Source organism: Ruegeria sp. ABF4_144 (assembly GCF_056160045.1).
Genome location: NZ_JBSWWK010000003.1, coordinates 343,798 through 400,992, shown reverse-complemented (window position 1 = coordinate 400,992; position 57,195 = coordinate 343,798). Strand labels below are relative to the sequence as shown.

Here is a 57,195-nt window from a genome sequence, read left to right as displayed (position 1 = left end):
CTATACGCGACCTGAAGCCATGCAGGATTTCAATTGCCCAAACTGCGGGTCTTCATGCCCGATCATCCTGAAGACCGCCAAGCTGGTAACTTGTCAGTCGTGCGGTACGACCCTGTTTCTGAAGGGCGACCACATTGAGTTGGCCGGGGAGCAGGGCGTGATGCATGAGGCGCCGCAATTGTTCGTGGTCGGTGACACTGTCGAACTCGGGGGCAAGACCCTGCAGATCCTTGGCCATGCGCGCTATTCGTACGGCCGGGGGTTCTGGGACGAATACTGTGGGATCTCGCAAAAAGGTTTGTCCTCGTGGATTTCGGTGGACGAAGGTGACGTGGTTGAACAGAGCCGTATCCCGACAGACCAGATGCCAAAGGCCCAGCCACCGTTCAAACCCGGCGAGACGCTGACCTTTGAAGACACCACCTATACCGTCACCGAAGTGGAACAGGCCGAATGCATCGCGCTGCGCGGCCAGTTTGACGAGGAATTACAGGTGGGTGAGACCTATCGCTTCGTGAATGCCGCGGCCGATGGGTACCGGCTGCTGTCGGGTGAGTTCTGGGGCGATGGCGTCTCGTGGTACGAGGGGCGATGGCGCGACCCGTTCGGCGTAAAGGTGCTAAAACAAACATGACGCGAACGCCCGAGCTTATATCCATCAACTGCACCTCCTGCGGCGCCGGACTGGACGTATTGGGCGGTGGACGGGTAGTAGTCAAAATCTGCGAATTTTGCGGATCAGAGTTGGACGCGCAGAACAATTATAAGGTTCTGCGAAAGTTCGCCGGATTGAAGAGACCGTACACACCGCTGTCGATCGGCATGCGCTGCAGGCTGTATGATGTCGAGTTTGTCATCATAGGTCTGATCCAACACACCGAACGTTGGGCGGGGCGCACCTTCACCTGGATCGATCATCAGCTTTATTCGCCGACCCATGGTTATGCGTGGTTGACGCTTGAGAACGACCACCTGGTGTTTACGCGGCGCTACCGGGGCGGCGGTTGGATGTCCGAGCACTGGGTTGAGACGGCGGAAACCCGGCCTTCCGTGCGGACCAGTCAGGGCACGTATGTCTATTATGAGACGACGCACAGTTCGATCACCTATGTCGAAGGCGAATTTACCTGGAGCCCGAAATTCGGCCAGCGGACCGTGACCATCTCGGCCATGTCCGACACCGCCATGATGGGGTTTTCGCAAACGGGCGGCGAGCGCGAGGCCTATCGTTCGATCTACGTCACCAAGGCCGAAGCCGAAGCAGCCTTTGGCATCCCGCTGGACCTCAAGCCCTATCGTGTCCATCCGTTGCAACCTTTTGTGGCGGGGCGGAACTTCTGGTTCCTGCTGTGGAGCTCGTTCGCGTTCGCCGTCTTTTGTCTGGTAACGGCTTTGGTGCTTTTCCAACATGGCGGGCGAAACGTGCTGCTTAACCATGTTGTTGGTGTAAGCGACGTGCCGGCGGAGGTTTCAATCCCGCTTGAGGCTGACAACAGGCTGGTTTCGATCAATTTGATTGGGGATGTGCACAACAGTTGGGCCTATCTTGAGATGGAGATGCTGGACCCGAACGGTCAACCGGTGTTCGAGACCGGCCGCACCATCGAATTCTACTCCGGCCGAGACTCTGAAGGCCGTTGGCGCGAAGGGACGCCGCGGACCCAGTTTCGCTTTCGCCCGGAAGTCAGTGGAATCCACACGCTCGTCATGTCGGTGGCCGATCAGGGATTGTGGCAGGGCCGAGGGGTTGATCGTGTGCCGGATCAGCCCGTGTCGCGGATCAGGCTTGATGTCCGGTCCGGATTGTTCACCGGCAAATGGATGGCGTATCTGGGTGCGGTCTTCGGGGCGTTGTTCCTGTTTCAGTTCGGGCGTAAATGGCTGCATCGACGGGCGCGCTGGTCCGGAACCGATTGGGTAGACGAGGACTAAAGTGACACCTTTCCGGATCATTTTCCTACTGATTTCGACCGCGGCCGTGGGGGCTACGGGATATGTAACTTACTACGGCTACGGCGGCGAAAGCAGTGGCCTGGACAAATCGGTCCGCGTCGGCAGCGGCGGCGGCGGCTATTATAGATCAAATCGCGTGAAATAACGGGGACATCATGGAATATTTTGCAGCCATTCAGATTGCCGAGGTCATCAGCACAATTTTTTACACTTTCCTTGGCGTCGCGCTGATGTGGGTGGTGTGGAAGGTAATCGACTGGCTGACCCCGTTTTCCATCGTGCGTGAGATTGAGCATGACCAGAACGTGGCGTTGTCGATCCTGATCGGTTTGCTGTTCGTCTCGGTCGCCATCATCATCGCCGCTGTCATCCTGTCATGACTCCGGCCCGCGCGGTTGAGGCCCGCGCCGCGTGGCTGCTGGCCGCGACCTTTTTGGTCGCTGTTGCCGGGCTGATCTATGAGCTGATCGCGGCCACGCTCTCCAGCTATCTGCTGGGGGACTCGGTGCGTCAGTTCTCGCTGGTGATTGGGATATTCCTGTCGGCGATGGGGCTGGGGGCGTGGCTGTCGCGCTTTGTCACCCACGCGTTTTCCGGTTTTGTATGGGCGCAGATATTGCTTGGGATCGTCGGTGGTTTCATGGCCCCGGCGCTGTTTCTGAACTACGCGTGGATGGGGCATGTGGCGACGCCGCTTTACACGGCGCTGATCACCATAGGCGTTCTGTCGGGGATGGAGATCCCACTGATCGCGCGGGTTCTGGAAGAGATCGGTGCGCTGAAATTCCGGTTCGAAAACGTTCTGAGCGTGGATTACGTGGGCGCGCTAGTGGCCTCGCTGGCGTTTCCCTTGCTGGTGATCCCGCATCTGGGGCTGATGTCTGCCAGTCTGGCCTTTGGCGGGTTGAACCTGGCGGTGGCGGGGCTGTCGTTGTTTCTGTTCCGACACTGGGCCAGCCGGTTGCAGGTTGCTGTCTGGGTGCTGGCCTTTGCCGCGACCATGGTGGCGTTGTGGCATTCCGAGAAACTGGTTTCGGTCACCGAGGCTGAGCTGTTTGAGGATGACGTGATCCTGTCCGAGGCGACGCCTTATCAGCAGATCACAGTGACGCGCTATCGCGACCGGATACGGCTGTTCCTGAATCACTCGATCCAGTTCGATACGCTGGACGAACACCGCTATCACGAACCGCTGGTGCATCCGGCCATGGCGCTGGCGCCGCGGCGGGCGGATATTCTGGTGCTGGGCGGTGGCGACGGCATGGCCGTGCGCGAGGTGCTGAGGTATGAGGGCGTCGAAAGCGTGACGTTGGTCGACCTGGACCCGCGTGTCACGCAGGTGTTCCGCGACCATCCTGAGCTGTCAGACCTGAATGACGGGGCCTTAGCCGATCCGCGCGTTACCGTCATCAACAAGGATGCGTGGAAATTCCTGGAAGCGGACGACCAGGTTTACGACGTGATCCTCATCGATCTGCCGGACCCGAAATCCATCGCGCTGTCGCGGCTTTACACACGGCAATTCTATGGGCTGGCTGTCGAGCGCCTTAGCGGGCAGGGGCTGTTGGTCACACAGGCGGGATCGCCGTTCTTTGCGCGTGAAGCCTTTTGGTCTGTCGTCGAAACGCTGAACAGCAGCCGCAATCCGCAACGGCCGGGGCAGGGGCTGCATACTTTGCCCTATCACAGCTATGTGCCCAGTTTCGGTGAGTGGGGATTCGTGCTGGCTTCTCCCGAACCGCTGCCGGGTCGGGATTTGGACTTGCCGGAGGGGCTGACCTACCTGACCGGTGATGTCTGGCAGGCGGCGCAGGTGTTCGGCGCGGACATGGATCGGGTCGCGGTCGAACCTAATACTCTGCAGACCCATGTTCTAACCGGCTACTATCTGGACGGCTGGGACTACTGGTTTCGCTGATCCGCGGCCAAGCTGCGCAGATGGTCCCTTGATATTTGCCACGGAATGGTATACCGCCGCATACAAATGAGAGCCGGGTATGGTCAGAGAGCCGCGAATCCGGCAGATAGCGTCAAAATTAGCAAACAGCCGGATCAGCCATGAGCCTTTACACAGACTACCTCAGCGAAATCGAAACCCGTAAGGAACAAGGGCTGCAGCCCAAGCCCATTGATGATGGTGCCCTTGTCAAAGAGATTGTCGACCAGATCAAGGATGCCGGCAACGAGCACCGGGCGGAGTCGCTGAACTTTTTCATCTATAACACGCTGCCAGGCACAACCAGCGCTGCGGGTGAAAAGGCGAAGTTCCTGAAAGAGATCATTCTGGGCGAGGCCGTGGTCGAGGAAATCTCGGTTCCGTTCGCGTTCGAATTGCTGTCGCATATGAAAGGTGGCCCCTCGGTCGAGGTTCTGCTGGATCTGGCGCTGGGGGATGACGCCGCGATTGCCGGTCAGGCCGCCGAGGTGTTGAAATCGCAGGTCTTCTTGTATGACGCTGACACCGATCGGTTGAAGGCCGCCCTCGAGGCTGGAAATGCGGTGGCCAAGGACATTCTGGAAAGCTATGCCAAGGCCGAGTTCTTCACCAAGCTGCCCGAGGTCGACGAAGAGATCGAGGTTGTCACTTATGTTGCCGCCGAGGGCGACATCTCGACCGACCTGCTGTCTCCGGGTAATCAGGCGCACTCGCGCGCTGACCGGGAACTGCACGGCCAGTGCTTTATCACTGAAAAAGCGCAGCAAGAAATCGAAGCGCTGAAACTCCAGCACCCCGGCAAGCGCGTGATGCTGATCGCTGAAAAGGGCACCATGGGTGTGGGCTCGTCGCGGATGTCCGGCGTGAACAATGTGGCGCTGTGGACCGGCAAACAGGCCAGCCCCTATGTGCCTTTCGTCAACATTGCGCCGGTTGTGGCGGGCACCAATGGCATCTCGCCGATCTTTCTGACCACCGTGGGCGTGACCGGCGGTATCGGCATTGACCTGAAGAACTGGGTCAAGAAGGTCGACGAAGACGGCAATGCAATCCTGAATAATGACGGCAACCCGATCCTAGAAGAGGCCTATTCGGTCGCAACCGGCACGGTTCTGAAGATCAACTCCAAAACCCACAAGCTGCTGAGCGAAGAAGGCGAAGAACTGGTCGACGTATCTGCGTCGTTCACGCCGCAGAAGGTTGAGTTCATGAAGGCGGGCGGGTCTTACGCCATCGTCTTCGGCAAGAAGCTGCAGACATTCGCGGCCGAAACTCTGGGTGTCGAAGCCCCGCTGGTCTTCGCTCCGTCGAAAGAAATCAGCCACGAAGGCCAAGGCCTGACCGCGGTTGAGAAGATCTTTAACAAGAACGCTGTCGGCACAACGCCGGGCAAGACCCTGCATGCCGGTTCGGACGTGCGGGTAAAGGTCAACATCGTTGGCTCGCAGGACACCACCGGACTGATGACCATGCAGGAACTTGAGGCGATGGCGGCGACCGTCGTAGCGCCCAGCGTTGATGGCGCCTATCAGTCGGGCTGTCACACCGCGTCGGTCTGGGATCTCAAAGCGCAGGCCAACACGCCGCGTCTGATGAAGTTCATGAATGATTTCGGTCTGGTCACCGGTCGTGACCCGAAAGGCGTCTATCACGCGATGACCGACGTTATCCACAAAGTGCTGAACGACATCACCGTGGATGACTGGTCGGTTATCATCGGCGGTGACAGCCACACCCGTATGTCCAAAGGCGTGGCCTTCGGGGCGGACTCGGGCACCGTGGCGCTGGCGCTGGCCACCGGGGAAGCCTCGATGCCGATCCCGGAATCGGTCAAGGTGACCTTCAAGGGCCAGATGGCCGAGCACATGGACTTCCGCGACGTGGTCCACGCGACGCAAGCGCAGATGCTGGAACAGCATGGTGACAACGTGTTCCAGGGCCGCGTGATCGAAGTGCATATCGGCACGCTGCTGGCGGACCAGGCCTTTACCTTCACCGACTGGACCGCCGAGATGAAGGCCAAGGCCTCGGTCTGTATCTCGAATGATGACACCCTGATCGGCTCTCTGGAACTGGCAAAGTCGCGCATCCAAATCATGATCGACAAGGGCATGGAGCATGAAAATGGCATGCTGCAAAAGCTGATCAACATCGCGGATGCCCGCATTGCCGAGATCAAGTCAGGCGAAAACCCTGCTCTGCGTCCCGATGACAACGCGAAATACTTCGCCGAAGTTGTTGTCGATCTGGATCAGATCGTCGAGCCGATGATCGCCGACCCGGATGTCAACAATGCCGACGTCTCCAAACGCTATACCCACGACACGATCCGCCCGATTTCGTTCTACAATGCAGAAAAGAAGGTGGATCTGGGTTTTGTCGGCTCGTGCATGGTGCATAAGGGCGACATCAAGATCGTTGCGCAGATGCTGAAGAATCTGGAAAAGGAAACCGGCAAGGTCGAGTTCAAGGCTCCGCTGGTGGTTGCGGCACCGACCTACAACATCATTGATGAGTTGAAGGAAGAGGGCGATTGGGAAGTGCTCGAGAAATACTCGGGCTTCGAGTTTGACGACCTGTTCCCGAAAGAAAAGGCACGCACCGAGTACGAGAACATCCTCTACCTTGAGCGCCCCGGCTGTAACCTCTGTATGGGCAACCAGGAGAAAGCCGAAAAAGGGGATACGGTTCTGGCCACCTCGACCCGCCTGTTCCAAGGCCGCGTCGTGGCAGATGCGCCGGACAAGAAAGGCGAAAGCCTGCTGGCCTCGACCCCGGTTGTCGTGCTGTCGGCGATCCTGGGCCGGACGCCGAAGATGGAAGAGTACAAGGCGGCGGTCGAAGGCATCGACCTGACCAAGTTCGCCCCGCCGGTTGTGCCGGAAAACACCAAGTCGGCGCACTTCTAAGAATTTTCAGGCCGGTTCAATCTGAACCGGCCTGTTTTTTCCAGCGCGCCTTTAAGCCGCCTATCAGGTAAAGACCAGCGCCTTGACCGGCAGCAGGATGGCTTGTGCCCTCAGAACAATTGCGTTTGCGATCCCCATCCCATCCACGATCCGAGCCACAAAGGCTGAAAATCCAGTGATCTCTCCGGACTCGATTTCCTGCGCGCGGCTGGTATAGGCGACGCCGACGCAGGCGCTGCCGGGTGGGATGTGATCAAGGTGGTCCGGGAAAATTGGCGCAAGAAAAGCTGTCACGCTACCGGGGCGGGCACGGTCCTGCGGGTCCAGCAGCGCATCACCGGGACGGAACTGACCGGCAGCGATGGCGCCTTGTACCTCATCAACCACCATTGGAATAATCACCAGCGGTTTCGCCGCGCAGGTGATCTCGACCAGCATGCCCGGTTTGAGGACACTGATCGATATCTGACCAAACGCGGCGACGAAACGCCCTTGCCCGGTGACATCCGGCACCAGAATGCCCGCAGGCCGCAAGATCGGGTTCACAATGTCGCCGGGTTTCAGAAGGAACTGAGTCACCGTCCCGTCAACCTCGGCAAAGACGGTGGATTTGTCGATTTCGGCCTTGGCTTCGGCCAGAAGGGCGCGGGCGCTGTCGCGTTGGGCTGGCAGCAAGGTGTTCTGGCGCAGTTTGATCCCGTCAAGCGCGGCTATCGCGGCGGCACGCTGGCCATCGGCGCGTGAGACGGCGGTTTGCAACCGTTCAAGCTCTTGTTCACTGACGGTTGCTTCATTGCGTTCGGCCAGCGACCGCCGGCGTTCCAGATCATCAGTGGCCTGACGAAAATTGGCCTCGGCCGCATCTAGCTGTGCCTGCGCGGCGGCAATATCCGCGACGATTACCCCAAGGGCGGCGTCAACTTCTTCGATCCGGCGGCGGGCGGTTTCGGCTGCAGCCTCTTGCCGGGTGGTGTCCAGTCGAAAGATGGCCTGACCCGCAGTGACGGCTTCGTTGTTGGTGACATAGACCTCGGCCACACGGCCGCCCCGATCCGACAGGATGGTCACGGTACGAAAGACGGCGGATACGTTGCGGGTAGATGGGTGGAAGTAGAAAATGACGGTGATCAGGGTCACGGCCAGAATGGCACAGGCGGTCAGGCCCCAGCGCAGCTCGTACCAGATGTTGAACAGGGTGATTTCATGGCCCCACCGCTTGCCCTGCCCATACCGGCGATAGAGGTAATCGGGGACAATCGTGATCAGGGCCGAGAAGATCAGTTCAAGCATCGGTTTGCTCCGACTGTCCGGCCTCACCCTGCAAAGGGAAGATTTCGTGTAGCGGCACGGCGGCAATCAGAATGGCTGCGATCCAGAACGCGTTGTTCAGAGTGAACAACGAGATCAGCCCCAAAACCCCCACCAGTTGCATCTGTACTTTGTGCGCCCCAGCGGCCATCCGGTCGGGAATGGCCTGAATGGTGAAATAGAGCGCCCCGAACCCTAACAAAACAGCTACGAGCAGGATGCCAACAACGATTAGAAAGCCATCCGTCTCTCCCGGCGGCGTGACCCAGAAGGGCAGCCGTGCCCGCGCCTCATCGGAAAGAGAGCTGTCCATGCAAACCCCCGTTTTTCAAATGATCTAGGGAAAGGATACGCGGTTATATTCAAAAAAATCAATGTTGGTGGCAGTCAGGGCGTTTGATCAAAAGCAACGGGCCGCACCATGCGCCATGGATCACGCGCGCTTTTTGTCTATGGTGACGGCAAGTCGCGAGGAAAACGGGTGGACGCATGAAATCGAAAATGAGCCTCAAGCAATTGCAGGCCCTCGAAGCCGTTGTCCGGCAAGGCAGTTTCACGCTGGCTGCAAAAGAACTGGGCGTGTCGCAGCCAACGGTGTCCAATCTGGTCTATTCGCTGGAACAGCAGTACCAGTGCCGGTTGTTGGACCGGTCGGGTTCGGCGATCACCTCGACTCCGCTGCTGAACAAGATACGCGGTGACATCAAGGCGCTCATCGCGTTGCGCGACAGTATTGATACGGTTCTGACGTCCGAGCGCGACCTGCATTCGGGTAGTTTTCATATCGGCTATTCGACCTTTCAGATCGCGATCCCGCTGATTTCCGAGTTCGTCCGTGAATATCCGGCAGTTGATGTGACCGCCCGTGCTTTGGCCACGCATGACCTGTTGCCGTTGCTGTATTCCGGTGAATTCGACGTCGGGTTGTTTACCGCAAAGGAACTGCCGCCCGATCTGGCCGGAGTAAAGATATCCGAGACGCGGATCGGCTTGATCGTGCCCGAAGATCACCCGTTGGCCGCTGCCGAAGCTGTAAGCTGGCAGGATGTCGAGCCGCTGAAGCTGATTCAACGTGAACCGACATCCTCGACAAGACGGATTTTCGATTCTGCGGCACGGCTGCGAGGGGCGAAACTGACAACAATTCTGGGCCTCGGGTCTTGGGGATCCATTCGGACGCTTGTGGATTCGGGGGTCGGTGTGGGGGTGGCCGCGGCGCAGGAATGCGACGGTGAACCCGGTATCCGCTTTGTGCCTATTGAGGACAAGAACTTAATAGTAGGACATTTTTTGGCCTGTCTGCCCGCAATGCGCCAGACTGCTGCCGTATCCAGTTTCTTTAAGATCACCGAGGAAATGCACGAATGTGAAGCTTTTGTGTCGCCAAACGCGTCATAGCGTTTTTCTATATCAACCTGACTATCATAAATTTGTTAACTTCGGAGCCTAGCACACCCGACGTCACAAATATGTTGGGATGGTTATGAAACTTCGTACCTCACTGCTCTCGTTTACCGCTCTGGCTGCATTGGGCACACCGGTGTTGGCCAATTGCCCCGCTGCCACCGTTGCGGACCCCATGGGCCTTAGCCCCGTTCACCCGCAGCAGCTGGAACTAGCTGAACTGCAGGACGCGGCCTCGTGTGAATTGAACTTCGCCGAAAACCCCGCAATCGCCGAGCTGAACGGCCGCATTCTGGGCAACGCCGAACTGGCCCCTGTTGCCGAGCGTCTGCCGGCCGAGCCGCTGGTGGTCATGCCCTATGACACGGTTGGCCAGTATGGCGGTGTCATCACCGGCCTGTCCAAGGGTACGGAATCGGGCACATCGGACCTGCTGTCGGTTCGCCACGTCAACTTCGTGCGCTATGCTGACGACCTGCAGACCGTGGTTCCGAACATCGCAAAAGCCTGGTCCTGGAATGACGACTACACCCAGCTGACCATCGTTCTGCGCGAAGGTCACAAGTGGTCGGATGGCGAGCCCTTCACCGCTTCTGACGTCGAATTCTGGATGAACGACGTCATCTACAACACCGATGTTTACGATCAGGCCCCCAACCGCTGGCTGTTCGCTGGCGAAAAGGCACAAGTCGAGGCGGTTGACGCCACCACCGTCAAGTTCACCTTCCCGGTGCCGACCCCGGGCATTCTGAACCGCTTTGCCGTGGATTACGGCCAGCCGTTCCAGCCGAAGCACTTCCTGGGCCAGTTTATGCCCAAGTACAACGAAAATGCCGAAGCGTTGGCGCAAGAATACGGCTTTGAAAACGCCGCGGCCGCTGTTGATTTCTATTATGGTGGTTCGGACTGGAAAGACGTTCCCAGCCCGCTGCTGAAAGACGCCGATAAAGCCGCCAAGATCGGCCGTGCGGTTGTTCCGACGCTGGAAAGCTACATCGTGGTTGACGAAAACGCCGAAGGCCGCAAACTGGTGGCGAACCCCTATTTCCACCAAATCGACACCGCCGGCAATCAGCTGCCCTATATCAACGAAATCGTTGAGACCTATGTGGGCGACAAAGAGGTCCAGAACCTCAAGATCATGAACGGCGATGTAGTCTGGAAACAGCAGGCTGTCTTCCTGGAAGACTTCCCGCTGCTGAAGGAAAACGAAGGCAAGGGTGGCTACACCATCAACTTTGCCCCGACCTTTGGCGAGAACGTCTTCTACTCGTTCAACCGCACCCATCAGGATCCGGTTCTGCGCGAAATCTTCAACGACATCCGCTTTAACCGCGCCATGTCGAAGGCGATGAACCGCGACGAGATCAACGAGATCGTCTATCTGGGGCAGGGTACTCCAATGCAGGGTGTGCCTGCGGAACCCAAAACCGTGTCCTTCGTAACGGACGAGGTTCTGAACCGCGACATCGGTTATGATCCCGAAGGTGCCATGGCGCTGCTGGCCGAAATGGGCCTGACAGATGCGGATGGCGACGGCACGCTGGAACGCCCCGACGGCAAGCCGCTGGTGATCCGTCTGGTTTACTCGTCGCAGGGTGTGCCGGTGAAGATGCAGGAACTGGTGCGTGACTACTGGAGCGCCGTGGGTGTCCGCGTCGATCTGAAAGAGGTCACCTCGGACGAGTATCGCGCATCGGGCAACAACAACGATCTGGAAGTGACCACTTGGAAATATGACGGCAACGCCGGTCCGACCATCAGCCAGGACGTCACCGTCTTCATCCCGCCGTTTGGCGATGTCTTCAACCCCGGCACTGGCTTTGACTGGGCCGCGTGGAAAACCACCGGTGGCGCCGAAGGCATCGAGCCACCGGAAGACATCAAAAAGCTCTGGGATCTCAGTGAGAAGTTCATCCAGGTGGAAATGGGCACCGATGCAAGCAACGAGTTGGGCGCAGAGATCGTTCAGATCCACACCGACAACATGCTGAAAATCGGGACTGTCGGCGACATCGTCTCACCGTTCCTGCATCGCAACGACCTGCAGAACGTGAAGCCGATCAAGTCGAAAACCTACGACTTCTACTGGACCTATCCGTACCGCCCCTCGCAGTGGTGGTTGGAGCAGTAACTCAGACCACAGTCTGAACAATTCACCGGAGCGCAGCCCACCTGCGCTCCGGCATCGGCCTTGCACGGCATGATGGGGGACACCGTATTGCTGAGATTCACTCTGGAACGATTTGTTGGAATGGTCATCACCATGGCACTGGTGTCGGTGATGGTCTTTCTGATTATGGAACTACCGCCCGGCGACTATGCCGACCGGTATGCCTTTCGCAAATATTCCGGCACCGGGGTGAATGTTACTGAGGCCGATATCGAGGCGATACGGCGCGATCTGGGTTTGGATAAGCCCATGGTGCTGCGCTATTTCGACTGGATCGGCGGCATCGTCCTGCGCTGGGATTTCGGGCAGGCCTTTGCCTTTGAAACCTCGGTGACCAAAGTTATCGGCGACAAGGTCTGGCTGACGGCCGGCATCCTGTTCGCCACCCTCCTGCTGACCTACATCGTATCGATCCCCATCGGCATTTTTGCTGCGGTACGGCGTGGGTCAGCAGTCGATTACGGCCTGACGGTGTTTTCCTATCTGGGTCTGGCATTGCCGAACTTTCTGCTGGCGCTGGTGATGCTGTATTTCGCCAACCGCTGGTTCGGGGCCGATATCGGCGGGTTGTTTTCGGCCGAATACCGAGACGCGCCATGGTCGGCGGCCAAGGTCTGGGACATGATGAAACACCTGTGGCTGCCTGCGGTGGTTTTGGCCTGGTCGGCGGTGGCCTATCAGATTCAGACTGTACGGGCCACCATGTCGGATGAGTTGAACAAGCTTTCCGTGACCGCTGCCCGCGCGCGCGGTGTTCCAGAAACCAAGCTGCTGATCAAATACCCGGCACGTCTGGCGATTAATCCGGTCGTCTCGACCATCGGCTTTGACGTGAACCGCATCTTTTCGGAATTGCCAATCGTGGCTGTGGTGCTGGGCCTGACAGAGCTGGGTGAGCTGCTGCTGAGGGCATACCTGGACCTCGACATGAACGTGGCGGGCGCAATCCTGCTGATGCTGACTTTTGCCATCGTATTCATGAACTTCTTCTCGGATCTATTACTGGCGTGGCTGGATCCGCGCATCAAATTGGGGGCCTGATCCATGACTGACGTAACCCAACTCTCGGCTGCCGAAGCCAAAGAGCGCGAACGCCAGCTGAAATATTATTCCGCCTCGCAATGGACCCTGATCTGGTGGCGGTTCCGCCGTCACCGCGCCGCAATGCTGGCGGCGTCATTACTGGGCTTGATGGCACTGGCTGGCATCTTTGCAGAGTTCGTCGCCCCCTATGGGCCGGTGAGCCGCGACACCAAGTACATCGAGGGCGCGCCGCAAATTCCTCGTTTTTGCGATGCGGGCGGTTGTTCGGTTGTGCCCTTTATCAACGGCACCAAAACCGAACGTGACCCGGTGACTCTGCGCGCAATTTCGGTGCCCGACCCCGAGGTACGCCACTACCTGAAGTTCTTCGTCCAAGGTGAGCAGGTCAAGCTGCTGGGCTTCATCCCGATTGACCGTCACCTTGTCGGCCTCAGCCCCGATGTGGATCAGAAAATCCATTTCTGGGGCACTGATGATCTGGGCCGCGACGTGTTCAGCCGAACGATCTATGCCACCCGAACGTCGCTTTCGATTGGGGTGATTGGGGTGCTGATCTCGTTCGTGTTGGCGCTGATTATCGGCGGGGTCGCGGGCTATTTCGGCGGCATCATCGACAACGTGATCCAACGCGTGACCGAGGTGATCCGTGTGGTGCCCATCATTCCATTGTATATGGGTCTGGCCGCTGCCATGCCCAAGGAATGGTCGACCACGCAGGTCTATTTCGCGATGACGCTGATCCTTGGCCTGTTTGGCTGGCCGACATTGGCGCGGCGGATACGGTCGCAGCTGTTGTCGATCCGGAACGAGGATTACGTTGTCGCCGCGCGGCTGGCAGGTGCACGCCCGGGCCGGATCATCGCGCAGCATATGCTGCCCAGCTTTACCAGCTTTATAATCGTCGATCTGGTGATCAGCTTCCCCTATATGATCCTGTCGGAAACGGCGCTGTCGTTTGTGGGGCTTGGCCTGCGTCCGCCCTCGGTTTCCTGGGGGGTATTGTTGCAGCAAGCGCAATCAGTGCGAGCGATTGAGCAGACCCCGTGGCTGTTTATTCCCGCGATCTTTGTCGTGGTGGCGGTGCTGGCCTTTACCGTGATTGGCGACGGGGTGCGCGATGCCGCCGACCCCTATGCGGAGGCGCGTTGAAATGACCAAAATCCTTGACGTTGAAAACCTGTCGATTTCGTTCCGCACGGATGAGGGTCTGATCACCCCGGTCCGCAATGCATCCTTTTCGGTCGAGAAAGGAAAAACCCTTGGGATCGTGGGCGAATCTGGTTCGGGCAAGTCGATCTCGACCAAAGCGGTCATGCGTCTTTTACCCAATACCGCGATGATCGGAGAGGGCTCGCGCATCGATTACCACGCGAAAAACGGCCAAAAGATCGATGTGCCCAGTTTGCGGCCCGGCGATCCGACAATCGGTCGTTTGCGCGGTGGCGAAATCGGGATGATTTTTCAGGAACCGATGGCCAGTTTCTCGCCCGTTTACACAATTGGCAACCAGATCACTGAGGCGATCAGGCTGCACCGCAAGGTCGGCCGCCGCGAGGCGCGCGAGATTGCCGTCGATATGCTGAACCGCGTTGGCCTGACCAATCCGTCGCAGCGCGTCGATCAGTATCCCCATGAACTGTCTGGTGGTATGCGCCAACGGGCCATGATCGCGCTGGCGTTGTCGGCCGGCCCTGCCTTGTTGATCGCGGACGAACCGACAACCGCGCTGGATGTCACGATTCAGGCTCAGGTTTTGAAGTTGATGAAAAAGCTGCAGGAAGAGTTGGAGATGGGGATGATCTTCATCACCCATGATTTGGGCGTTGTTGCTCAGGTCGCCGACGATGTGGTCGTCATGCAAAAGGGCGAAGTGGTCGAGCGCGGTACTGTGCGCGACGTGATCCGTAACCCGCAGGAAGATTATACCAAACGCCTGTTGGCTGCTATTCCGCGACTGGATCGCGTCAAACCGCCTGCGGCGCTGACCGGCAAGAAACATCGCCCCCTGATTGATGTGAAAAATCTGGTGGTGGATTTTGATGTGAAGACCAAGCGCGTGTTCCGCACGGATATCACCAAGGTCCGTGCAGTGGATGACGTCAGCTTTACCATCAAAAAAGGCGAGACCGTCGGTTTGGTGGGCGAGTCCGGCTCGGGCAAGACCACCGTTGGTCGGGCAATCTTGCGCGCCATTGATCCGTCAGATGGCGAAGTTGTGTTTCACCGCAAGAAAAAGGGCGACATTGATCTGGCCCATGCCAGCGCAGAAGAACTGCGCGCGGTACGCTCTAAGCTGAACATGGCGTTTCATGAAGGGCCGGTACACGTGCACTCGCTGGGCGGCGATCTGCTGCGGTCGTTCCGGCCCGAAATGAGCCTTGTGTTTCAGGACCCGTACTCGTCGCTTAACCCGCGTATGACGGTGCGCGATATCATCGCCGAACCGCTGGTTGCGTCAGGGCAGATGAGCAGTCGGGCAGAAATTGACGAGCGCGTGCGTGAAATCGCGGCGCGATGCAAGATTGAACTGGAACATCTGCGTCGGTTCCCCCACGCGTTCTCAGGCGGTCAGCGGCAACGGATTTGCATTGCCCGCGCCCTGGTGTCCAAGCCAAAGTTTGTCGTCTGTGATGAATGTGTTTCGGCGCTGGATGTGTCCATTCAGGCTGAAATCGTGGATTTGCTGAAGAACATTCAGGAAGAAATGGGGGTCAGCTTTCTGTTCATCGCCCATGATCTGGCGGTTGTGGCGCAGATTTCGCACAGCGTTGCGGTGTTGTACCACGGTAAGTTTGTCGAATACGGACCGACCGAAAAAGTGTTCTATTCCCCGCGTCATCCTTACACACAGGCACTGCTCAGCGCGGTGCCGCACCCGGACCCGGACGCGGTTTTTGCACCAATCCGGCTTGAAGGCGGGTTCCATCACCCGATCGCGGTGACGTCCGGAGAAGCGGTTACGGTAGTTGATGCGCCAGCGGGGTTCGACCCGGGTTCGGCGCCGGTCAAGCTGGTCGAAATCGAAGAGGGGCACTTTGTGGCCTGCCATCTTGTGCAAGAAATGGCTTCGCAAAGCATTCCCCCAAAACCAGAAGCCTCTGTCCACGTACCGGTCACTGGTTCGGTCGTGTAGCCGACATTCAGGGTAAAAGCATGGGATCAGGATCGTGCGACAGCAGGTCCTGAACCAATGGATTGGGAAAGCGGCGGCGCAGGGTGACGGCGTAAAAGGTTTCTTTGATGCGCGGGTGTTCCTGTGCTTCGACCAACCGCCCTGAATTCAGTTCGTCCGTTACGACGATGGGTGCCACAAGGGCCAATCCTATGTCCTCGCGCGCCAACAGGCGCATCATGGCCATGTCATCAACCTCGGCCGCGATCTGCGGGCGTTCTGACAGGCGGCTGGCCATGGCATCGAACGCAGTGCGCGCGCTGTTGTCAGTGGTAGGCAGGATGAAGGGCTGGCTGTGCAATAAGTCTTTGATCGGTATTTTGGGGTTCAGCCGGTCGGGTGTACCGACGATGCTGACCGGCTGTTCCGCGATCTGGTGAATCTCAAACGGGGTGAGTGAATCATCCGGCGGCGGTCGGTTCATCAGCACGAGATCCAAGTTCAGCGTCTCAAGCCCTTCCATCAGCTCGGTCGCGCTGCCGGATCGCAGGATCACCTCGACATCCAAGCGCGACAGGATTGGGCGCAGAAACCCAATCTGAAAGTTGCGCGACAGGGTCGCCAAGGCCCCCACACGCAGGGCTTTGCGGGTCTGAACCGTCTCGGTCAGGGTGGCGACAAGTTCTTGTCCTGTCGAGAAAATCGCATCCGCATGATCCAGCGCGATGCGTCCGGCTTCGGTCAGGTAAAGCTGCCTCCCACGGCGTTCGAACAGGTCGTGGCCCAGTCGTTCCTCAAGTTGCTTGATCTGCACCGACAAAGCGGATTGCGACAGGTTCAGCCGCTGCGCCGTTCGGGTCAGGTTCCCGTCATGGGCCACGGCCCAGAAATACCGCAGGTGATGATAGTTCAGAGGCATATCGTTCTAAATAATAGAATGAAAGTGGAAGAACAATGAATTTTTAATGGCACAAAATCTGTCCTAACTGACTGTCCCAAACCGATGATCCAGGGAAGTCACCATGTTCTACCTCTATCTCCCGCTGCTCAGTCCATTGATCCTGATTGCTGCTGCGATTCATGCCGGGCGTCACCCGGGCCTGCGCCCGGGTCGCGTGCCGCAGATTGCCGAAGCGACGGCTTTTGCCGCCTTTATGGTGGCTGCCGTGTCCGCAGCAATGCTGTTTGTCTTTGGTCCGGGAACCTCGGGCTTGATTGGGGCGCTTGGGGTTGGGTTCTCGGTCCGGTTGGATGCGGTCAGCGCGGTGATGCTGGTGCTGGTCAGCTTTATCGGATGGGTCGTGCTGCGCTATTCGGCCACTTACATGGATGGTGAGGCGCGGCAGGGGACGTTCACGAAATGGATGGCTCTGGCGCTGGCCTCGGTCCTGATTTTGGTGATGTCTGGCAACCTGATTCAGCTGCTGGTCGCGTGGACCACCACCAGCCTGGCATTGCATAAGCTGCTGCTGTTTTATCCGGAACGCGCAACGGCTCAGCGGGCCGCCCGGAAGAAGGCGCTGGTGGCGCGGTTGAGTGAGGGTGCATTGGCGGCGGCTATAGGTCTGCTAATCTTGGCGACCGGAACCACCGATATCCACACGATCCTGACCACGGTTCAAGCCGACTGGCTGACGATGACAGCGGCCCTGCTGATCGCTGTCGCGGCAGTATTGGCCTCGGCACAGTTCCCGGTGCATGGTTGGCTGACCGAAGTAATGGAGGCACCCACGCCCGTTTCCGCCTTGCTGCACGCGGGTGTGATCAACGCGGGCGGCTTCCTGTTGATCCGCTTCGCCGATGTCATGCTAGCGGCCCCCGGAGTGATGGCGCTGCTGGTGATGCTGGGTGGGTTCACCGCATTGTTCGGCGGGTTGGTGATGCTGACCCAGCCTGCGGTCAAGACCTCGTTGGCTTGGTCCACCATCGCGCAGATGGCGTTCATGGTGATGCAGTGCGGTCTTGCGCTGTTCCCATTGGCGATGCTGCATATCGTGGCACACTCTCTTTATAAAGCGCACGCTTTCCTCAGCTCGGGTGAGGCGGTCAAGAACGTGGCCGCTATTCACCGCCCCGGCCCAATCGCGGTGCCCAGTGCCAGCAATGTGTTGCGGGCTTTTGGGACGGCCATCGTGATCTACGCGTTGGTCGGCACGGTGCTGGGCTTTGATGGCAAGTCGGTGCAGGCGATTGCGCTTGGTGTCATCCTGATCTTTGGCGTGGCCTATCTGCTGGCGCAGGGCTTTGCCGACGCCGCGCCGCGCCAGTTGACGCAGCGCACGGTGGTTTATGCACTGGTGACTTCGGTCAGCTATTTCGCGCTGCAGGTCATCGCGCAGCATCTGACCGCCGGAACTTTGCCCGCCACCCCCGCACCGGGGCCGCTGGAATGGGCGCTGATCGTACTGGCCCTGCTGAGCTTTGGGTTCGTTGCAGTGGCGCAGGCGACCTTCCCGCTGTGGGCGGCGCATCCGGCGGCGGCAGGCCTGCGGGTTCACCTGTCAAACGGCCTTTATGCCAACGCGATTTTCGACAAGTTTCTGGACGGTTGGTCCAGACGGACCGCAGCCTGAAAGGAACAGATCTGATGTTTGCAAAGCTTGAAGCGTACCCCGCACCGCTGCTGGAACTGGTAGCCGAAGCCAGATCTGCCGCCACTGCGATCCCGCCCTTGTTCCCGCTGTCCTCGAATGTCGCGGTGAATCCGTTTCTGGGCCAAAGCGATGAGCCGTTGGCCGTGACCTCGGCCCGGCTGGCGCGGGTTGCGGGCGCGCGGATCACGCCGGATCGGACACATTGGGCGGCAAAATTGGCCTCCGGTGAAATGACTGAGGCGGATATTCTGGACGCGCTGTCTGCGATTGCGGGCCCGTTCAATGCCCCAAGCCTTGAAGACGTTTTGGCGGCGCTGAATACAGAGGTCCCTGAATCGCGCGCCCTGCCCACTGTGGCCGAACTGGCGGCCGAAGTTTCGGGCACGGACTGGCCCGGCCTGATCGAGGATCGGATCGGCATCTGGGCCGCCAGCCATTTCGACCAAGGGCAGGCTTTGTGGCAACAGGCCCGGACCGGAGGGGCCTTCAGCGCCTGGCGGGAGTTTGCCTCTCGTGACCTGACGCCGGAAATTCACGGCCTGACCGGGTTTGGCGCTTTTGTTGCGGCCACCAACCGGTCGCATTGGCGCGCGATTGGCCGGTCATCCGAGCGGTTGGGCCTCAGCACTGAGGCCGCGCCCACCGCCTACCACCGCTGGCTGACAACCTTGGGCGGTTGGGCGCAATACGCGCGCTATCTGTTGTGGGAGGCCGAGTTGAAAGGCGAGCAGCACACCGCCGTGACCGAGCTGTTGGCCGTGCGCATGGTGTTTGATGAGGCGTTGTTCGACCTATACGAAGATCAGATCGCCGAACGCTGGGCCGAGGTTGTGGAGGCGCATGAGGCTCCGTTGACGCCAACCGCCGATTTCGTGATCGATGCTGTTCTGCAAGAGGCCGCCGAACGGGCACAGCAACGCGCGCTGGCCGAAAGGCTGCTGCCCGGCACCACGCGTCAGGCCGACGGTCGGGCGCAGGTGCAGGCGGCGTTCTGCATCGACGTTCGGTCGGAAGTGTTCCGCCGCGCGCTAGAGGCGCAGGATACCGGGATCGAGACGCTCGGCTTTGCTGGGTTCTTTGGCCTTGCCAGTTCGCACAAAGCAGCAGGATCTGACGTCACCGAGGTCCATGGCCCGGTGTTGTTGCAGCCGTCCGTGTGCTCTCATGCCAAGGAATCGGCGGGAAAGGACCTGACCCGGCGTTATACGGCGCGGGCCAAGCGGGCCTGGGGCCGGTTCAAGTTGGCGGCTGTGTCGTCCTTTGCCTTTGTTGAGGCGACCGGGCCTTTATATGCGGGCAAGTTGATGCGCGACGCGTTGGGAGTTGGCGGAAAGACCAAGGTTGATCCTGCGCCTCAACTGGACCCGAATATCGATCTGGAGGCGCGTATTGGTATGGCCAAGACGGTGCTGACCGCGATGTCTTTGACCGACAATTTCGCCAAGATCGTCCTGTTGGTTGGACATGGCGCTGACGTGACCAACAACCCCCATGAAAGCGCACTGCATTGTGGCGCCTGTGGAGGCCATGCGGGAGACGTGAACGCGCGGCTATTGGCCGGATTGTTGAACGATGCGCAAGTGCGCTCGGGGCTGGAAGGGCAGGGGATCGCCATTCCCGCAGATACTTTGTTCGTGGCAGCAATGCATTTGACCACAACCGACCGGGTCAGCCTGTATGAGCAAGATTTGCCGTCGGGACACCAGCCCAGCGATTTGGCGCAGGTCAAGAACTGGCTGGATGCAGCCGGACAGTTGGCCCGGGCTGAACGTGCTGCACGCTTGCCGCGGGCCAACAAAGCCGCCGATATTCAGCGGCGCGCACAGGACTGGGCCGAAACCCGCCCCGAATGGGGGCTGGCCGGGTGCCGCGCCTTTATCGCTGCGCCGCGTTACCGCACGGATGGGGCGGATCTGGCGGGGCAGGCCTTTTTGCACAATTACGATTGGCGCAAGGATGATGACTTTGGCGTGCTGGAACTGATCATGACCGCACCTGTTGTCGTCGTCAGTTGGATCAGTCTGCAGTATTATGGCTCGACCGTTGCGCCGCAACTGTTCGGCGGTGGCAACAAGCTACTGCACAATGTAGTTGGCGGTATTGGCGTGCTGGAGGGCAACAACGGCGCGCCCCGTCCGGGCCTGCCGTGGCAATCGATCCATGACGGCGATGGGTATCAGCACGATCCGTTACGCCTGTCGGTGGTGATTGAGGCCCCGCGCGCGGCGATGTCGGACATCCTTGATCGGCACCCGCAGGTGCGGGCGCTGTTCGACAATGGATGGCTGCACCTGATCGCCATGGACGATCAAGGCAAGTTGGCTTGGCGCTATACTGGTGACCTGAACTGGGCCCTGATCAACGCCGCGCCCGATCAGGCCATCGCAGCGGAATAAGCTGAAGCCGATCAACAGACAGCCTGCGAAACGGGTTGTCTTTTGGCCGGTTCCACCCTAGTCAGAGCCTCACCTCGGGGTGCGTGGCGTGGCCGCGCTGAGATGCCTTTGGCGAACCCGTTGAACCTGAACCGGCTAGAACCGGCGGAGGGAAAGGTGACGGTTTCATCCATCCTTGCCCTCTCGCCGCAATGGAGGATGACATGAAACATCTGATGATTGCTGCGGGACTTCTGAGTGCAACTACGGCCGTTGCGGCCGATACACCTCAGCTGACCGTGTACACCTATGACAGCTTTGTCTCGGACTGGGGCCCCGGCCCACAGGTGAAAGAGGCGTTTGAGGCAGTCTGTGGTTGTGAACTGAACCTCGTCGGCGTCGAAGATGGCGCGGCGCTGTTGTCGCGTATCCGGCTTGAGGGTGAGAACTCGGACGCCGACGTGGTGTTGGGTCTCGACACCAACCTGATCACCGCAGCCAAGGAAACCGGCCTGTTCGCGCCCAGCTCGGTCAGCGCCGAATACACGCTGCCGATCGAATGGACGGATGAGGTTTTCGCGCCTTACGACTGGGGCTACTTCGCCTTTGTTCATAATGCCGATGCTGCGGCGCCTGCGAACTTCCGCGAACTGGCCGAGGGTGACACCAAGATCATTATTCAGGACCCGCGCTCTTCGACACCCGGTCTGGGGCTGCTTTTGTGGGTGCAGGCGGCTTATGGCGATGAAGCGGCGGATATCTGGGCCGGTCTGGCCGACAATATCGTGACCGTGACCAAGGGCTGGTCCGAGGCGTATGGCCTGTTTCTGGAAGGTGAGGCCGATATGGTCCTCAGCTACACCACCTCGCCCGCCTACCACCTGATTGCCGAGGAAGATGCGAGCAAAGCGGCGGCTGCCTTTGACGAAGGCCACTATATGCAGGTTGAGGTTGCAGCGAAGCTGGCCGGGACCGATCAGCCGGAGCTGGCGGATCAGTTCCTTGAGTTTATGGTCTCAGACGCGTTCCAGCAGATCATTCCGACCACCAACTGGATGTATCCGGCGGTGACTCCGGCAGCCGGTCTGCCCGCAGGGTTCGACTCGCTGATTCAGCCGGAAAAATCCCTGCTGTATTCTCCGGATGAGGCTGCCAAAGTGCGGGATCAGGCGCTTGCAGAATGGCTGAGCGCGCTCAGCCAGTAAGCCCTTGGCCGGGCGTTGGCGCGGCGGCTTTGGTGGCCGCGCTGATATTGGGAACGCTTGCTGCTGTCGCCCTGCGGGCAGACGCGGCGGGCGGGTTTGGCCCGGCGGACTGGGCCGCCCTGCGGTTCACGCTGGTACAGGCGACTCTGTCTGCCCTGTTCAGCGCGGCGCTGGCGGTGCCGGTGGCGCGCGCATTGGCCCGGCGGCGGTTTCCGGGACGGCGCATCCTGATTGCATTGCTCGGGGCGCCCTTCATTCTGCCGGTCATCGTGGCGATCCTCGGGCTGTTGCAGGTCTTTGGGCGCGCGGGCTGGATTTCTGAGCTTCTAGACGTCTTTGGCCTGCCGCCAATCCGCATCTACGGGTTGCACGGGGTCGTGCTGGCGCATGTGTTCTTTAACCTGCCGCTGGCCACTCGGCTGATCCTACAGGCATGGCAAGAGGTTCCGGCCGAGCGGTTCCGTCTGGCCGCGCAGCTGGGCTGTGACGGTTGGGCCATGTTCCGATTGATTGAATGGCCGATGCTGCGGCGTATCCTGCCGGGTGTACTGGCGGTGATCTTCGCCATCTGTCTGACCAGCTTCGCCGTTGCCCTGACCTTGGGCGGAGGGCCACGGGCTACGACGATTGAGCTGGCGATCTATCAGTCCTTTACCTACGATTTTGACCTTGGCCGCGCGGCGTTGCTGTCCGCGTTGCAATTGGCCCTGACCGCTGCAGCTGCGCTGGCCGCGCTAAAGTTTTCGCGCGGGGACGGGTTTGGGGCAGGTCTGGACCGGGCCATCCGACGCTGGGACGGCGGAGCGCCGGTGTTTGATACGATTTGGATACTGGCGGCGGCGGGGTTTCTGTTGCTGCCTTTGGCGGCGGTGGTGATTTCTGGCGTTTCGGGACTGTTCGAGATGCCCTCACTGGTGTTCCGCGCCGCGTCGACCTCGGTTCTGGTGGCGGCAGTCAGCACGGCTGTCCTGTTGATGCTGGCCTTGCCCATGGCCATGGCCGTGGCGACCGGGCGGTATGGGATCGTCGAGCTCAGCGGTATTCTGGGGCTGGCGGCGTCGCCCCTGGTGATCGGTACCGGCCTCTTCATCCTAATCCGCCCTGTTGCCAATCCAACCGCACTGGCGCTGCCGGTCACGGCACTGGTGAATGCGGTCATGGCGCTGCCTTTCGCTCTTCGTATTCTGGTGCCTGCGGCTCGGGATGTGGTCACCCGACATGGGCGACTGGCACTGTCGCTGGATATGGGCAAAAAGACCTTCTTCACCCGAATTCTGCTGCCCCGAATGCGTCCACAGATCCGCTTTGCTGCCGGTCTTGCAGCCGCACTTTCGATGGGTGATCTCGGCGTGATCGCATTGTTCGCCGATCCGCAGATCGCGACCTTGCCGTTGCAGATTTACAGGCTGATGGGGGCTTACCAGATGCAGGCAGCTGCTGGGGCAGCATTGCTGCTTTTAGTGCTGTCGATGGGGGCCTTCTGGCTCTTGGACCGCGGAGGGCGATTGCATGCTGAAACTTGACCTATGCGTCATTGAAAATGGCGGTTTCGCCTTGAAGGCCGATTTTTCAATCGAGGCCGGGGCCAGTGTAGCCATCATTGGCCCATCCGGCGCGGGCAAGTCGACGCTGCTTGAGGCGATCGCCGGGTTTCGCGACCTCAAACAGGGGCGAATCCTGTGGCGGGATCAGCGCATTTCGAACCTTGCACCGGGCAAGCGGCCGCTGGCGATGCTGTTTCAGGATGGCAACCTGTTCCCGCATCTAACGGTGGAACAGAACGTCGCCCTGGGCCTACGCCCCAATGGGCGCCTGTCGGCAGAGGAGCAATCGCAAGTCAAAACAGCACTGGCCCGCGTGGCACTGCCAGGCTTTGAAACGCGCAAACCTGCAGAGTTGTCGGGAGGGCAACAAAGCCGGGTCGCGCTGGCCCGGGTTCTGGTGCAACGGCGTGAAGTGTTGTTGCTGGACGAACCCTTTGCGGCGTTGGGGCCAGCGCTGAAGGCCGAAATGCTGGACCTTGTTGCCGGGTTGCTGGCCGAGACCGGAACAACTCTGCTGATGGTCAGTCATGACCCGCAGGACGCCCGCCGAATTGCCGATCAGACGGTGCTTGTGGCCGACGGGCAGGCGCATCCGCCCGCAGCAACGGCGCAATTGTTCGACGACCCGCCACCCAGCCTTCAGGCTTATTTGGGATAGGCGCTATTTCCGATTGTGGAAGATAAACCCAAGGAAGTTCAGCAGTACCTGCGCCGCCAGAATTTGTGTACTTTCCGTTTGATCATAGGCCGGGGCGACCTCGACCAAGTCGATGCCGACCACATCGCCGCGTTTGCTGAGCCCCTGAAGGATTTCCAACACGTCGTAATACAGGAACCCCCCATGGCTGGGCGTTCCGGTGCCTGGCGCAATAGAGGGGCAGAAGGCGTCAATATCAATGGTGACGTAATAGCGTGCCCCTTCGGGGATGCGATCCAAAACGCCGTCCGCTCCCAGTTTGCGCACCTGCCGGACCGACAGGATATCGGAGCCACGGGCGCGGGCGTCTTCATAGCCTTCCTTTGCGGTCGAGGACACATTGCGAATGCCCAATTGGGTCATACCTGACACGTAGTCCTTTTCAATTGCGCGTCGCATCGGGTTGCCGTGGCCTTCGGTAACGCCGTGGCGTTCATCCACGAAATCTAAATGCGCGTCGATCTGGACCACATGAATGGGCCCATTCTTGTCGCAATCCTCGGCAAAGGCACGGATGCAGGGGATGTTGACTGAATGATCGCCCCCAATGGTCACCGGCAGCGCGCCCGCATCCACTATCTTCTTCACGCCAAATTCGATATTGGCGTGGCTTTCCTTCGTCTTTGTGTGGATGATATCAGCATCCCCCAGATCGACGATCCGCACTTCGCTGCCCAGATAGGTGGCGTCATCCTCGTGGTCATAGGCCCCAGCATGGCCAAAGCTGAACAGGGTCGAGGCCTCGCGCACCGCACGCGGCCCAAACCGGGCACCCGAGCGATACTGGCATCCGAAATCGAACGGCGCACCAAGGATGGCGACATCGGCATCGATCTTGTCCCAGTTCTCGACATAAGGCTTTTTGCCAAAGGTCGCGATGCCGACAAAGGGCAGGTTCAGACGACCTGATTCATAGCCATGACCCGACATGATTTCTCCGTTCTTTCTGCGTTACCGATACGCCAGATCCGGCCGGAACAGCGTGGCTTGAGGTGACGCCACCGGTCATCCGGTGCCGATCCGCAGGATGATAAGAAAAGAGTGGCACACCGCAAGCCATTGCCGCGGAAAACCGGCGGCCCAAGCCGTTAATTCACGGCGGCGTTTATGGGGGTTGTAATGAGAGAAGGTGTTATTTGTGAGATCGTTCTGCCCCATTTTGTGACGGGGTTTTCGGCGATGAAGATGATGTCGTTGTTGCGCAGTTCGAACTGTGCGGCGAGGGTGAGGTGTGCGGCGTTGCGGGTGTCGAGGTGCCATGCGGTGACGGCGCCGAACTCGCGGGGGTCTTGGGCTGCGCGCAGGACGTAGACCTCGGAGGCGTCGCCGGTTTCCTTGGCGACACCGCCGCCGGTGTCGTAAAGCGCGTCGGCCAGGGTGGCGGAGTGGTTGAAGGGCAGGGCATAGCGGCCCTGGGTGCGGACCTCGCCTGAGAGATAGACGTAGTCGCGGTCGATGGCGTCCAGTTCGATGGACTGGACGAAGTTGTCGCGTCGCTCGGCCAGATCGGCGCGGAGCAGGTTGACGGCGACGTTCAGCTCTTGCAGGGCGGTCTGGCGACCTTCCAGCACGGTCTCGCGCAGGGCGATCTGCTGGGCGAAGTAGCGCTCGGCGCGGTCGAGGTCATAGTCGGTATCAACAAAGACCGAGTCATTGGCGATCAGGTTGAGGTTCTGCAGCTCGGTGCGGGAATAGAGGTCTTCCAGCGGGATTTGATAGACATTGCCGTCGCGGTAGATGCGCACCGAAGAATTGTCGATATCGCTGACCGAGACCGAGCCCGCGGCGGACAATGCCTCGCCCAGGGTCAGCTGGGTCAGGGTGATGGGCTGCACGCCGGGTTGGCCGACGGCGCCGCCGACCGAGACGCGGCGGGAATTGAACTCGGCAATTTCCAGGCTGAATGTGGGGTCGATCTGGTTTTCCACCAGGCGCTGGAACAGCAGCGCCTCGGCCTCGTCCACGGTCAGGCCGACCAGACGCACGCGGCCGACATCGGGGATGTTGATCGAGCCGTCATCCTGCACGGTATAGCCGTTGCGGCTGTTCTGCGCGGCCAGGAGGCCCGACAGCTCTCCGGCGGTGCCTTGGGTCGAGGGCGTGGACAGCACCAGCACGTCACCGATGCCGATGGTATAGGGGCCGGGATTGACCTGTGGCGGCGGATCCAGCTGCAGCCCCGCGCGCGATCCGTCCTGGGTCGAGGGGGCCTCGGGCAGGGGGCCGGTGCCGCGCAGGCTGCTGGACGAGCCCGATCCCGCCGACAGTGCAAAGACCGAGGGCAGGGTTTTGGGCGAATAGGGTGAACGGTTGGCAACCAGCACGGTCTCGGGCGTCACCGGCACGACGCGGACCTTGCCGGCATCCGACACCCCTGCGGTCACCGAGGGGCTGCGATAGATGGTCGAGCATCCGGCAATCAGGCCGCTCAGGGCCAGCGCACCAAGGAGAAGGGAAGTATGACGCACGAGCTGTCCTCCGCTGTTCAAAACCTTAACTATCATCGGGCACCCGTTTTATGAACATGTTGCCCAGGAAATCGCCGGTCCATTGCGAGGACTGGACGATGCGGCCGGTACCGGTCTGCACCCAGTAAATGTTGGTGAACTGCTGGGCCACCCCATAACAGTCTTCCTGCTGTTTCTGCGTGGCGACAGGGGTGCCCTGCACAATCACCGTGTCCGCGCCCTGTGGGGTAATCTGGCATTTATAGGCGTGCAGTTCGATCTCGTCATCGCCGTTGAGAAAGCTGTGGAACCGTTCGGCGTGGCCCGCACTGCCGGTCCGCACCAGCGCTGCGCTCTGGCGGACATCCGATGCGCTCATGCCGCCGCCAAAGCCGATGGCCGAGGTCAGCAGGCCCTGTTCCAGCGTGATGGTGGCGCCATCCGCGGTCAGCCAGGTTTGAACCCCGGCGCGTTCGGTCTCCAGCAGCATGACACCGGCCAGATCGCGGCTGGGAAAACCAACCTCGAGCCGGGGCGGGATCGGGCGGCGCGCGGCCAGCGCCTCGGCGCGCGGGTGGAACCGGGGCGTGTCGGGAAGCAGCGTGCCCTTCAGCAGATCGGCATCGTCCCGCGCTTCGCCGCAGGAGATCAGCATCAGGGCCAGCAGGGCCAACGTTGCAGGGTGTCGCAGGGCATTCATCGCCAGAACCTCCCCCAGCCGCGGGACAGGTCCTGGGCGCGGGCCTCGCGGGTGACGCCGTACAACCGGTTGCGCACGTTCAACCGGGCGCCGCCATCGCGCAGGACGGGGCGGATGGTCTGGGCGATCTTGTTGCGTGACGGGCGCCCGGTGATCCACGAGATGGGAACCTCGATCCGGATGCCCTTGTCGAACGAGCCTTCGCCGAACTCTTCGGAGCTGACATTGGTTAGGGTAAAGAAGGCGCCGACCTTGAAGCCGTTGTTGAACTCGCGGTCCAGGGTGAAGGTGGCGCCATAGTCGCCGGCCAGATAGCGCCCGACATCGACCTGCGCGTGATAGTCACCGGGCAAGTCGTAATAGGCCGACGCATGGCCGGTGGCGACCGAGTAATCCTGAAAGCCGAACAGCACGTCAAAGTCGCGTTGGGCCACGTAATTGGCCTCGATCCCCAGGGCCAGGCGGCTGTCGGCGGGATACCATAGCAGCTCGGTCGACAGCCCGCCGAACATGGTCTCGAGATAGCCCAGTGTGGTGCGGGCATAGAGGTTGGTGCCCGGCCGCCACAGGTACTCGGCGGTCATATGCTCGACCCGCAGGTTGGATTCGCGGGCATAGATGTTCCAGTCCGAGCGCACGCGCGGCAGGGTCGAATCCGATGGGCGGGTGCTGTCATCCAGCGTGCTGAGGATCGGCTGGCGCAGCTCGGTCGACAGGGTCAGCCCGGGCACCAGCGTGTAATCCAGCCCCAGCACCGCCCCCAGCTCATACCGCAGCGGATCGTCGGGGTCGAAGAACGAGAAGTTCAGATAGGGCCCGAACCGGTAGGAAAAATGCGGATAGGCATCGCTGAGGATGCCGCCCTGCACCAGCGGGATCGTGTCCGAGATCTGGGCCCGGGCAAAGCTGCGCCAGGCATTGTCGGGATCGTGCTCCAGCTCGTAAAGATCGTCGCGGTTGATCCGCACCGCGCTGAGCGGCACGCCGTCCGACATCAGCGCGATGTCGAAATGTTCGGCCTGCGGCGGTTCTTCGTTGGCCAGCACGCGGGCGGTGCGCCCCAGCGCCTGGGCGGCCTGGCCATAGCGGTTGTTCTCGACCCCGACCTGGACGGTGTCACCAGTGTCGGACAGATAGACCAGCCGCAGCCCTTCCTGGTCCAGCGCGGCCTGCATTCGGTCGCGGATGTCGCCGGGGCTGCTGTCTGCGGTGGCGGCGGCGATCTGGGCTTCGGGCCGCAGCGGCGGCGGCGCGGCGCCCTGCCCGCCGGGGGTCACCGCTTTGCGCGGGTCGATGAAATAACTGAAGGTCAGCCCCAGCGTGGTGCCATACAGATAGGATGTGGTCAGCTGGGCGCCGTTCTTGAACCGGTACTGCACCCCGACATTGATCGGCGAGCGCACGTCGAACCCGATATTGTCGCGTTCGCGGGTGTAGAGATCGGGGGAATACTCGGCCATAAAGGTCAGCCGGTCGTTATATTGCCAGCTGGCGCCGCCGAACAGGGCGGCGTCACCGCGAAACCAGTTGCCGAAATCCAGCTGACCCGTGGTCGAGATCCCGCCTGCACCCGAGCCGGGCCGGGTGTCGAACCGCTCGCCGAAAATGCCCAGCGGGTTGGAAAAGGCCCCGCGCCCCGCCATCCGGCCCCAGCCGATGCCGCCGGTCAGCTTGAGCCGGTCGCGAAAGGTTTTGGTGGCCACGAAATACTCGGCCGCATAGATGCCGGTGCCGCCGAAATCGCGCAGCCCCATCACGATGGCCGGGCTGTGCTTGCTTTCCTCACGCAGCCGGAAATGCAGGTCGAAGCTGCGGTCGTAGCGGTCGCCATCGGCCCCGTCGAGCCCCTTGATATAGGCATAGCGGAAACTGCCATGCACCCAGGGCAGCATCTGGAAGGTCATCGTGCCCCGACCGGTGTCGCGCAGCCCTGCTGCGGTGAAGACCAGCATGCCGTCCTCGAACATCTCGGCGGTTGGAATCTCGAGCAGGCCGGGCGTGCCATAGGTCGATACCGATTGCGCCTGCGCCATGCCGGTGGCAACCGCGCATAGCGCTGCAATCAGGCCTTTCCGCCTTGCTGATACCGCTCGAATCTTCACGTCAGATTATCACTTTTTTATACGGCGCCTGATTAACCGGTTTTGCCTGTGGCGTCTTGTGTCAATTCGCCGTTGGGGGGTTTCCTGCAGGGTTGTGACTGATCTGCAAGTTAACCGGGCGGTTGCCTGATTTTTGGGCATGACGCTGACTCTGCACGGTGGTGGCAGCGCTTTAGACAGGCCCCGCGGCAAGCCGCTGAAAAGCAGGGCTTTCCCGCCAAATCCGGGCACTTTTTTGCGGATGCGGCATTCTCAGGTTCGGCCAGCTGTGATAGCCTTCGCCCAAGACTTGTTTTAGGAGATTCAAAATGATCAGAACAACACTCCTGATTGTGGCGCTTTCAGCCACCAGCGCCTATGCACAGGACACGTCCGGAGCGGCGGCAACCGCCCAGACAGCTCAGACCGGCGCAACCGCAAGCGCAGGTGGTGCAACCGCCACCGCCGGCGGCGCAGCAGCCGCAGCCGGCGTCACCGGCTTCGTCCCGCTCGTCGCCCCCGCACTCGGCGCAGTCGCGGCCGCCGTCGGCCTCGCAGCCGCAGGCGGCGGTGGCTCAACCAACAGCACAACAACCACAGGCACAAACTAACAAAAAAACAAAAAAAACGGCGCGCAAATAATGCGCGCCGTGCGAATTTGAAAGTAAGCCCATAGCTTAAGCCTTTTTGCCCTGCATCAGCGAAGGGCGAGCACACGCAAAACGCGTGTGATACCCTTCTTATTTGATGGCTGGACGTCAGGAAAAAGGGCTTACCGCCCGGTTCGGAGGAGTACTGCCGAGGCGGTCAGAGAGATGATCCTGATATCGTTGAGAAAGCTGCACCGGGTCAGATAGGCGACATCCAGCGCGACCCGTTCGGCATAGCTGATATCGTTGCGCCCCGAGACCTGCCACAGCCCGGTGATGCCCGGTTTTTGCGCCAAATAGGCCGAGGCGGAGCTGCCGTATTTGACCAGTTCGATGGCCACGACAGGGCGCGGGCCGACAAAGCTCATCTCGCCTTTCAGCACGTTCCAGATTTGTGGAAGTTCGTCCAGGCTGGTCTTGCGCAGGAAGTGTCCGAGACGGTTGATGCGCGGATCATCGGTTAGTTTGTGATCGCGTTCCCACTCGGCCGCGGCCTCGGGATGGGCGTCCAGATAGGCCTGCAGCCGCGTCTCTGCATCTACGACCATGCTGCGAATCTTCCAGCATTTGAATGGCTTGGCGTTTTGACCCACGCGGGTATGGCCGAAAAAGCCTGGACCGCCATCCAGACGCACAATGCACCACAGCACAGCGATGACCGGCGCAACAACGGGCAGCAGCAGAACGGCGAAGAGAATGTCAAAGGCGCGCTTTCCAAGACCCGAGTACAGGCCCGACGGCGCCCGCTGCGGTACCGGTTGTGCTGCTGGTTCGTTTTGTGAAACTGTAGAGGAAGTAAAATCCAACATCGTAAAAAATCCTGACACTGTTAGAGCAGCAGCTAATGCATCAAAGAGGCAATCAAACAGAGTCTCGGATATCTCCGCGACGTAACACATTTAAGATGTAAAATAAAAATTGGGTGAAAAAACCCGGGTACTTGTACAGATGTTGCGCAGTTGCCGCAGTTCGTGGTTAAGGACATATCACAGGTTGGACCGGTGCACAATCAGGGGTTGTGCGGCGAAAAATAGTCATGGCGTAAAACCGCTTAGATTGGTGGTCTGCGAAAACCTATCTTTGAAATCGAGTATGTGGCTGGTCGGTATGATTCGGACTAAAGCGCGCCCACCTTGCCTCCATGCTCCGCCTTACCGTTCACTATGGGGCTGAGACACAAGCCTTTGCGTCTCAGCTGTGGGAAATTCTGGTGGTCAGCTACGCTTTGATTTCAGTGGCGCTGATCGTCCGTCAGCCAGTGGTGCTCACCCCTTAGCGCCCTGACCGCGCGCGTAGATGTCCTCGTAGCGGACGATGTCGTCCTCACCGAGATATGCGCCGGTTTGGACCTCGATGAGAACCATGGGAACCTTGCCTGGATTCTCCATCCGGTGCACTGCGCCTAGCGGGATATAGACCGATTGGTTTTCGGTCACCAGTTGCTGATGGTCGTCGATGGTCACGCGGGCTGTGCCTTCGACCACGATCCAGTGCTCGGACCGGTGGAAATGGCTCTGCAGGCTTAGTGAAGCGCCAGGGTGAACGTGGATCCGTTTGACCTGGAATCGGTCGCCGACGACGAGGCTTTCGAACCAGCCCCAGGGACGGTGATCCTTGGGGAATTGGGTGGCTTGTGCTGCGCCTTTTTCTTTCAGCGCGGAGACCGCTTTTTTGACGTCTTGAGCGCGGGATTTGTCTGCAACCAGCACGGCGTCATTCATCGCCACGGCGATGACGTTGTCCAGCCCGATGCCAACAACTTCCAACTGCTCGCTGTCAGACCGCAAGAGCGAGTTCTGACAGTCGATTGCGGTAGCACTGCCGCTGGTGACCACACCGTCGGCGTCCGGCCCGCTTTCGCGCCAGACCGCGTCCCAGCCGCCCAGATCGGACCAGGCTGCATCAAAGGGAACCACCGACAGGTTATCCGCCTTTTCCATCACCGCGTAGTCGATCGAGATATCCTCGGCCTGCGCCCATGCTTCGGGCGCGAGCCGCAGGAAGCCAAGGTCGGTTTGGGCGTCGTTCAACGCGTCCTGTACCGGCTGCATCAGCTCGGGTGCATGCGCTTTGAATGCCGCGATGATGTCGGCGGCGCGGAACAGAAAAATGCCCGCGTTCCATTTGAAGTTTCCGTCGGCCAGCATTTGAGTTGCGCGGGCCGCATCCGGTTTCTCGACAAACTGCTTCAGCGGGACAGGGGAACCGTCGCTGTTGGCAGCGCCTGTCAGCTCAAGGTAGCCATAGGCGGTTTCCGGATGTGTCGGTGTAATTCCGAAGGTCACCAACTGCCCCTGCGCCACCGCATCCAATCCGCGGGCAACTGCCGCTTGGAACGCGGCCACATCGGGCACGACGTGATCCGAGGGTGCAACAAGCAGAACAGCATCGGCGTCTTCGGCATAGGCGCGCAGGGCGGCGGCCAAAACAGCCGGTGCGGTATTGCGGCCTTCGGGCTCAATCAGAATGGCGCCGGGGTCGATGCCAACGGCCTGCAACTGTTCCGTCACGATGAACCGGAAATCCGAGTTGGTCAGGACCATAGGGGCCGCGAATTTCAGGCCATCCGTAGCACTGGACAGACGGCGCGCCGAGGCCTGGAAAAGCGTCTCGTCACCGATAAGTGAGACAAATTGTTTGGGATAGCTCTTACGCGACAAGGGCCAAAGACGGGTTCCGGAACCCCCGCAAAGGAGGACGGGCGTAATCAACATAACTGAACCATTCGATAAGGGTTAATCCACTCTCGGTCCTAGAGAATGGCTATCCCTTTGACAAGCCTAGGGGCTTTTTTTTGGTGAAGTTTTGCCAAAACAGCAAGAAACTCCGCCTTACCGGGATATCGGCTCGGAAGATACGCTATACAGTCTTGCGCAGCCCGGCGGCATCAGACGCCGCAATCCGGAGCGCGCCTAATCCTTGCGGACAATCCGCATGATGCTTTCGACGTTGAAGTCTAGGCGCTCGTTCAACGCTTGCTCATCCATCATGTCGCGTTGAAACAGGTAAGACCCGGTAAACCGGTTGGTCAGGTAATAATAGCCGATCGCCGCAATGGTGATGTTCAGTTGCGTCGCATCTATGCCGGGGCGGAATTCGCCACTGTCCTCGCCGCGTTTGAGAATGCCTTCGACCATTTCGACCAGCCCGCGGGTCGTTTCGGGCAGGCTGGACAGAGACTTGATATGGCGGGCGCGGTGCAGGTTCTCGCTGTTGACCAGAGTGATGAACTCGGGATTCTTCAGATAGTATTTCCATGTGAACCGAACCAGGGACTCCAAGGCATCCGACGGCGACAGGGATTCGAGTTTCAGTTTGCGTTCAGCGCTTCGGATATCAAGGTAGGCCGCTTCGAGTACCGTGCGAAACAGATCTTCTTTGCTGCCGAAATAGTGGTACAGCATACGTTTGTTGGCGTTAGCACGGTCGGCGATTTCGTCCACCCGCGCGCCACCTAATCCGTGTTTTGCAAATTCCTTCTTAGCGGCCTGCAGGATGCGTGCTTTGGTCGCCTCGGCATCTCTTTTCTTTTTGATCGTCTTTTCGACCACAGCCACCTCCGTTGTCATGCTGCTGTCTTGGCGCAGCAAATCTGGTCAGAACATTTCGCACAAATGGCCGAGGTTCTTCAACTGTTCCGTACCAACCGCAAATTCAGACCACTTCCAACCTAGTCTTAACGCTTGACACATCGTTTCGTAAAGAAGTAACTAGTTAGTGCATTAAATGGCGCACAGTGCCGCTATGCGGGATCGTCGCCGGGGAGGGGCCAACACGCGAAAGCTTTGGAGCCCACGTGCTGATGGAAAAGGGAGGACGTCATGTCATTCATCAAGAAATACATCGAACAGGAGACGATAACCCGTCGTAACCTTCTGCTGGCATCTGTTTACGGTGTGGGTGGGGTTGCCGTTTCAAGTATGCTGGGCGGCATGGCGCGTGCTGCGATTTCTGACCCGACCGTTGCCTGGTCGTATCGCAACCGGACAAACCCGTATTGGAATGAAATCGTTTCGGGCGGTGAGGCGTTTGTGGAAAGCTTGGGCAAGCCCAAGGATTTCCTGACCCACCTGATCAACGAAGGCTCGTCCGAGAAATCGCTGGCGGACGTCAAGGCGCTGCTGTCCAAAACCAATGGTGAGCTGGCTCTGGCGATCGACACTAACGACGCGCCCAACGCACGTCCGGTTGTTGAATCCTGCGTTGAGGCAGGGGCCTATGTGTCGACTCTGTGGAACAAGACCGATGACCTGCATCCGTGGGACTTCGGTGACAACTACGTCAGCCACATGAGCTGGTCCGACGAAGGTCCGGCGGAACAGACAGCTCGCATTTTGCTAGACGCGATGGGTGGATCTGGCGGTGTTGTCCATCTGGGCGGTATCGCATCGAACAACCCGGCTATCGAACGTCTTGAGGGTTTGAAGACCGCGCTGTTGGATTATCCCGACGCGGAACTGTTGGCTGCGGAACCTGCGGACTGGGATACGCAAAAGGCCAACCAGGTCATGAGCGCTTTCCTGACCCGTTACGGTGATGAGATCAAAGGCGTGCACTGCGCCAACGACACCATTGCCTATGGCGTGCTCGAAGCGCTGCGGGCTGAAGGTATCGAAGACATGCCGATCGTATCCTATGACGGCAACCCGCAGGCGGTTGAGTTGGTCGGTGAAGGCAAGATTCTGGCGACCGTGTTCACCAACCCGCATTGGGGTGGCGGCATTACGGCGGCACTGGCCTACTACGCGGCCACTGGCCACTTCAAACCGTCCGAAGAACCCAACGAGCACCGTGAATTCTATGGCCCGACCATCATGGTCACACCGGAAGATGCTCAGGCGTTCAAGGCCCAGTACCTGGACAGTGCCCCGACCTATGACTGGAAAGATTTCTGGTCCACGTCGAACGGTCAGATTCAATACTAGCAGACGTGTCTGCGGGCCGGTCCCTGAACCGGCTCGCTCACTCGGGTCTGCGGTGAACGCGACCCCGCCAATTCACTCAGTGGGAGGAAGCACGTGAGTAATGTGCTGACACGGGATGTTCTGATCAAATGGGCGCCCCTGATCGTCCTTTTGGTTCTGGTCCTGTTTTTCACAGCGATGGAGCCCCGTTTCTTTTCGCTGCGCAATTTTGCCCGCATCGGGATTTCGTCCGCACCGGCGCTGATGGTGGCCATCGGGGTTACGTTCATCATCATCATGGGGTCGATAGACCTTTCGATGGAGGGCACCGTGTCGGTCTGCGCCGTGGTTTTCGCGTTTGCCTTTATCGGCATGGGTGGAACGCTGGCGTCTTGGGCCTGGCTGGCCATTCCGCTGGCCTTGCTGGTGGGGGCGGTGATCGGGCTTGTGAATGGTCTTGTTCATGTCCTGCTGAAAATACCTTCATTCATGGCATCGCTGGCGATGGGGTTTGTGGGTACCGGCTTTGCTCTTTTGCTGACCGGAGGTGACCGGATAAGGGTCGAGGACGACCTGTTCCGCTCTCTGTTGACCGAGCGTTGGTTTGGTTTCCCGATCATGTGCTATGTCGCGCTGCTGTTTCTGCTGATCGCGTGGTTCATCCAGTCGCGCACGACGCTGGGCCGGAACTTCTACGCTGTCGGTGGCGGTGAGGAACTGGCCCATGCTTCGGGCCTGAACGTCAACCGCGTACGGATCATGGGGTTTGCATTGGCCGGTGTTTTCTATGCCGTTGGCGCGCTGCTGGCGGTTGGCCGGATCGGAATTGCCGAAACCGCGACGGGTTCGAATTTCATGTTCGTATCGATCACCTCGGTTGTGGTGGGCGGCACCGCGCTGTGGGGCGGGATCGGTGGTGTCTGGAACACACTGATCGGGGTGTTGATCGTGAACGTGATTAACAACGGCATGGTTGTGATCGGGTTGCCCGGCTACGTGCAGGACGGTGTTCTGGGCGTGTTGGTCATCGTTGCGGTGGTTCTGTCGACCGACCGCAAATCCGTAACCTTCGTGAAATAGGGGCGGGCTGATGTACGAACTGATTAATGTCGACAAGAAATTCCCCGGTGTCCATGCGCTGAAATCCGTGAACTTCCAGATTGGACGAGGCGAGATTGTGGGTTTGGTCGGCGAAAACGGCGCTGGCAAGTCTACCCTGATGAAGGTGATCTATGGGGCCTATCAACCCGATGGTGGCGACATCACCATCGACGGCACCAAGGTGCGCTTCCAGAACCCCCGTCAGGCGATGGATCACGGCATCGGCATGGTGTTTCAGGAACAATCCCTGATCACCAACCTGACCGTGATGGAAAACATCTTTTTGGGGTTTGAACAGCAATTCGTCAGCTATGGTGTGATCAACTGGAAAGCCATGGCCGAAGCTGCACGTAAGCAGCTGGCCAAGGTCAAGCTGGATATCGATCCGGCCATGACCACCTCGAAATTGTCTTTTGCGCAGCGTCAGCTGGTCGAACTGGCCAAGGTTTTGACGCTGGAAGAGCGGATTGACGGTGATCTGGTGATCCTGCTGGACGAGCCGACCAGCGTGCTGGCCAAGGAAGAGGTCGAGCTGCTATTCAGCCTTGTACGCGAGCTGACCAATCGCGCGTCGTTCATCTTTGTCAGCCACCGCATGGACGAGGTTCTGGACCTGTCCGACCGCATCTACGTGATGAAGGATGGCGAGATTGTCGATGTTGTCGCTCATGACGATGCCGAAGTCGATGCCATTCAGCACAAGATGGTCGGCCGCGATGTGGACAAGGAATACTATCGCGAGCAGAAGCAGAAACCCTATCAGGCCGAGACACAGCCGCTGGTTGCCTTCAACGACGTGTCGGTAATCGGTAAATACGCGAATATCTCATTCGATCTGCGCCCCGGAGAAGTTCTGTGCCTGGTCGGTACAGAAGGGTCAGGACGCGAGGCGATCCTGCGGACGATTTTCGGGCTTGAAACGCCGTCCTCGGGCGCGGTGGCGCTCAAGGGGCAAACCGTCGGCAGGTTCAACGCTCAGGCCGGTGTGGCAGGCGGCGTGGGCTACATCCCGCGTGAACGCAAAGTCGAAGGCATCGTGGCTGGGATGAATGTCTACGAGAACATGACGCTCAGCCAGATGGGGAATTACGCCAGCTCGGGCGTGCTGCGCATCGGCGAGGAAAAGTCGTTGGCAAAGCAGTGGATCGACCGATTGGCGATCAAAACCCCGGATGTCTACAAGGATTGCGGCGGCTTGTCGGGCGGCAACCAGCAAAAGGTGGTGCTGGCCAAATGGCGCTCGGCCGGGTCCGACATCATCCTGCTGGATCACCCAACGCGGGGTCTGGATATCGGTGCCAAGGAAGACGTCTATGACATGGTGCGTGAGATGTCGGATGACGGCGTGGGCATCATTCTGGTCGCCGACACGCTGGAAGAGGCCATCGGCCTCAGCCACACGATCATCGTTCTGAAGGACGGTGTCGAACAGAAACGTTTCGATTGCAGCCCGGGGGACAAGCCGTCGCTATATGACCTTGTCCACCACATGATCTGAGGTCTGATCCATGAGTTTTGAACGTATCAAACCCCATCTGCCCTGGATCACCCTGCTGGTTCTTGTACTGGTCGTTGGTGCGGCGGATTCCAACTTTTTGCGGCCCGCGAATCTGATCTCAATGATGGCCGACATCGTGCCGCTGTTCATCATGGCGCTGGGGATGACCTTTGCGATCTATATCGGCGGTATCGACCTGTCTGCGCAGTCGGTTGCAAACATGACCACGGTTGTTGCTACGATCGCCCTGCCCACGTTCGGCATAGGGACGGCGCTGATCTGTATCCTGTCAGGCGTGCTATTGGGAGGTGTCTCGGGCTTTGTCACGACCCGGCTGTTTGTCCCGTCGTTCATTTCAACCCTCGCTGTTGGTGGGATCGCCTACTCCGCGGCGCAGTACATGTCGGGTCAGCGCGCGCTGTTCATGGACGCCACGCTGCGGGATTCGACCTTTGGCTGGATGACCGGCTCGGTTGCCGGGCTGCCAAGCGAGTTGATCATTGCCGCCGTTCTGGTTCTTGGCGCGTGGTTCCTGCAATCGCGGACGACCTTCGGGCGCGCGCTCAAGGCGGTTGGCGCCGGGGAACCTGCGGCCGTCGCCTCAGGGTTAAACGTCAATCGGATCAAGATCATGGCGTTTGCGTTGTCCGGCGGACTGGCGGCGATTGCAGGCTTGCTGTTCTCGGTAAAACTCTCTGGTGGTTCTCCCACACTGGCGAACGGGTTCTTGCTGCCTGCAATCGTCGCGGTTTTGGTCGGAGGTACCCCGCTGACCGGCGGAGTCGGCGGGGTCATAAACACGCTGATCGGTACGCTGATCGTGGCGGTAATCCGGTCCTCGATGCTGTACTTCGAGGTTGATGCGACCCAGCAGCAGATGGTGTTCGGCCTGATCCTGATCGCGGCGATTGCGCTGACCATCGACCGGACCAAGCTGAGGGTCGTGAAATGACCGACACCATGAAAGCCGCCGTACTTGTAAAGCCTGGTCAGTTCGAGGTGCGGGACGTTCCCCGCCCCGAACCCGGCCGGGACGAGATTCTGGTGCGCATTTCGCGGGTCGGAATCTGCGGCACGGATATTCACATTTTCAACGGGCATTATGCGGTGGAAAACCTGCCGATGATCCCGGGGCACGAATTCACCGGAACCATCGCTAAGTTGGGTGAGGGCGTGTCGGGCCTGACCGTCGGGGCGCCGGTTGTCGTCGACATGAATATCGGCTGCGGCACCTGTTTCTGGTGCCGCCGAAATGAGATCCTGAACTGCCCCGAGATGCAGCAGATGGGCATCACAATGGACGGCGCTTTTGCCGAATACATCTGCGTTCCAGCGCGGCTGGTGATCCCGGCCCCTCAGGACGTCTCGGCCGAGGTGCTTGCCCTGACCGAGCCTCTGGCCTGCGTGGTCCGCTGTGCCCGCAAGGCTAATATCAGTTTTGGCCAGTCCGTCGTTGTTCTTGGAGCGGGTCCCATCGGAAACCTGCACGTTCAACTGTTGCGCACCGTCGGGGCCGCGCCAATCATCGTGGCGGACTTGTCCGAAGATCGGGTGCAGATGGCGTTGGAGGCTGGCGCGGATGTGGGTGTCACCAAGCCGTCAGAGCTTGAGGAAACCGTCCGGCGCCATACGGACGGGCGCGGTGTGGATGTGGTTATCGAAAGTGTCGGGCTGCCTGCGCTGTACCAACAGGCGGCGCGGCTGATCCGTAAAGGCGGTCATATCGCGGCCTTCGGCCTTACTGGCGCGGGCGAGACTATGCCCGTCGATATTCTGCAAACGATCCTGCAGGAAAACTCGATCAAAGGGTCGGTTGCGGGCATGGGGCAGGACATGCACGACGCCCTGACCTTGCTGACCCATGGCCGGATCAAAACCGAGCGTTTCACCGGTGCCTCATACGCGCTGGATCACATTCAGCAGGCGTTTGACAGCTTTGCTGACAGGCCCGGTGATCTGAAAACTCAGATCGTCCTGACGCATTAGCCAAAGTGGGAGGAAAGACCAATGACTATCGAAGTTTTCACGTCCAAACCCGAAGGCATGATCCCCAATAGCCGCTTTCCGCTGCTGATCCATCGCGGGGCTATTCCGGGTGGCGGGGTCGACGCGGTAAAGGCCCGGTTCCGTGAAAACGGCTGGGGTAACAACTGGGAATATCCCGGGGTGTATGAATATCCTCACTTCCACTCGACATCGCATGAATGCCTGGGTTGTGCCCGCGGTTGGATGGAGTTCAACCTGTCTGTCGAAGGCTGGACCCGGGTCCGGATCGAGGCCGGGGACGTGATTGTCATGCCCGCCGGGGTCAGCCATGAGATGGTCGGCCATTCCGAGGACATCATGATGTGCGGTGGCTATGCCGGTGGCCGGGACTGGGACAACATTCAGGAAGCCTTCCTGACGCCCGAGATGTTTCAGGCCGCGGTTAAGCGGATCATGACGCTGCCGATCCCCGACAGAGACCCCGCAACCGGGGACATCTTGCATCAATGGCATGATGCGCCGTCATCCGTGGATGGCGGCTGGAACGACTTCCGCGACGGGCTGGACGCCTCTGCCTAGCCTGCGCCCCAATTCGGAGCCTTTCTGATGGACCAAAACAGCCAGATACTGACACCCCCTTCTGAACCCCGCGATTTTGGGTTCTTTATGGATGGCGAATGGGTGCCCACCGGGGACCGCGACGTGTTCGAGCGGTCTTCGCCCGGCCATGGCGTGCCCGTCACCCGCATTCCGCGCTGCACCGAAGAGGATCTGAACGCCGTGGTCGCCTCGGCCCGAACGGCGTTTGATGATCGTCGGTGGTGCGGCCTGTCAGGTGCCGATCGCGCTGCGGTGCTGCTGAAGGCGGCCGAGCTGATCCGCGAGCGCACGGATGAGATCGCCTATTGGGAAACGCTGGAAAACGGCAAACCGATTGCGCAGGCGCGGGGTGAGGTCAGCGGCTGTGTTGGCATGTTCGAGTTTGCCGCCGGACTGGCGCGGGCGCTGCACGGCGACAGTTTCAATAACAGCGGTGATGGCGCGATGGGCATCGTCACGCGTGAACCGGTCGGCGTGGTCGGCCTGATCACGCCTTGGAATTTCCCATTCCTGATCCTGTGTGAGCGTGTGCCCTACATTCTGGCGTCGGGCTGCACCATCGTTTCGAAACCATCCGAAGTGACCAGCGCGACTACCCTGCTTCTGGCGGAGATCCTGTCGGAGGCCGGTTTGCCGGATGGCGTATTCAATGTGGTCACCGGATCGGGCAGCGTGATTGGCCAGAAACTAGCCGAGCATATGGATGTAGACATGCTGTCTTTTACCGGTTCGACCGCTGTGGGACGATCCGTCGTTGCGGCGGCGGGGCAAAGCAACTTCAAAAAGCTTGGGCTGGAGCTGGGCGGCAAAAATCCGCAGATCGTGTTCGCCGATGCCGATCTGGAAGACGCTGCCGATGGGGTCGCCTTTGGCATCGCCTTCAACACCGGGCAGTGTTGCGTGTCCGGTGCGCGGCTGCTGGTTGAACGCTCGGTTGCAGACAAATTCGCTGAAATGGTCGCCGACAAGCTGCGCAAGGTGCGTGTGGGCGATCCGCTGGACGAGCGCACACAGGCCGGAGCCATCACCACCGACGCGCAGAACCGCACGATCCTGTCCTACATCGCCAAGGGTCAGGAAGAAGGCGCAACCCTGTTGACCGGCGGCACTACGCCTGAAATCTCGGGCGGGCAGTATATTGATCCGGTCGTCTTTACCGGCGTGACCAACGACATGGTGATCGCCCGCGAAGAGATTTTCGGCCCGGTGCTGGTCGTGATCCCGTTTGACACGATTGACGAGGCGATCTCGATTGCCAACGATACCGAATACGGTCTGGCGGCCAGCGTCTGGACCAAGAACATCGACAAGGCGCTGACGATCTCTCGCCGCGTTCAGGCCGGGCGGTTCTGGGTGAACACAACTCTGGCCGGTGGGCCAGAGCTGCCGATTGGCGGGTTCAAAGCCTCGGGCTGGGGTCGTGAGGCCGGGATGCACGGGGTCGAGGAATACACGCAGATCAAGTCGATCCATGTCGAGATCGGCAAGCGGTCGCATTGGGTAGAGTGATGGCTGAAACCGGATATGACTATATCATCGTCGGCGGCGGCTCGGCCGGATGCGTTCTGGCCAACCGCCTGACCGAGGACAGCGCGGTCAGGGTGCTGCTGCTTGAGGCGGGCGGCAAGGACAGTCATCCGCTGATCCACATGCCGGTAGGCTTTGCCAAGATGACCGACGGCCCCCACACATGGGGCTTTAATACGGTGCCGCAAGTCAACGCCAACAACCGCGAGATTCCATACGCGCAGGGCCGGGTGATCGGTGGTGGCAGCTCTATCAACGCCGAGGTGTTCACCCGTGGCAATCCTATTGATTACGACCGCTGGGCCAACGAAGAAGGTTGCGAGGGCTGGGCGTTCAAAGACATCCAAAAGTACTTTGTCCGGTCCGAACGCAACGCCATACTGTCCGGCGAGTGGCACGGAACGGAAGGGCCGCTGGGAGTGTCGAACCTTGATTCTCCGCAAAAGATGACCCGGGCGTTCGTGCGCTCGTGTCAGGAAGCGGGTATTCCCTACAACCCGGATTTCAATGGCCCGGTTCAGGAGGGCGCCGGTGTTTATCAGACGACCACATGGGACGCGAAACGCTGTTCGGCGGCGGTGGGGTATTTGAAACCCGCCCTGTCGCGTCCGAACCTGACTGTGGAGACCGGATGCCAGGTGCACCGAGTGGTGATCAAGGGCGGCCGGGCCACCGGCGTCGAATATGACCAAGGCGGAAAAATGCGCAAGGCGAGCGCTGATCAGGAGGTTTTGGTAACCTCGGGGGCAATCGGGACACCCAAGCTGATGCTGCTGTCCGGTGTTGGACCGGCTGCGCATCTGCATGAGCAGGGGATCGAGGTCAAACAGGATTTGCCGGGCGTCGGCGAAAACCTGAATGACCACTTTGGCATTGATATCGTGGCTGAGTTGAACGGCCACCACAGCTTGGACAAATACAACAAACCACATTGGGCGGCTTGGGCTGGGATGCAGTACTACCTGTTCGGCTCGGGGCCGGTGGCGTCGAATGTCGTTGAAGGTGGCGCGTTCTGGTATGCGGACAATTCTCAGCCTGCTCCGGACTTGCAGTTCCACTTCCTTGCCGGTGCAGGAGCTGAGGCAGGGGTGCCGAGCGTGCCCAAAGGCAGTTCAGGGATCACGCTGAATTCATACACGCTTCGACCCAAGGCGCGGGGGACAGTGCGTTTGCGGTCGAACCGGGTTGAGGACATGCCTCTGGTTGATCCCAACTTCCTTGGCCACCCAGATGATCTGAAGGTCTCAGTCGAAGGGGTCAAGCACAGCATTGAAATCTTTCGCCAGAAAAGCCTGCAGAAATTCATCCGTCAGATTCGATTCCCCGATGACAGCGTGAAAACGCAAGCCGATTACGAAGCCTATGCGCGGCAATACGGCCGGACATCCTATCACCCGACTTGTACCTGCAAGATGGGGGTGGACGAGATGGCGGTGGTCGATCCGCAGATGCGCGTGCGGGGGATCGACGGGCTGCGGATTTGCGACAGTTCAGCCATGCCCAGTCTGATCGGATCAAATACCAATGCGCCGACGATCATGATGGCGGAAAAGGCCTCAGACATGATCCGGGGCAATCACTGAGCTATTAAGCTCTCAACGGCTCAGGGTTGTTCCCGGAAACAGGCGGTGCCACAAATGGCACCGCCTTTATTCATTCAGTCCCACTTGGGCGCCCAAGGCACTAAGTCTTCGCCAACAATTCGGTAGCCGGTGTGGGTTTTGGCGTCGATCCGGTCCATGTCACCGCTGGACAGGGTGAAATCCATGACATCGAAGTTGGCGTCGATATTGGCGCGCTTGGTCGACATTGTGTTGATCGAAACGCCTTTTTGCAAAATCCAGCGCAAAACAACCTGACCTGCCGTTTTGCCATAGGTCTGGCCGATCTCGTCGAAGATTGAGTGTTTGAAGACCTCACCGCGCGCGACCGAGCAGTAAGAGGACAGAGGAATGCCGGTTTCCGTGGCCGCCGCCAGCAGAGTGTCCTGATTGAGCAGCGGGTGAAACTCGACCTGATTGGTGACCAGCGGCGTATCGATAATCTTGACCGCGTCACGCATCATCTGGGCGGTGTAGTTCGATACGCCGATATTCTTAGCCAGCCCCTTGGCGTGGGCCTGCTCCAATAGTTTCAGCGAGGGGGCGATATCTTCGCCAACAGGCGGCCAGTGCAGCAGCAGGACGTCAACATAGTCCAGTCGCAGTTTCTTCAGGCTTTCCTCGACCGACGGAATGAATGCCTCTTCGGTGAAATTGTCGGGGTGAACCTTCGTGGTTACGCAAATCTCATCCCGGTCGAACCCAAGCTCGGCCAGGGCGTCGCCGGTTTCTTTTTCATTCTCATACATTTGCGCGGTATCGAACGAACGATACCCGATTTCGGCAGCCATCTTCATCGCGCCGCGAAGTTCGTCCCCGGTCAAGGGATATGTTCCAAAAGTACGCTGATTGGTTTTTTGAAAGTAAATGTTCACGGTGATCCTCCCAAAGAACAATTTTAAAAGTAACCTAATAGTTACTTATCGTCAGGTCAATTCCTGCCTTCTGGTAATAGCTGTTGATTTCCGCGACCTGCCACGGCATAAAGATATAACCAGTTAGTTACTTTGGTGAGGATCGCATGAGCAAGCAAATGACGGCGCGCGAAGCAGCAAATCTTGTGCCTGACGGGGCGACTGTGGCGGTGAATTCGTCAAGTGGCCTGTGCTGCCCGGATGCGGTTCTCAAAGGTCTTGGTGAGCGCTTTCAAGACGAAGGTGCGCCGCGGAACCTGACAACGATTCATCCCATCGCAGCGGGCGACATGTTTGGCACCAAAGGAGTAGATCATATCGCCAAGCCAGGGCTTCTGACCCGGATCATAGGAGGGTCGTACCCATCGGGTCCCAGCAAGGCGGAACCCCCCTTAGTCTGGCAGATGATCACCGCCGAACAAGTGCGAGCCTATAATGTGCCCTCGGGCATTATTTTCGACATGCTGCGCGAGGCGGCGGCCAAACGCCCGGGCGTTCTGACCAAGGTGGGCATGGACACGTTTGTCGATCCTGACATCGAAGGTTGCGCCATGAATGACGCGGCGCGTGCCGAACCCATCGTCAAACGTATGGAGTTCGAGGGCGATGATTGGCTTTATTTCAAGTCCATGGCCCCCAATGTCGCGATCATCCGTGCGACCACGGCAGACGAAAAGGGCAACCTGAGTTTTGAGCACGAAGGTGCTTATCTCGGCGCTATGGAAATGGCCTTGGCCGCACGCAACAATGGCGGTGTGGTTATCGCGCAGGCCAAACGCATTGCCGCCGCTGGCAGCATCCGCCCGCATGATGTGCACGTGCCGGGTATTCTGGTCGATGCCATCGTTGAGGCTCCGGATCAGTTGCAAACCACGGCCACCGAATATGACCCAGCGATTTCAGGCGAACTGACACGCTCACTGGAAAGCTTCCGCACGGCCGAATTCAACGTCGGCAAAGTGATTGCGCGCCGTGTGGCGATGGAGTTGAAGGACGGCTGGGCGGTCAATATTGGCTTTGGCATCTCGGCCAATGTCCCCCGCATTCTGGTTGAGGAAGGTCTTCATGGCTCGGTCACATGGATGATCGAACAAGGGGCCGTGGGCGGCGTGCCGCTACTGGATTTCAAATTTGGTTGTTCCGCCAATGCTGAGGCTTTCGTGCCGTCGCCGCACCAGTTCTGCTATTTTCAGGCGGGCGGGTTTGATGCCTCGCTCTTGTCCTTCCTCGAAGTCGACAAGCACGGGTCGGTCAATGTCTCGCGCCTGTCTGCAATTCCGCACCGGACGGCAGGGGCGGGTGGCTTTGTCGATATCACGGCGCGAGCGCGCAAGATCGTGTTTTCCGGTAATTTTAACGCCGGGGCCAAGATGGGTATTGAAAACGGGCAGGTTAAAATCCTGCAAGAAGGCAAGGTCGCTAAATTCGTCGATGAGGTCGATCAGATTTCCTTCTCCGGCAAGCGCGCCAAGGTGCAGGGGCAGGATGTGACCTATGTGACAGAACGCTGTGTCATCAAGCTGACTGATCAGGGGCTGATGGTCACGGAAATCGCGCCTGGGCTGGATGTGCAGCGCGACGTTCTGGATCAGGCCGCAACACCTTTGTTGGTGTCGGATGATCTGAAAACCATGGATACCGCCCTATTTGATCCGGCCCTGATGGGGCTGGACCTGACTGCCGCGTGATGGAACACTTTCTGCTGGATATCAGCGACGGAGTTGCCTGTCTGACGCTCAATCGGCCTGAGCGGTTGAACGCTCTGACCGAGCAGATGATGGATGACCTGATGGCGCTGTGCCGTCAGATCGAACATGCCGAAGATGCGCATGTGGTAATCCTGACCGGGGTCGGCAAAGCCTTTTGTGCGGGTGGAGACATTGATGCCTGGGCGGCACGATCGGCAGACAGGTTTGGGCGCCATTGGCTGCGCGATGGCCATCAGGCATTGGACGCCCTGACCCGATTGCGCCAACCGGTGATCGCAATTCTGAACGGCCATGTGCTGGGCGGCGGGCTGGAGCTGGCGGCCTGCGCCGACTATCGCATTGCGGAATCGCACATCCGCATCGGCCAGCCTGAACCCGCGCTTGGGATCATCCCCGGCTGGTCTGGCACCCAGCGCACCGTGCGCCGTTTCGGCTCGCAGCTGGTGCGGCGTATGGCGATCTTCGGCGAGGAGTTTTCGGCAAGCGATGCCCAGACAGTTGGCCTGGTCGATCAAGTCGTTGAAAAAGGACGAGGGATTGATGCGGCAACAGAACTGGCCGACCGAATGCGCCATCGCGGGCCGGTCGCGACCGAGCTGGTGAAAATGCTGATCAACGCCGCCGAAGGCGAAGAGAGTGAGCGAGTGTTCGAGTCTCTTGCGGGTTGGGTCGCCGCTGCGCAGCCCGAGCTACAGGTCGGGCTGGCCGCATTCAAAGACCGCAAAAAAGCGGATTTCTGGTAATCGTCTCTGGGGAAGGAAGAACGAAATGATACGTCATCTGGTGCATCTGCGCTTTGCAAGCGATGTTTCCGAGGCCGAGAAGTCCACGCTGTATAAAGATCTGGAAGGTCTGAAAGGGCATATCGACGGTATTGTCGACTTCCAGAGCCGCAGAAATGTGTCTGTTGAAACCGATCTTGTGCGGGATTTCAACGACATGTTCTGGTTTGATTTCCGGGATGCGGCAGTGCGCGATGCCTATCTTGTCGACCCAACACATCAAGAGATCGGTGGCCGCATTGTGGCAAAAACTGTGGACGGTGTGGACGGCGTGTTTGTTTGCGATATCGAGGTTTGAGCACGGGGCCTAACAGCAGGTTCTGAAACGGTCGACGATCACGTCCAGAACCTCGTTCGGGTCCCGTTTCCACCAGTTCCCGGCCGAGAAAATCTCAACCTCGCACAGGCCGTTGTAACCTGCATCTTCAACGGCAGCGCGAAGGGCATAAAGGTCGGCGACACCGTCGCCCATCATGCCCCGGTCCAGCAGGATGTCCGAGGTGTCGGCCAGCCAGTCGCACAGGTGATATCCCAAAACTCGCCCCTTGGCGCGGGCGGCAAGCGTGTCGGCAAGTGTTGTGTCCCACCAGACGTGATAAACATCAATTGCAACGCCTACATTCGCGGCCCCAACCGCATCGCAAACGTTCAGTGCGTCGGCTGCTGTCATAACGCAGGTGCGGTTACCGGCGGTCGCCGGGTTTAACGGCTCGAGGGCCAGTTTGACTCCACGCTGTGCTGCGTAAGGGGCGGCGCGGGCCACACGGTCGGCAAGGATTTTCTGGCTTTCCAGAACGCCTTTAGTGCTCGGTTCTGGGCCTCCAGTCACAATTGTTAGAACGTCAGTTTCCAGTACAGCAGCCTGATCGATCGACAGGTGGAAATCATCCATGATCTCCTGATCGGACGGCAGCGCAAGCGGTCCGGTCAGGAACGGTGTGCGGCACAAGCCGACCACCTGCATGCCTGCGTCCCGAACACGCTGACCGATCTGCGCCGCGCGCCCGTCCAGCTCGCGCCGCCAGAAGGTGATCCCGCCATATCCACGCGCTGCACAGCCATCAATCACTTGTTCGGGGCTCCACCCCGCGCCGTAACCGTCCAGATTGTGACCCAGAGTGGCTGTGTTCAGCGCCAGCGCGGAGTGATCCTGCGAAAAATCGCGCATCGCGCTCAGACCCCGTAGAGTTTCAGCATGTGCCCCATGCGTTCAACCGCCAGATCGGGGTCGCGCAGCAGCCCGCATTCATCGGCCATTTTGAAACAGTCGGTGAAATAGGGCAGGGACCGGGTCGCCTGCGCCCCGTTCAGCATGATGAAATGGCCTTGAAACCCGTTCAGCCAGGCCAGAAACACAACGCCGGTTTTGTAATATTGGGTCGGTGCCCTGAAGATATGACGAGCCAGCGGCACGGTCGGGTCCAGCGTTGCGCGGAAAGTCTTGACGTCTCCTTCGCTCAGCTTGCTGACCGCATAGGCCGCAGCCGGGGCGAGGGGGTCAAAGATACCCAGCAGCGCGTGTGAGTGGCCCTGATCGTCACCTTCGATCAGTTCGGGGTAGTTGAAGTCATCGCCCGTATACATCCGAACGCCTTCGGGCAGGCGGCGGCGCATGATGATCTCTTTCTCGGCGTCCAGAAGCGAGATCTTGATCCCGTCCACCTTGTCGATATTGACGTCGATGATCGACAGCGCGGTTTCCAGCGCGTCTTCGAAACTGTCCGATCCCCAGTACCCGGCAAGCTGCGGGTCAAACATCTCACCCAACCAGTGCAGTATGACAGGCTCATCACAGGCGGCCAGCACGTCACTGTAGACCGAGATATAGTCATCCGGCCCTGCCGCCACCTTCGCCAAAGCGCGCGAGGCCATCAGGATGATGCGCCCGCCCAGCTTCTGGATCGCTTCGACCTGTTCCAGATAGGCACGGCGTACGTCGTCCAGCGATATTGCATCGTCGGGGTCCAGATGGTCGGTGCCGCAGCCATTACCGACCAGCGCGTCGGGCAGTTCCTCTTTGGTGCGTCGGATCAATTCCAGCGCGCCGTTCCAGTCCAGCCCCATGCCACGCTGCGCGGTGTCCATCGCCTCGGCGATGCCGATGCCCATACCGGCCAGATAGTGGCGAAATTCCATGGTCTTAGACCAATCCACATGCGCCGGACCGGTCGGGTCGTGATCGCCAAACGGGTCCGCTACAACATGGGCTGCTGAATACAGAATTCGAGCCGAGTTAGGGGTCAGTTTCGAGGGCGTGACCGGGGTGCCTGTCAGAGTATAGTCATGCAGTTTTCCGGTGGTATCGGGCAGTTGAATTTTCATCGAAATACCTCAGAAACGTGGAACGAGCATTCCGGCATCGGCCGAGATAGCCTGACCGGTTGTGTAGGGGAGTTTGCCGCTGGCCAGTGAGGCGATGATCCGGCCCATATCCTCGGGCTGGCCGACGCGCGGGAACAAGGTCAGCCCGTCCTTGGCGCGCTGGTCATACATCTCGATCACCGGGGCAGTCATGTCAGTGGCGATCAAGCCGGGCTGCACGTCATAGACGGCGATGTTTTCCTGCCCCAGCCTCACGGCGAAGGTTTTCGAGATCATCGCGGCGGCGGCCTTGGAGGCGCAATACTCGGCGCGAGGGACTGCAACTGCCACCGCGTTCGAGGACGTCACGTTGACGATGCTGTAGAACAACTTTTCGTCGCGGTCACGTGCAACCAGTCGTTTGGCAAAAGTCTGCGACAGAAAGAACATCGCTTTGGTGTTGATGGTCATGCAGCGGTCATAGCTGGCCTCGCTGACTTCAAGCAGATCGCCGCGCTGCATCACGCCCACGCCTGCGTTGTTCACCAGGGTTGTCAGCTGGCCGAGCTCCGCTTCGATGGCGGTCAGTTGGTCGTCATGCGCGCCGATTTCCGACACATCAAAGGGTGCTGCAATCGCAGGCACACCGAGGGCGCGGATGGTGTCCAATGCGGCTTGCAATTCGTCATCCATCTGAGGGCCATTGACCGCGATTGCAAACCCTTCGTGCGCCAGGGCAACGGCCGCCGCCAAACCGATCCCGCGAGAGGACCCTGTGACAAGCGCTGCAGGGCGGCTCATGCCGCAGCTCCTTTCGTCAGCAATTCGCGGGCAATGATCATGCGTTGAATCTGATTAGTTCCTTCGTAGATCTGGGTGATCTTTGCGTCGCGATACAGGCGTTCGACCTCGAACCCGCGAATGTAGCCTGACCCGCCAAAGACTTGCACCGCATCCGAGGACCGCTGCACCGCCATGTCTCCAGCAAAGCACTTGGCCATCGAGCATGCCTTTGTCGCGTCCTGCCCGGTGTCGATCTTGTAGGCAGCCGAATGGACCAGAAGCCGGGCGGCTTCGACATCCTTAGCGATGTCGGCCAGCAGCCACTGGACGCCCTGAAAATCTGCGATGGGCTTGCTGAATTGCTTGCGTTGCTGGGCATAGTCCGTCGCAGCCTCAAGCCCTGCCTGACCGATGCCAACTGCCAGAGCAGCGATGCCGACGCGCCCCTTGTCCAGAACGCTCATCATCATGTGAAACCCGCGCCCTTCGGTGCCCAACAGGGCATCTGCCGGCAGGCGAACATCGTCAAAGGATAGCGGGCCAACCTGACTGGCGCGTTGACCCATCTTGATCTCTTTGGGGCCACGAGTAACACCGTCAGCGTGCAGATCGACGATGAAAATCGACATGCCACGGTGCCCGGCCTTGGGGTCGGTCCGCGCCAGAACAAAGCCGACATCTGCAACCGGGGCGTTGTGGATCCAGATCTTGCCACCGTTCAGCACCCAGCCGTCGCCGTCACGCACCGCCGTCGTGCGAATGCCAGACACATCGGTGCCGGCTTCGGGTTCGGTGATGCAATAGGCGGGGCGTAGCTTGGCGGCCAGAAGATCCCCCAGCCACTTGCCTTGCTGTTCCGGCGTTCCGTGGCGAACCAGCAGCGTCGAAACCAATTCCAACAAGCCGCATTGATCGGCGATCGACGCATATCCGCGCGACAGTTCCTCCATCACCAACGCATAGGTCACTGTGTCGAAGCCGGGTCCGCCAAGCTCTTCTGGCACACCGATGCCGAACAGGCCTAGTTCAGCCATCTGGTCGTAGATTTCCGCGGGAAACCGCGAGTCGCGATCCAGTTCTTCCGCCGCTGGGCGAATGACATCCTCGGCAAACTGGCGGGTCATATCGCGAACCTGAAGGTGAGTTTCGGTTAGAAACATCGTTGTGCCTCGTAATGTAACTAATCAGTTACTAATACGCGTCGCAGGAGCGGTTCGTCAAGTGGGTTGATCGGTTTCTCCACATGATGTAAATAACCAAACAGTTACTTAATAACTGTGCAAATTTCGGCAATCCGGTTTGCATTTGGGAGGCTTGCATGAATCCGAACACTCTGAACAAGTTTGGCCGGGTGGACCTGAACGTATCCGCCTTTGGCTTTGGCACAGCGCCGATTGGCAACATCTTTCGTGAGATTGACGAGGCAACGTCTAACGCGATGATTCAGCACGCCTGGGACAAGGGCGTTCGGTATTTCGACACCGCCCCAATGTACGGGCACGGCCTGTCCGAAATGCGGACAGGGCACAGCCTGCGCTGGAAGGACCGCGGAGACTTCATCCTGTCGTCCAAAGTAGGCCGGGTGCTGAAACCTGGACGCCGTCAGGACATCAATTTCGAACCCTGGACCAACGCTGCGCCCTTCACGATGCATTTCGACTATAGCTATGACGGGATCATGCGGTCGTTCGAAGACAGCCTGCAGCGCATGGCGCTGGAGCATATGGACATCTGCTTTATCCACGATATTGACGTGTTCACCCGTGGCACCGAGCAGCCCGAAGTGTTCAAACAGGCGATGGATGAGGCTTGGAAGGCGCTGGAAAGCCTGCGTGATCAGGGTGTTGTCAAAGCCATCGGCGTCGGTGTGAACGAATGGGAAGTGTGCCACGCCGCGCTTGAACAGCGCGACTTTGACTGCTTCTTGCTGGCCGGGCGCTATACCCTTTTGGAGCAGGACGCGCTGGATAAGTTTTTGCCGCTTTGCGAAGAGCGCGGTGCCGCTGTGGTCGTCGGTGGCGGCTTCAACTCGGGCATTCTGGCAACGGGTGCGAAGGAAGGGGCCAAGTACAATTACGCTCCGGCGCCCGCCGACATCATGGACAAGGTCAGCAAGATTGAAGCCGTCTGTGCCGAGTATAACGTGCCCCTGCCAGCCGCGGCGCTGCAGTTCGTGGTGGCGCATCCTGCGGTGCCGACTTTTATGGCGGGCACCCGTACGGTCGAGCAGCTGGATCAGAACCTGAACTGGTTCAGCCATGACATCCCGGCTGAATTCTGGGCGGACCTGAAGACCAAAGGCCTGCTGCGCGAAGACGCTCCGGTTCCGGAATGAGCGCCGAGCCTCTGACTGCAGGTTCTTATGGCTATCACGACCTGCAGATCGGTGATGTGATGAAGACCGGGTCTGCCGAGATATCGGCAGACCTGATTGCGGCTTTTGCCGACCTGACTGGAGACAAATATCCGCTGCATCTGGATGACGACGTGGCCCGACAGCTTGGCTACAATGCGCGGGTGGCGCATGGGCTTCTGGTTCTGTCAGTCGTGGATGGATTGAAGTTCCAGTCCGATGCACGGCCTGACGGGCTGGCCTCATTGGGGTGGAACTGGCGGTTCGAACAGCCGGTCTTAGCCGGAGATACGATCCGGGCGGAACTGCACGTGGTGTCGAAACGCGAAACCTCATCCGGCCGGCGCGGGATCGTAGCCTTTCGGTTCGATGTGTTCAATCAGGCAGGCCAGCGGGTTCAGCAAGGCACGAATGAGTTGATCTTCGACCTGTGACCAAGGCCGCAACACTTTAGGATCAAGGGAAAGACATGTCTGTTTCATTCACCAAACGCTTCATCTCGCAAGGCGCTGCAAATTTGGCGGTGCAGGCGGCCCTGGCGCTCGCCGCTGAAAACGGTTGGCAAGTTGCAACCGTTGTTGTCGATCCCGGTGGTCACATGGTTGCAGCAGGGCGCATGGATGGCACACCGGCGGCGGTGGCCGAGTTCGCAATGGACAAGGCCAGAACCGCTGTTTTGGGCAAAACCACACGCGCCTTTGGCGAACGTATGTTGTCGGAGCCTGCGTTGCAGCTGGGCCTGTCTAACCGCCCCAATCTGTGTGCGTGGGACGGCGGCATGCCCATACTGGAAGACGGGCAGATGATTGGCGCGATTGGAGTGTCAGGCGCCGTCGGTCCTGACGACATTCTTTGTGCCGATGCTGGGTTGCAGGCAATCGGTCTGGCCGGGTGACGCGCGGCGCGGTTTTACCTTAGTACCCCGATACGTCGCGCGAGTATTCGTGATAAATGCCCGGATCGAAGATCGAGTTGACGGTCAATTCACGCTTGGGCAGCAGGTCCTCTGAAAACACTTGCGCAGCGGCGAAAACCTCAGGGGTCACGAACCTCAGACCTTCGGGCAGGTCGCCCAGCGTTGAGGTTGGGTCATTGGCTGCAAGGTTATACCCCCAGACTCCGAACGAGGGGATCGACATCTGATAATTCACGACCTGCGGGAAGATTTCGGACAAGGTCTCGGAAATGGTCCAGTATGTGTGGGGTGAGAAGAAGGGTGAGCTGCTTTGGGTGACCAGTACACCATCCTCGGTCAGGATGCTCTGGACCATAGCGTAGAACTCGATCGAATAGAGTTTTGACAGAGCCTCGTTATGCGGATCGGGGAAGTCGATAATGATCCGGTCATAGGTTTGGTCGGTGGATTTCACATAGTTGAACGCGTCGGTGTTGTGGATGTTCAGCGACGACGCCTCCATGCTGTGTTCGTTCAGGCGGGCAATGGGGGCCAGATTGCGCCCAAGGTCGGTCATCGCAGGATCAAGATCGACCAGATCGATGCGTGAGACGCTGGGATGTTTCAGGACCTCGCGCACAGCAAGCCCGTCACCTCCGCCCAGCACCAGAACGGATTTCGGGTCATTAGCGCCCCAGGACAGGACGGGATGCACCAACGCTTCGTGATACCGATACTCGTCCGCTTCGGCGAATTGCAGATGGCCGTCGATATAGAGTCGCACGTCGTTCTTCTGCCAGGTATTGGTGACCACAAGTGACTGGTATTGCGACTGTTTGCGCCAGACGATGCGGTCGAAATACAGATGGTCTTGCGCGAATGCGGTGATCCGCCCGGCCAGCAAGGTCAGTGCAAACAACAGAACAATGGTGCCGATCGCACAGGCCAACATCCGTTTGGGCGCGTCCAGCTGATCGCGGAGACACAGAACGCTCAACAGCGCGACCATGGCGTTGGTCAGACCGATTGCGAACGAGGATGAGATCAACCCAAGGGACGGCAGCAGCAGGATGGGAAACAGAACCGACCCACCGAGTGCACCGATATAGTCCAGCGAAAGCACATCCGCGATGGATTCCCGCGTGGTGCTGCTTTCTGACAGAACCCGCATCAACAGGGGAATTTCCAGCCCGACCAGAAACCCGATGGACGAGATGAAGGTGAACATGCCCACCGTGTAAAACCACGGCGCATAGGGAAACAGCATGAACAGCGACACGCTGCACAGACCGCCGATCAGCGCCAGGATCAGCTCAACCCAGATAAATGTCTGGATCAGATTGCCGAGGAAAAAGCGGGATACGTAGGACCCGACACCCATGGCGAACATGAAGAACCCGATGGTTAGCGAGAACTGATAGACCGAATTGCCCAGCAGGTAGCTGGACACCGTCCCGATGATCAGTTCGTAGACAATGCCACACAGGGCAACAACAAGGATTGCGCCCAGCAGAACCATGGCCTGCCGGCGGGGCAGGTCCGAGTAGCGCGGTGTCAGAGTGTCGGTCATGCAAATATCCGAGAAAATGGAAAGCCCGGCGCGAGTAATGCGCCGGGCCCTGATAGGGTGTTAAGTCAGCGCAGTACTTATTTGCCTGCGCGCAAACCGCCCGAGCGCGAGCTGCGCGGCGCCGAGTAGCTGGTTCGCGGGGTCACTGTGCGGTTGTTGAAGCTGGCGGCGGTGATGCCGGCCGAACGCTGGCGGCCGATCAGGTTGCCAATCAGCGCACCGGCCAAGAACCCTGCGCCCGAGAACCGCAGGCCAGCGGATTGACCGGTGGTGTCAGTGGCGATCAGACGGTTGTTGGCCTCGTCGATCTCGATGGTGAAAATCTCGCCCTCACCCGAGTCGCGGACGCCGTTTTCGTTGGGATCGACGTAGCCCGAGAATTTGGCGTCGGACAGAATTTCCAGACCCAGAGGCTGGTCATAAAAACGCGGTTCCGTATTCATCACCTCGGTCAGATAGCCGGTGAATTCATCGACCTGCTCGTCCGAAGCCTCGGCGATGCTGTTGGCTTCCAGATATTCCTGATACTGGATGATGGCAAATTCGGTGCGGTCCAGAACCTGCCCCAGATCAGCGGTCTGTTCCGATTCCGGGGCTAGGAAAAGGGAATAGGCTGCAAAGCCAAGAACGCCCACAATGACGATCGTTTTAAGATTACCAAACATTGAATACTCCTATGGATTTTCGGACTGTGTTTTTTAAATTTCGCAGCACCACCAGACCTGATGCAGGTCCTTGCCGTAGAACTCTTTGAGTTCACCGCATTTTGTCAGGCCCTGCTCCTGCAGATCTGCCGCGTTGGGGTTGGACAGGTCGGATGGAATGGCCAACACGGCCATGCGATATCTCTGACTGCGCGCCAGCGAAAGCTGTTGATCCAGCCCACTGAGACCGGCGCTGGTTTCGCGCCAGCGCAGGCCCGCCACATTGTCGGTTTCGGGGGCCTTGTGAACTTCAAAGATCGACAGGCCTGTACTTACTGAAGGCTCTGCGCGCGGGGTTTCGGGTGCTTCGGGGTTGTCCAGCCCATAAACGATCTTGGCCTCGTTCGGGCTGTGATATCCGGGCACGGTCATTTCGACGGCGGCGCCGAACTCTTCATAGAGTTTATGCGCGGCGGCATAGATTTTTTTGCCGAACTCTTCGTAATCACTGGTTTCGATGAAAATCTTGCGGACCTGCAGCTGTGCCAGCTTTCCCAGCAGGTCGTTCAGCATCAGTCCCCCCAACCCCTTACCGGTATGCGCCTGATCCAGATAGGTCCAGGACAGCCACGCGACATCCGGCACGTCTTCGTCCAGGCTGTAGCCGATCAGTCCAAGCACCTTGCCCTTTTCCTGCAGGACGAACATGTTTTCTGTCCCACCGTCCACGAAGGTGCTTTCTGCCTCGGCCGCGTCGTCCTCATCGGTCTGAGCGATGATCTGGATGGCGTCAGATACATGCTGCCATTCCATGGGTTTGAGCTTGGGTCCGCTGGAGCCGAAAAGGGCGCTAAACATGGCCAGTCCTCCGCCGATCAGGGCGCTTGTGATGTGGGTGAAAACGGCGATCTGAGGGCGTAGGAACACCCATTCGGCCGCCAGAAGAATGCAGATCAGGGCCAACGTCCAACTGCGCCTTTGGGGCGTGCTGGCGATGATCATCCCATAGGAAACCAGACCGTAGGCAATACCGGACAGGCCGACAAAGCCGGGCCCGGCCAGCAACAGTTCTGCGGCTGTTCCGGTCAGAGCGAACAGGGCGACCAGACCGAGGGTGCGGAGCCAGCCCAGAACGGGTTCGGTAAAGCTGCCACCGAAAAGGATCAGCAGGCAATTGAGCGTCAGGTGACTCAGATTGCCATGCCGAAACATGAACAGGAGATGGTCGGGAAAATCCACGATAGGCCCGGAATACCGGACCGGACCCAGCAGGGCATAAACCGCGATCGCGCTTAGTATGAGGCCTATCGTAACAGGGCATCTGCGCAGCTCGTCCATTCGCCTTTCAGAAACCCGCCGCAACAAGCCGTGGCGCGGCGTGGCCGATCAGGCCGCGGCGTATGGACTGCACGGTGACGCGTTTCGGACAGAAATAGGCCTTCAGAACGTCCAGGCTGAGCTGTGGTTCGGCGTCGCCACACATGAAGATATCGATGGCTGCATATCCGTGTTCGGGCCAAGTATGGACCGAGATATGCGACTCGGCCAGCAACGCGACCCCGGTGAACCCCGCCCGTTGCCCGAAATCATGGGTGTTCACATCAAGAACATGCGCTTTGGCGGCAATTGCGGCGCGTGTAAGGACATCTATGGCGGGTAGGGGATCATAAAGTGCGCTGGAGTCGAAGAAATCTGCTATAAGGTGAATGCCCAGCGAAGACGAAGTGCCGTCCATAAAAAACCAAAGCCCCAAAACTCAAACTATTGGGCTCTGTCTAATATACTGTTCCTTATCGTCAATCTCAGTTCGGGCTGGACCTTGGCTAAGTCTCGTTCTGTGACAAAAAAACACAACCAAAGGGGATATGTTGCGCGGTTGAAAATCAACTGCCGTA

Annotated in this window: 51 protein-coding genes and 1 riboswitch; of the genes, 32 read left to right on the top strand and 19 right to left on the bottom strand. The window is 59.3% G+C overall.

The genetic code is table 11. The features are described 5' to 3' along the window. The first annotated feature begins 19 nt into the window (after positions 1-19). The 6 genes from ACXAGD_RS22245 (at position 20) to ACXAGD_RS22220 (ending at position 6,798) form a co-directional block, all read left to right on the top strand. Positions 20-634 carry a DUF4178 domain-containing protein gene (locus tag ACXAGD_RS22245; protein WP_475214168.1) on the top strand — a complete coding sequence of 205 codons (615 nt, stop codon included), beginning with the start codon at positions 20-22 and terminating at the stop codon, positions 632-634. After that, the gene (locus tag ACXAGD_RS22240) at positions 631-1,932 is read left to right on the top strand and encodes a DUF4178 domain-containing protein (protein ID WP_475214167.1); all 1,302 of its coding nucleotides are present in this window, start codon (positions 631-633) and stop codon (positions 1,930-1,932) included. The genes ACXAGD_RS22245 and ACXAGD_RS22240 overlap by 4 nt, the downstream gene beginning before the upstream one ends. 1 nt (position 1,933) lies before the next feature. Continuing rightward, complete coding sequence (locus ACXAGD_RS22235) at positions 1,934-2,098, top strand: hypothetical protein (RefSeq protein ID WP_475214166.1); 165 nt, start codon at positions 1,934-1,936, stop codon at positions 2,096-2,098. A 10-nt stretch (positions 2,099-2,108) separates the two neighbouring features. Continuing rightward, positions 2,109-2,333: a DUF350 domain-containing protein gene (locus ACXAGD_RS22230; RefSeq protein ID WP_475214165.1), complete on the top strand. Its 225-nt coding sequence runs from the start codon at positions 2,109-2,111 to the stop codon at positions 2,331-2,333. Then, a complete protein-coding gene (locus tag ACXAGD_RS22225; protein ID WP_475214164.1) occupies positions 2,330-3,871 on the top strand; it encodes a polyamine aminopropyltransferase in 1,542 nt (513 codons plus the stop codon). Before ACXAGD_RS22230 ends, ACXAGD_RS22225 begins: the two co-directional genes overlap by 4 nt. 140 nt (positions 3,872-4,011) lie before the next feature. Continuing rightward, a complete protein-coding gene (locus tag ACXAGD_RS22220) occupies positions 4,012-6,798 on the top strand; it encodes a bifunctional aconitate hydratase 2/2-methylisocitrate dehydratase (protein ID WP_475214163.1) in 2,787 nt (928 codons plus the stop codon). A gap of 63 nt (positions 6,799-6,861) precedes the next feature. On the opposite strand, the gene ACXAGD_RS22215 is transcribed toward ACXAGD_RS22220, so the two are convergent. Both ACXAGD_RS22215 and ACXAGD_RS22210 read right to left on the bottom strand, forming a co-directional pair. Further along, on the bottom strand, positions 6,862-8,088 hold the full coding sequence (locus ACXAGD_RS22215; protein ID WP_475214162.1) for an HlyD family secretion protein: 1,227 nt from the start codon (positions 8,086-8,088) through the stop codon (positions 6,862-6,864). Continuing rightward, a complete protein-coding gene (locus ACXAGD_RS22210) occupies positions 8,081-8,419 on the bottom strand; it encodes a hypothetical protein (protein ID WP_475214161.1) in 339 nt (112 codons plus the stop codon). Before ACXAGD_RS22210 ends, ACXAGD_RS22215 begins: the two co-directional genes overlap by 8 nt. Positions 8,420-8,595: 176 nt before the next feature. Here ACXAGD_RS22210 and ACXAGD_RS22205 point away from each other — a divergent pair, with 176 nt between their 5' ends. The 5 genes from ACXAGD_RS22205 (at position 8,596) to ACXAGD_RS22185 (ending at position 15,860) form a co-directional block, all read left to right on the top strand. Further along, positions 8,596-9,504: a LysR substrate-binding domain-containing protein gene (locus ACXAGD_RS22205; RefSeq protein ID WP_475214159.1), complete on the top strand. Its 909-nt coding sequence runs from the start codon at positions 8,596-8,598 to the stop codon at positions 9,502-9,504. 85 nt (positions 9,505-9,589) lie between these two features. Next, a complete protein-coding gene (locus tag ACXAGD_RS22200) occupies positions 9,590-11,644 on the top strand; it encodes an ABC transporter substrate-binding protein (protein ID WP_475214157.1) in 2,055 nt (684 codons plus the stop codon). A 69-nt stretch (positions 11,645-11,713) separates the two neighbouring features. Next, on the top strand, positions 11,714-12,724 hold the full coding sequence (locus ACXAGD_RS22195; protein WP_475214155.1) for an ABC transporter permease: 1,011 nt from the start codon (positions 11,714-11,716) through the stop codon (positions 12,722-12,724). 3 nt (positions 12,725-12,727) lie between these two features. Then, on the top strand, positions 12,728-13,876 hold the full coding sequence (locus tag ACXAGD_RS22190; RefSeq protein ID WP_475214153.1) for an ABC transporter permease: 1,149 nt from the start codon (positions 12,728-12,730) through the stop codon (positions 13,874-13,876). Between the two features lies 1 nt (position 13,877). Continuing rightward, positions 13,878-15,860 carry an ABC transporter ATP-binding protein gene (locus ACXAGD_RS22185; protein WP_475214151.1) on the top strand — a complete coding sequence of 661 codons (1,983 nt, stop codon included), beginning with the start codon at positions 13,878-13,880 and terminating at the stop codon, positions 15,858-15,860. 7 nt (positions 15,861-15,867) lie between these two features. Here ACXAGD_RS22185 and ACXAGD_RS22180 read toward each other — a convergent pair whose 3' ends face one another. After that, complete coding sequence (locus ACXAGD_RS22180) at positions 15,868-16,758, bottom strand: LysR family transcriptional regulator (protein ID WP_475214148.1); 891 nt, start codon at positions 16,756-16,758, stop codon at positions 15,868-15,870. A 103-nt stretch (positions 16,759-16,861) separates the two neighbouring features. On the opposite strand from ACXAGD_RS22180, the gene ACXAGD_RS22175 reads away from it, so the two are divergent. From ACXAGD_RS22175 to ACXAGD_RS22155, 5 genes are all read left to right on the top strand, one after another. Continuing rightward, positions 16,862-18,412 carry a proton-conducting transporter transmembrane domain-containing protein gene (locus ACXAGD_RS22175; RefSeq protein ID WP_475214146.1) on the top strand — a complete coding sequence of 517 codons (1,551 nt, stop codon included), beginning with the start codon at positions 16,862-16,864 and terminating at the stop codon, positions 18,410-18,412. Between the two features lie 14 nt (positions 18,413-18,426). Further along, the gene (locus tag ACXAGD_RS22170) at positions 18,427-20,829 is read left to right on the top strand and encodes a YbcC family protein (protein ID WP_475214144.1); all 2,403 of its coding nucleotides are present in this window, start codon (positions 18,427-18,429) and stop codon (positions 20,827-20,829) included. A gap of 65 nt (positions 20,830-20,894) precedes the next feature. Beyond that, positions 20,895-21,000, top strand: a riboswitch (TPP riboswitch). A 32-nt stretch (positions 21,001-21,032) separates the two neighbouring features. After that, positions 21,033-22,013, top strand: coding sequence for a thiamine ABC transporter substrate binding subunit (gene thiB / locus ACXAGD_RS22165; RefSeq protein ID WP_475214142.1), 981 nt, complete (start codon positions 21,033-21,035; stop codon positions 22,011-22,013). Further along, a complete protein-coding gene (locus tag ACXAGD_RS22160) occupies positions 21,989-23,536 on the top strand; it encodes a thiamine/thiamine pyrophosphate ABC transporter permease ThiP (protein WP_475214140.1) in 1,548 nt (515 codons plus the stop codon). The genes thiB and ACXAGD_RS22160 overlap by 25 nt, the downstream gene beginning before the upstream one ends. Next, positions 23,523-24,215, top strand: a complete 693-nt coding sequence (locus ACXAGD_RS22155) for a thiamine ABC transporter ATP-binding protein (RefSeq protein ID WP_475214138.1) — start codon at positions 23,523-23,525, stop codon at positions 24,213-24,215. Before ACXAGD_RS22160 ends, ACXAGD_RS22155 begins: the two co-directional genes overlap by 14 nt. A 3-nt stretch (positions 24,216-24,218) precedes the next feature. Here ACXAGD_RS22155 and speB read toward each other — a convergent pair whose 3' ends face one another. The 4 genes from speB to ACXAGD_RS22135 all read right to left on the bottom strand — a co-directional run bounded on the left by speB (position 24,219) and on the right by ACXAGD_RS22135 (position 29,434). Further along, entirely contained in the window at positions 24,219-25,184 is a 966-nt protein-coding gene (gene speB, locus ACXAGD_RS22150; RefSeq protein ID WP_475214137.1) for an agmatinase, read from the bottom strand. 158 nt (positions 25,185-25,342) lie between these two features. Next, positions 25,343-26,722, bottom strand: coding sequence for a polysaccharide biosynthesis/export family protein (locus ACXAGD_RS22145; protein ID WP_475212215.1), 1,380 nt, complete (start codon positions 26,720-26,722; stop codon positions 25,343-25,345). 25 nt (positions 26,723-26,747) lie between these two features. After that, positions 26,748-27,401 (bottom strand): YjbF family lipoprotein, encoded by a 654-nt coding sequence (locus ACXAGD_RS22140; RefSeq protein WP_475212217.1) that lies wholly within the window; start codon positions 27,399-27,401, stop codon positions 26,748-26,750. Then, the gene (locus ACXAGD_RS22135; protein ID WP_475212219.1) at positions 27,398-29,434 is read right to left on the bottom strand and encodes a YjbH domain-containing protein; all 2,037 of its coding nucleotides are present in this window, start codon (positions 29,432-29,434) and stop codon (positions 27,398-27,400) included. Before ACXAGD_RS22135 ends, ACXAGD_RS22140 begins: the two co-directional genes overlap by 4 nt. Positions 29,435-29,811: 377 nt before the next feature. On the opposite strand from ACXAGD_RS22135, the gene ACXAGD_RS22130 reads away from it, so the two are divergent. Continuing rightward, a complete protein-coding gene (locus ACXAGD_RS22130; protein ID WP_475212221.1) occupies positions 29,812-30,093 on the top strand; it encodes a hypothetical protein in 282 nt (93 codons plus the stop codon). Between the two features lie 161 nt (positions 30,094-30,254). Here ACXAGD_RS22130 and ACXAGD_RS22125 read toward each other — a convergent pair whose 3' ends face one another. Beyond that, entirely contained in the window at positions 30,255-30,941 is a 687-nt protein-coding gene (locus ACXAGD_RS22125) for a sugar transferase (protein ID WP_475212225.1), read from the bottom strand. A gap of 332 nt (positions 30,942-31,273) precedes the next feature. Between ACXAGD_RS22125 and ACXAGD_RS22120 the strand changes: the two genes are divergently transcribed. Continuing rightward, on the top strand, positions 31,274-31,408 hold the full coding sequence (locus tag ACXAGD_RS22120; protein WP_475214135.1) for a hypothetical protein: 135 nt from the start codon (positions 31,274-31,276) through the stop codon (positions 31,406-31,408). Here the strand turns inward: ACXAGD_RS22120 and ACXAGD_RS22115 are convergent. Next, positions 31,398-32,846, bottom strand: a complete 1,449-nt coding sequence (locus tag ACXAGD_RS22115; protein ID WP_475214134.1) for a mannose-1-phosphate guanylyltransferase/mannose-6-phosphate isomerase — start codon at positions 32,844-32,846, stop codon at positions 31,398-31,400. The genes ACXAGD_RS22120 and ACXAGD_RS22115 overlap by 11 nt on opposite strands. Before the next feature lie 198 nt (positions 32,847-33,044). Beyond that, positions 33,045-33,701, bottom strand: coding sequence for a TetR/AcrR family transcriptional regulator (locus tag ACXAGD_RS22110; RefSeq protein WP_475214132.1), 657 nt, complete (start codon positions 33,699-33,701; stop codon positions 33,045-33,047). Positions 33,702-33,953: 252 nt separating this feature from the next. On the opposite strand from ACXAGD_RS22110, the gene ACXAGD_RS22105 reads away from it, so the two are divergent. The 8 genes from ACXAGD_RS22105 (at position 33,954) to ACXAGD_RS22070 (ending at position 43,331) form a co-directional block, all read left to right on the top strand. Further along, a complete protein-coding gene (locus tag ACXAGD_RS22105) occupies positions 33,954-35,057 on the top strand; it encodes a sugar ABC transporter substrate-binding protein (protein WP_475214130.1) in 1,104 nt (367 codons plus the stop codon). Positions 35,058-35,150: 93 nt separating this feature from the next. Continuing rightward, on the top strand, positions 35,151-36,116 hold the full coding sequence (locus ACXAGD_RS22100; protein ID WP_475214128.1) for an ABC transporter permease: 966 nt from the start codon (positions 35,151-35,153) through the stop codon (positions 36,114-36,116). A 10-nt stretch (positions 36,117-36,126) separates the two neighbouring features. Continuing rightward, complete coding sequence (locus ACXAGD_RS22095) at positions 36,127-37,635, top strand: sugar ABC transporter ATP-binding protein (protein WP_475214126.1); 1,509 nt, start codon at positions 36,127-36,129, stop codon at positions 37,633-37,635. Positions 37,636-37,645: 10 nt separating this feature from the next. Further along, positions 37,646-38,587 (top strand): ABC transporter permease, encoded by a 942-nt coding sequence (locus ACXAGD_RS22090; protein WP_475214124.1) that lies wholly within the window; start codon positions 37,646-37,648, stop codon positions 38,585-38,587. Continuing rightward, positions 38,584-39,621, top strand: coding sequence for a zinc-dependent alcohol dehydrogenase (locus ACXAGD_RS22085; RefSeq protein WP_475214122.1), 1,038 nt, complete (start codon positions 38,584-38,586; stop codon positions 39,619-39,621). Before ACXAGD_RS22090 ends, ACXAGD_RS22085 begins: the two co-directional genes overlap by 4 nt. A 21-nt stretch (positions 39,622-39,642) precedes the next feature. Then, the gene (locus ACXAGD_RS22080) at positions 39,643-40,200 is read left to right on the top strand and encodes a hypothetical protein (RefSeq protein WP_475214120.1); all 558 of its coding nucleotides are present in this window, start codon (positions 39,643-39,645) and stop codon (positions 40,198-40,200) included. Between the two features lie 27 nt (positions 40,201-40,227). Then, positions 40,228-41,730: an aldehyde dehydrogenase family protein gene (locus ACXAGD_RS22075; protein ID WP_475214117.1), complete on the top strand. Its 1,503-nt coding sequence runs from the start codon at positions 40,228-40,230 to the stop codon at positions 41,728-41,730. Beyond that, positions 41,730-43,331, top strand: a complete 1,602-nt coding sequence (locus ACXAGD_RS22070) for a GMC family oxidoreductase (protein ID WP_475214115.1) — start codon at positions 41,730-41,732, stop codon at positions 43,329-43,331. Before ACXAGD_RS22075 ends, ACXAGD_RS22070 begins: the two co-directional genes overlap by 1 nt. A 74-nt stretch (positions 43,332-43,405) precedes the next feature. Here ACXAGD_RS22070 and ACXAGD_RS22065 read toward each other — a convergent pair whose 3' ends face one another. Then, positions 43,406-44,173, bottom strand: coding sequence for an aldo/keto reductase (locus ACXAGD_RS22065; RefSeq protein WP_475214113.1), 768 nt, complete (start codon positions 44,171-44,173; stop codon positions 43,406-43,408). Positions 44,174-44,370: 197 nt separating this feature from the next. Here ACXAGD_RS22065 and ACXAGD_RS22060 point away from each other — a divergent pair, with 197 nt between their 5' ends. The 3 genes from ACXAGD_RS22060 to ACXAGD_RS22050 are packed head-to-tail and all read left to right on the top strand — an operon-like array spanning position 44,371 to position 47,052. Further along, positions 44,371-45,951, top strand: a complete 1,581-nt coding sequence (locus ACXAGD_RS22060; RefSeq protein ID WP_475214111.1) for an acyl CoA:acetate/3-ketoacid CoA transferase — start codon at positions 44,371-44,373, stop codon at positions 45,949-45,951. Next, complete coding sequence (locus ACXAGD_RS22055; RefSeq protein ID WP_475214109.1) at positions 45,951-46,715, top strand: enoyl-CoA hydratase/isomerase family protein; 765 nt, start codon at positions 45,951-45,953, stop codon at positions 46,713-46,715. Before ACXAGD_RS22060 ends, ACXAGD_RS22055 begins: the two co-directional genes overlap by 1 nt. A gap of 25 nt (positions 46,716-46,740) precedes the next feature. After that, entirely contained in the window at positions 46,741-47,052 is a 312-nt protein-coding gene (locus ACXAGD_RS22050) for a Dabb family protein (protein ID WP_475214107.1), read from the top strand. A 9-nt stretch (positions 47,053-47,061) separates the two neighbouring features. Here ACXAGD_RS22050 and ACXAGD_RS22045 read toward each other — a convergent pair whose 3' ends face one another. From ACXAGD_RS22045 to ACXAGD_RS22030, 4 genes are read right to left on the bottom strand one after another with little or no spacing between them, the layout of a single operon-like run. Continuing rightward, positions 47,062-47,922 carry a sugar phosphate isomerase/epimerase family protein gene (locus ACXAGD_RS22045; protein ID WP_475214105.1) on the bottom strand — a complete coding sequence of 287 codons (861 nt, stop codon included), beginning with the start codon at positions 47,920-47,922 and terminating at the stop codon, positions 47,062-47,064. A 5-nt stretch (positions 47,923-47,927) separates the two neighbouring features. Next, a complete protein-coding gene (locus tag ACXAGD_RS22040) occupies positions 47,928-49,076 on the bottom strand; it encodes a dihydrodipicolinate synthase family protein (protein WP_475214103.1) in 1,149 nt (382 codons plus the stop codon). Between the two features lie 9 nt (positions 49,077-49,085). Continuing rightward, complete coding sequence (locus ACXAGD_RS22035; protein WP_475214101.1) at positions 49,086-49,856, bottom strand: 3-ketoacyl-ACP reductase; 771 nt, start codon at positions 49,854-49,856, stop codon at positions 49,086-49,088. Then, the gene (locus ACXAGD_RS22030) at positions 49,853-50,998 is read right to left on the bottom strand and encodes an acyl-CoA dehydrogenase family protein (RefSeq protein ID WP_475214099.1); all 1,146 of its coding nucleotides are present in this window, start codon (positions 50,996-50,998) and stop codon (positions 49,853-49,855) included. Before ACXAGD_RS22030 ends, ACXAGD_RS22035 begins: the two co-directional genes overlap by 4 nt. A 158-nt stretch (positions 50,999-51,156) precedes the next feature. Here ACXAGD_RS22030 and ACXAGD_RS22025 point away from each other — a divergent pair, with 158 nt between their 5' ends. From ACXAGD_RS22025 to ACXAGD_RS22015, 3 genes are read left to right on the top strand one after another with little or no spacing between them, the layout of a single operon-like run. Next, on the top strand, positions 51,157-52,173 hold the full coding sequence (locus ACXAGD_RS22025; protein WP_475214097.1) for an aldo/keto reductase: 1,017 nt from the start codon (positions 51,157-51,159) through the stop codon (positions 52,171-52,173). Next, positions 52,170-52,625, top strand: a complete 456-nt coding sequence (locus tag ACXAGD_RS22020; RefSeq protein ID WP_475214095.1) for a MaoC family dehydratase — start codon at positions 52,170-52,172, stop codon at positions 52,623-52,625. The genes ACXAGD_RS22025 and ACXAGD_RS22020 overlap by 4 nt, the downstream gene beginning before the upstream one ends. 35 nt (positions 52,626-52,660) lie before the next feature. Continuing rightward, complete coding sequence (locus tag ACXAGD_RS22015; RefSeq protein ID WP_475214093.1) at positions 52,661-53,086, top strand: GlcG/HbpS family heme-binding protein; 426 nt, start codon at positions 52,661-52,663, stop codon at positions 53,084-53,086. A 19-nt stretch (positions 53,087-53,105) separates the two neighbouring features. On the opposite strand, the gene ACXAGD_RS22010 is transcribed toward ACXAGD_RS22015, so the two are convergent. The 4 genes from ACXAGD_RS22010 to speD all read right to left on the bottom strand — a co-directional run bounded on the left by ACXAGD_RS22010 (position 53,106) and on the right by speD (position 57,035). Beyond that, the gene (locus ACXAGD_RS22010) at positions 53,106-54,656 is read right to left on the bottom strand and encodes a polyamine aminopropyltransferase (protein ID WP_475214091.1); all 1,551 of its coding nucleotides are present in this window, start codon (positions 54,654-54,656) and stop codon (positions 53,106-53,108) included. 77 nt (positions 54,657-54,733) lie between these two features. Beyond that, positions 54,734-55,321: a hypothetical protein gene (locus ACXAGD_RS22005; RefSeq protein ID WP_475214089.1), complete on the bottom strand. Its 588-nt coding sequence runs from the start codon at positions 55,319-55,321 to the stop codon at positions 54,734-54,736. A 33-nt stretch (positions 55,322-55,354) separates the two neighbouring features. Continuing rightward, entirely contained in the window at positions 55,355-56,638 is a 1,284-nt protein-coding gene (locus tag ACXAGD_RS22000; RefSeq protein ID WP_475214087.1) for a rhomboid family intramembrane serine protease, read from the bottom strand. A gap of 7 nt (positions 56,639-56,645) precedes the next feature. Further along, on the bottom strand, positions 56,646-57,035 hold the full coding sequence (speD, locus tag ACXAGD_RS21995; RefSeq protein ID WP_475214085.1) for an adenosylmethionine decarboxylase: 390 nt from the start codon (positions 57,033-57,035) through the stop codon (positions 56,646-56,648). Positions 57,036-57,195: the final 160 nt, after the last annotated feature.

Coding starts and splice junctions, on each gene's coding strand:
- ACXAGD_RS22020 (WP_475214095.1), top strand. CDS start 52,170: ATGAGCGCCGAGCCTCTGACTGCAGGTTCTTATGGCTATCACGACCTG.
- ACXAGD_RS22110 (WP_475214132.1), bottom strand. CDS start 33,701: ATGACAACGGAGGTGGCTGTGGTCGAAAAGACGATCAAAAAGAAAAGA.
- ACXAGD_RS22005 (WP_475214089.1), bottom strand. CDS start 55,321: ATGTTTGGTAATCTTAAAACGATCGTCATTGTGGGCGTTCTTGGCTTT.
- ACXAGD_RS22200 (WP_475214157.1), top strand. CDS start 9,590: ATGAAACTTCGTACCTCACTGCTCTCGTTTACCGCTCTGGCTGCATTG.
- ACXAGD_RS22215 (WP_475214162.1), bottom strand. CDS start 8,088: ATGCTTGAACTGATCTTCTCGGCCCTGATCACGATTGTCCCCGATTAC.
- ACXAGD_RS22135 (WP_475212219.1), bottom strand. CDS start 29,434: ATGGCGCAGGCGCAATCGGTATCGACCTATGGCACGCCCGGCCTGCTC.
- ACXAGD_RS22155 (WP_475214138.1), top strand. CDS start 23,523: ATGCTGAAACTTGACCTATGCGTCATTGAAAATGGCGGTTTCGCCTTG.
- ACXAGD_RS22185 (WP_475214151.1), top strand. CDS start 13,878: ATGACCAAAATCCTTGACGTTGAAAACCTGTCGATTTCGTTCCGCACG.
- ACXAGD_RS22080 (WP_475214120.1), top strand. CDS start 39,643: ATGACTATCGAAGTTTTCACGTCCAAACCCGAAGGCATGATCCCCAAT.
- ACXAGD_RS22205 (WP_475214159.1), top strand. CDS start 8,596: ATGAAATCGAAAATGAGCCTCAAGCAATTGCAGGCCCTCGAAGCCGTT.
- ACXAGD_RS22015 (WP_475214093.1), top strand. CDS start 52,661: ATGTCTGTTTCATTCACCAAACGCTTCATCTCGCAAGGCGCTGCAAAT.
- ACXAGD_RS22085 (WP_475214122.1), top strand. CDS start 38,584: ATGACCGACACCATGAAAGCCGCCGTACTTGTAAAGCCTGGTCAGTTC.
- ACXAGD_RS22190 (WP_475214153.1), top strand. CDS start 12,728: ATGACTGACGTAACCCAACTCTCGGCTGCCGAAGCCAAAGAGCGCGAA.
- ACXAGD_RS22175 (WP_475214146.1), top strand. CDS start 16,862: ATGTTCTACCTCTATCTCCCGCTGCTCAGTCCATTGATCCTGATTGCT.
- ACXAGD_RS22245 (WP_475214168.1), top strand. CDS start 20: ATGCAGGATTTCAATTGCCCAAACTGCGGGTCTTCATGCCCGATCATC.
- ACXAGD_RS22000 (WP_475214087.1), bottom strand. CDS start 56,638: ATGGACGAGCTGCGCAGATGCCCTGTTACGATAGGCCTCATACTAAGC.
- ACXAGD_RS22025 (WP_475214097.1), top strand. CDS start 51,157: ATGAATCCGAACACTCTGAACAAGTTTGGCCGGGTGGACCTGAACGTA.
- ACXAGD_RS22095 (WP_475214126.1), top strand. CDS start 36,127: ATGTACGAACTGATTAATGTCGACAAGAAATTCCCCGGTGTCCATGCG.
- ACXAGD_RS22225 (WP_475214164.1), top strand. CDS start 2,330: ATGACTCCGGCCCGCGCGGTTGAGGCCCGCGCCGCGTGGCTGCTGGCC.
- ACXAGD_RS22035 (WP_475214101.1), bottom strand. CDS start 49,856: ATGAGCCGCCCTGCAGCGCTTGTCACAGGGTCCTCTCGCGGGATCGGT.
- ACXAGD_RS22105 (WP_475214130.1), top strand. CDS start 33,954: ATGTCATTCATCAAGAAATACATCGAACAGGAGACGATAACCCGTCGT.
- ACXAGD_RS22050 (WP_475214107.1), top strand. CDS start 46,741: ATGATACGTCATCTGGTGCATCTGCGCTTTGCAAGCGATGTTTCCGAG.
- ACXAGD_RS22070 (WP_475214115.1), top strand. CDS start 41,730: ATGGCTGAAACCGGATATGACTATATCATCGTCGGCGGCGGCTCGGCC.
- ACXAGD_RS22210 (WP_475214161.1), bottom strand. CDS start 8,419: ATGGACAGCTCTCTTTCCGATGAGGCGCGGGCACGGCTGCCCTTCTGG.
- ACXAGD_RS22220 (WP_475214163.1), top strand. CDS start 4,012: ATGAGCCTTTACACAGACTACCTCAGCGAAATCGAAACCCGTAAGGAA.
- ACXAGD_RS22195 (WP_475214155.1), top strand. CDS start 11,714: ATGATGGGGGACACCGTATTGCTGAGATTCACTCTGGAACGATTTGTT.
- ACXAGD_RS22180 (WP_475214148.1), bottom strand. CDS start 16,758: ATGCCTCTGAACTATCATCACCTGCGGTATTTCTGGGCCGTGGCCCAT.
- ACXAGD_RS22010 (WP_475214091.1), bottom strand. CDS start 54,656: ATGACCGACACTCTGACACCGCGCTACTCGGACCTGCCCCGCCGGCAG.
- speD (WP_475214085.1), bottom strand. CDS start 57,035: ATGGACGGCACTTCGTCTTCGCTGGGCATTCACCTTATAGCAGATTTC.
- ACXAGD_RS22055 (WP_475214109.1), top strand. CDS start 45,951: ATGGAACACTTTCTGCTGGATATCAGCGACGGAGTTGCCTGTCTGACG.
- ACXAGD_RS22060 (WP_475214111.1), top strand. CDS start 44,371: ATGAGCAAGCAAATGACGGCGCGCGAAGCAGCAAATCTTGTGCCTGAC.
- ACXAGD_RS22140 (WP_475212217.1), bottom strand. CDS start 27,401: ATGAATGCCCTGCGACACCCTGCAACGTTGGCCCTGCTGGCCCTGATG.
- speB (WP_475214137.1), bottom strand. CDS start 25,184: ATGTCGGGTCATGGCTATGAATCAGGTCGTCTGAACCTGCCCTTTGTC.
- ACXAGD_RS22090 (WP_475214124.1), top strand. CDS start 37,646: ATGAGTTTTGAACGTATCAAACCCCATCTGCCCTGGATCACCCTGCTG.
- ACXAGD_RS22045 (WP_475214105.1), bottom strand. CDS start 47,922: ATGCGCGATTTTTCGCAGGATCACTCCGCGCTGGCGCTGAACACAGCC.
- ACXAGD_RS22230 (WP_475214165.1), top strand. CDS start 2,109: ATGGAATATTTTGCAGCCATTCAGATTGCCGAGGTCATCAGCACAATT.
- ACXAGD_RS22160 (WP_475214140.1), top strand. CDS start 21,989: ATGGCTGAGCGCGCTCAGCCAGTAAGCCCTTGGCCGGGCGTTGGCGCG.
- ACXAGD_RS22120 (WP_475214135.1), top strand. CDS start 31,274: ATGCTCCGCCTTACCGTTCACTATGGGGCTGAGACACAAGCCTTTGCG.
- ACXAGD_RS22240 (WP_475214167.1), top strand. CDS start 631: ATGACGCGAACGCCCGAGCTTATATCCATCAACTGCACCTCCTGCGGC.
- ACXAGD_RS22125 (WP_475212225.1), bottom strand. CDS start 30,941: ATGTTGGATTTTACTTCCTCTACAGTTTCACAAAACGAACCAGCAGCA.
- thiB (WP_475214142.1), top strand. CDS start 21,033: ATGAAACATCTGATGATTGCTGCGGGACTTCTGAGTGCAACTACGGCC.
- ACXAGD_RS22040 (WP_475214103.1), bottom strand. CDS start 49,076: ATGAAAATTCAACTGCCCGATACCACCGGAAAACTGCATGACTATACT.
- ACXAGD_RS22030 (WP_475214099.1), bottom strand. CDS start 50,998: ATGTTTCTAACCGAAACTCACCTTCAGGTTCGCGATATGACCCGCCAG.
- ACXAGD_RS22130 (WP_475212221.1), top strand. CDS start 29,812: ATGATCAGAACAACACTCCTGATTGTGGCGCTTTCAGCCACCAGCGCC.
- ACXAGD_RS22075 (WP_475214117.1), top strand. CDS start 40,228: ATGGACCAAAACAGCCAGATACTGACACCCCCTTCTGAACCCCGCGAT.
- ACXAGD_RS22115 (WP_475214134.1), bottom strand. CDS start 32,846: ATGTTGATTACGCCCGTCCTCCTTTGCGGGGGTTCCGGAACCCGTCTT.
- ACXAGD_RS22170 (WP_475214144.1), top strand. CDS start 18,427: ATGTTTGCAAAGCTTGAAGCGTACCCCGCACCGCTGCTGGAACTGGTA.